49 protein-coding genes and 1 pseudogene are annotated in these 53,115 nt (G+C 71.3%); 32 read left to right on the forward strand and 18 right to left on the reverse strand.

What is annotated here, in order from left to right:
* Positions 1 to 66: 66 nt before the first annotated feature.
* From ACGFR7_RS31345 to ACGFR7_RS31360, 4 genes are all read right to left on the reverse strand, one after another.
* The gene (locus ACGFR7_RS31345; protein WP_393325691.1) at positions 67 to 1,380 is read right to left on the reverse strand and encodes a deoxyguanosinetriphosphate triphosphohydrolase; all 1,314 of its coding nucleotides are present in this window, start codon (positions 1,378 to 1,380) and stop codon (positions 67 to 69) included.
* A complete protein-coding gene (locus ACGFR7_RS31350) occupies positions 1,377 to 2,312 on the reverse strand; it encodes a sirohydrochlorin chelatase (protein WP_393325693.1) in 936 nt (311 codons plus the stop codon). The genes ACGFR7_RS31345 and ACGFR7_RS31350 overlap by 4 nt, the downstream gene beginning before the upstream one ends.
* Positions 2,313 to 2,609: 297 nt before the next feature.
* Complete coding sequence (locus ACGFR7_RS31355) at positions 2,610 to 3,635, reverse strand: adenosine deaminase (protein WP_393325695.1); 1,026 nt, start codon at positions 3,633 to 3,635, stop codon at positions 2,610 to 2,612.
* Between the two features lie 367 nt (positions 3,636 to 4,002).
* The gene (locus ACGFR7_RS31360) at positions 4,003 to 4,443 is read right to left on the reverse strand and encodes a gamma-glutamylcyclotransferase family protein (protein WP_393325697.1); all 441 of its coding nucleotides are present in this window, start codon (positions 4,441 to 4,443) and stop codon (positions 4,003 to 4,005) included.
* Between the two features lie 210 nt (positions 4,444 to 4,653).
* On the opposite strand from ACGFR7_RS31360, the gene ACGFR7_RS31365 reads away from it, so the two are divergent.
* The gene (locus ACGFR7_RS31365) at positions 4,654 to 5,412 is read left to right on the forward strand and encodes a vancomycin high temperature exclusion protein (RefSeq protein ID WP_393325699.1); all 759 of its coding nucleotides are present in this window, start codon (positions 4,654 to 4,656) and stop codon (positions 5,410 to 5,412) included.
* A gap of 48 nt (positions 5,413 to 5,460) precedes the next feature.
* On the opposite strand, the gene ACGFR7_RS31370 is transcribed toward ACGFR7_RS31365, so the two are convergent.
* Complete coding sequence (locus ACGFR7_RS31370; RefSeq protein ID WP_393325701.1) at positions 5,461 to 6,495, reverse strand: trypsin-like serine peptidase; 1,035 nt, start codon at positions 6,493 to 6,495, stop codon at positions 5,461 to 5,463.
* 1 nt (position 6,496) lies between these two features.
* Complete coding sequence (gene cutA / locus ACGFR7_RS31375) at positions 6,497 to 6,793, reverse strand: divalent-cation tolerance protein CutA (protein ID WP_393325779.1); 297 nt, start codon at positions 6,791 to 6,793, stop codon at positions 6,497 to 6,499.
* Between the two features lie 445 nt (positions 6,794 to 7,238).
* On the opposite strand from cutA, the gene ACGFR7_RS31380 reads away from it, so the two are divergent.
* Positions 7,239 to 7,604 (forward strand): cupin, encoded by a 366-nt coding sequence (locus tag ACGFR7_RS31380; RefSeq protein ID WP_393325702.1) that lies wholly within the window; start codon positions 7,239 to 7,241, stop codon positions 7,602 to 7,604.
* Between the two features lie 134 nt (positions 7,605 to 7,738).
* Positions 7,739 to 8,608 (forward strand): class I SAM-dependent methyltransferase, encoded by an 870-nt coding sequence (locus ACGFR7_RS31385; RefSeq protein ID WP_393325704.1) that lies wholly within the window; start codon positions 7,739 to 7,741, stop codon positions 8,606 to 8,608.
* Between the two features lie 26 nt (positions 8,609 to 8,634).
* Here ACGFR7_RS31385 and ACGFR7_RS31390 read toward each other — a convergent pair whose 3' ends face one another.
* Positions 8,635 to 9,423: a sulfite exporter TauE/SafE family protein gene (locus ACGFR7_RS31390; protein ID WP_393325706.1), complete on the reverse strand. Its 789-nt coding sequence runs from the start codon at positions 9,421 to 9,423 to the stop codon at positions 8,635 to 8,637.
* A 335-nt stretch (positions 9,424 to 9,758) separates the two neighbouring features.
* On the opposite strand from ACGFR7_RS31390, the gene ACGFR7_RS31395 reads away from it, so the two are divergent.
* From ACGFR7_RS31395 to ACGFR7_RS31505, 23 genes and pseudogenes are all read left to right on the forward strand, one after another.
* A complete protein-coding gene (locus ACGFR7_RS31395; protein ID WP_393325708.1) occupies positions 9,759 to 11,069 on the forward strand; it encodes a lipase in 1,311 nt (436 codons plus the stop codon).
* Positions 11,070 to 11,253: 184 nt separating this feature from the next.
* Positions 11,254 to 12,099: an aldo/keto reductase gene (locus ACGFR7_RS31400; protein ID WP_393325709.1), complete on the forward strand. Its 846-nt coding sequence runs from the start codon at positions 11,254 to 11,256 to the stop codon at positions 12,097 to 12,099.
* A 428-nt stretch (positions 12,100 to 12,527) separates the two neighbouring features.
* Entirely contained in the window at positions 12,528 to 13,958 is a 1,431-nt protein-coding gene (locus ACGFR7_RS31405) for an Ig-like domain repeat protein (protein WP_393325711.1), read from the forward strand.
* A 254-nt stretch (positions 13,959 to 14,212) separates the two neighbouring features.
* Positions 14,213 to 14,371, forward strand: coding sequence for a hypothetical protein (locus tag ACGFR7_RS31410; RefSeq protein WP_393325713.1), 159 nt, complete (start codon positions 14,213 to 14,215; stop codon positions 14,369 to 14,371).
* 147 nt (positions 14,372 to 14,518) lie between these two features.
* Entirely contained in the window at positions 14,519 to 14,806 is a 288-nt protein-coding gene (locus ACGFR7_RS31415) for a hypothetical protein (RefSeq protein WP_393325714.1), read from the forward strand.
* Positions 14,807 to 14,949: 143 nt separating this feature from the next.
* Positions 14,950 to 15,108, forward strand: a pseudogene (locus tag ACGFR7_RS31420) (transcriptional regulator); the annotation flags it as partial.
* A complete protein-coding gene (locus ACGFR7_RS31425; protein ID WP_393325780.1) occupies positions 15,069 to 15,290 on the forward strand; it encodes a hypothetical protein in 222 nt (73 codons plus the stop codon). The pseudogene ACGFR7_RS31420 and the gene ACGFR7_RS31425, both read left to right, overlap by 40 nt.
* A gap of 265 nt (positions 15,291 to 15,555) precedes the next feature.
* Complete coding sequence (locus ACGFR7_RS31430) at positions 15,556 to 16,035, forward strand: LysE family translocator (RefSeq protein WP_393325716.1); 480 nt, start codon at positions 15,556 to 15,558, stop codon at positions 16,033 to 16,035.
* Positions 16,036 to 16,215: 180 nt separating this feature from the next.
* Positions 16,216 to 18,225 (forward strand): glycoside hydrolase, encoded by a 2,010-nt coding sequence (locus ACGFR7_RS31435; protein WP_393325718.1) that lies wholly within the window; start codon positions 16,216 to 16,218, stop codon positions 18,223 to 18,225.
* A 264-nt stretch (positions 18,226 to 18,489) separates the two neighbouring features.
* Positions 18,490 to 21,144 (forward strand): nitrite reductase large subunit NirB, encoded by a 2,655-nt coding sequence (gene nirB, locus ACGFR7_RS31440; protein WP_393325720.1) that lies wholly within the window; start codon positions 18,490 to 18,492, stop codon positions 21,142 to 21,144.
* Entirely contained in the window at positions 21,144 to 21,581 is a 438-nt protein-coding gene (gene nirD / locus ACGFR7_RS31445; protein WP_393325722.1) for a nitrite reductase small subunit NirD, read from the forward strand. Before nirB ends, nirD begins: the two co-directional genes overlap by 1 nt.
* Before the next feature lie 233 nt (positions 21,582 to 21,814).
* On the forward strand, positions 21,815 to 22,354 hold the full coding sequence (locus ACGFR7_RS31450; RefSeq protein WP_393325723.1) for an SRPBCC family protein: 540 nt from the start codon (positions 21,815 to 21,817) through the stop codon (positions 22,352 to 22,354).
* A 215-nt stretch (positions 22,355 to 22,569) separates the two neighbouring features.
* Positions 22,570 to 22,875, forward strand: coding sequence for a metalloregulator ArsR/SmtB family transcription factor (locus ACGFR7_RS31455; protein WP_328391413.1), 306 nt, complete (start codon positions 22,570 to 22,572; stop codon positions 22,873 to 22,875).
* Between the two features lie 146 nt (positions 22,876 to 23,021).
* Positions 23,022 to 23,966, forward strand: coding sequence for an oxidoreductase (locus ACGFR7_RS31460; protein WP_393325725.1), 945 nt, complete (start codon positions 23,022 to 23,024; stop codon positions 23,964 to 23,966).
* 387 nt (positions 23,967 to 24,353) lie between these two features.
* Positions 24,354 to 25,163, forward strand: coding sequence for a maleylpyruvate isomerase family mycothiol-dependent enzyme (locus ACGFR7_RS31465; protein WP_393325727.1), 810 nt, complete (start codon positions 24,354 to 24,356; stop codon positions 25,161 to 25,163).
* A 217-nt stretch (positions 25,164 to 25,380) separates the two neighbouring features.
* A complete protein-coding gene (locus ACGFR7_RS31470; protein ID WP_393325729.1) occupies positions 25,381 to 25,749 on the forward strand; it encodes a hypothetical protein in 369 nt (122 codons plus the stop codon).
* 21 nt (positions 25,750 to 25,770) lie between these two features.
* Complete coding sequence (locus ACGFR7_RS31475) at positions 25,771 to 27,969, forward strand: SUKH-4 family immunity protein (RefSeq protein WP_393325730.1); 2,199 nt, start codon at positions 25,771 to 25,773, stop codon at positions 27,967 to 27,969.
* 21 nt (positions 27,970 to 27,990) lie between these two features.
* Positions 27,991 to 28,344: a hypothetical protein gene (locus ACGFR7_RS31480; RefSeq protein ID WP_393325732.1), complete on the forward strand. Its 354-nt coding sequence runs from the start codon at positions 27,991 to 27,993 to the stop codon at positions 28,342 to 28,344.
* A gap of 258 nt (positions 28,345 to 28,602) precedes the next feature.
* Positions 28,603 to 28,914: a hypothetical protein gene (locus ACGFR7_RS31485; RefSeq protein WP_393325734.1), complete on the forward strand. Its 312-nt coding sequence runs from the start codon at positions 28,603 to 28,605 to the stop codon at positions 28,912 to 28,914.
* A gap of 157 nt (positions 28,915 to 29,071) precedes the next feature.
* Positions 29,072 to 30,331 carry an ABC transporter substrate-binding protein gene (locus ACGFR7_RS31490; RefSeq protein ID WP_393325735.1) on the forward strand — a complete coding sequence of 420 codons (1,260 nt, stop codon included), beginning with the start codon at positions 29,072 to 29,074 and terminating at the stop codon, positions 30,329 to 30,331.
* Positions 30,332 to 30,363: 32 nt separating this feature from the next.
* Positions 30,364 to 31,332, forward strand: a complete 969-nt coding sequence (locus tag ACGFR7_RS31495) for a carbohydrate ABC transporter permease (RefSeq protein WP_393325737.1) — start codon at positions 30,364 to 30,366, stop codon at positions 31,330 to 31,332.
* Between the two features lie 6 nt (positions 31,333 to 31,338).
* The gene (locus ACGFR7_RS31500; protein WP_393325739.1) at positions 31,339 to 32,175 is read left to right on the forward strand and encodes a carbohydrate ABC transporter permease; all 837 of its coding nucleotides are present in this window, start codon (positions 31,339 to 31,341) and stop codon (positions 32,173 to 32,175) included.
* A 461-nt stretch (positions 32,176 to 32,636) separates the two neighbouring features.
* Positions 32,637 to 33,602 (forward strand): TauD/TfdA dioxygenase family protein, encoded by a 966-nt coding sequence (locus ACGFR7_RS31505; protein WP_393325741.1) that lies wholly within the window; start codon positions 32,637 to 32,639, stop codon positions 33,600 to 33,602.
* A 202-nt stretch (positions 33,603 to 33,804) separates the two neighbouring features.
* Here ACGFR7_RS31505 and ACGFR7_RS31510 read toward each other — a convergent pair whose 3' ends face one another.
* The 5 genes from ACGFR7_RS31510 to dusB all read right to left on the reverse strand — a co-directional run bounded on the left by ACGFR7_RS31510 (position 33,805) and on the right by dusB (position 42,590).
* Complete coding sequence (locus tag ACGFR7_RS31510; RefSeq protein WP_393325743.1) at positions 33,805 to 34,650, reverse strand: ArsR/SmtB family transcription factor; 846 nt, start codon at positions 34,648 to 34,650, stop codon at positions 33,805 to 33,807.
* 668 nt (positions 34,651 to 35,318) lie between these two features.
* Positions 35,319 to 36,608 carry a hypothetical protein gene (locus tag ACGFR7_RS31515; protein ID WP_393325744.1) on the reverse strand — a complete coding sequence of 430 codons (1,290 nt, stop codon included), beginning with the start codon at positions 36,606 to 36,608 and terminating at the stop codon, positions 35,319 to 35,321.
* 550 nt (positions 36,609 to 37,158) lie between these two features.
* Positions 37,159 to 39,852 carry a pyruvate, phosphate dikinase gene (gene ppdK, locus ACGFR7_RS31520; protein ID WP_393325746.1) on the reverse strand — a complete coding sequence of 898 codons (2,694 nt, stop codon included), beginning with the start codon at positions 39,850 to 39,852 and terminating at the stop codon, positions 37,159 to 37,161.
* Between the two features lie 531 nt (positions 39,853 to 40,383).
* The gene (locus ACGFR7_RS31525; RefSeq protein WP_393325748.1) at positions 40,384 to 40,962 is read right to left on the reverse strand and encodes a MarR family winged helix-turn-helix transcriptional regulator; all 579 of its coding nucleotides are present in this window, start codon (positions 40,960 to 40,962) and stop codon (positions 40,384 to 40,386) included.
* Positions 40,963 to 41,441: 479 nt separating this feature from the next.
* The gene (gene dusB, locus ACGFR7_RS31530) at positions 41,442 to 42,590 is read right to left on the reverse strand and encodes a tRNA dihydrouridine synthase DusB (RefSeq protein ID WP_393325749.1); all 1,149 of its coding nucleotides are present in this window, start codon (positions 42,588 to 42,590) and stop codon (positions 41,442 to 41,444) included.
* 154 nt (positions 42,591 to 42,744) lie between these two features.
* Between dusB and ACGFR7_RS31535 the strand changes: the two genes are divergently transcribed.
* The gene (locus ACGFR7_RS31535) at positions 42,745 to 44,199 is read left to right on the forward strand and encodes an MFS transporter (RefSeq protein WP_393325751.1); all 1,455 of its coding nucleotides are present in this window, start codon (positions 42,745 to 42,747) and stop codon (positions 44,197 to 44,199) included.
* A 189-nt stretch (positions 44,200 to 44,388) separates the two neighbouring features.
* On the opposite strand, the gene ACGFR7_RS31540 is transcribed toward ACGFR7_RS31535, so the two are convergent.
* Positions 44,389 to 45,405: a helix-turn-helix transcriptional regulator gene (locus tag ACGFR7_RS31540; protein ID WP_393325752.1), complete on the reverse strand. Its 1,017-nt coding sequence runs from the start codon at positions 45,403 to 45,405 to the stop codon at positions 44,389 to 44,391.
* A 122-nt stretch (positions 45,406 to 45,527) separates the two neighbouring features.
* On the opposite strand from ACGFR7_RS31540, the gene ACGFR7_RS31545 reads away from it, so the two are divergent.
* The 3 genes from ACGFR7_RS31545 to ACGFR7_RS31555 all read left to right on the forward strand — a co-directional run bounded on the left by ACGFR7_RS31545 (position 45,528) and on the right by ACGFR7_RS31555 (position 49,169).
* The gene (locus ACGFR7_RS31545) at positions 45,528 to 47,042 is read left to right on the forward strand and encodes an MFS transporter (protein ID WP_393325754.1); all 1,515 of its coding nucleotides are present in this window, start codon (positions 45,528 to 45,530) and stop codon (positions 47,040 to 47,042) included.
* Between the two features lie 308 nt (positions 47,043 to 47,350).
* Positions 47,351 to 48,355, forward strand: a complete 1,005-nt coding sequence (locus tag ACGFR7_RS31550; protein WP_393325756.1) for an aldo/keto reductase — start codon at positions 47,351 to 47,353, stop codon at positions 48,353 to 48,355.
* A gap of 232 nt (positions 48,356 to 48,587) precedes the next feature.
* Positions 48,588 to 49,169, forward strand: a complete 582-nt coding sequence (locus ACGFR7_RS31555; RefSeq protein WP_350250824.1) for a TetR family transcriptional regulator — start codon at positions 48,588 to 48,590, stop codon at positions 49,167 to 49,169.
* Positions 49,170 to 49,234: 65 nt separating this feature from the next.
* Here ACGFR7_RS31555 and ACGFR7_RS31560 read toward each other — a convergent pair whose 3' ends face one another.
* The 4 genes from ACGFR7_RS31560 to ACGFR7_RS31575 all read right to left on the reverse strand — a co-directional run bounded on the left by ACGFR7_RS31560 (position 49,235) and on the right by ACGFR7_RS31575 (position 51,117).
* The gene (locus ACGFR7_RS31560; RefSeq protein ID WP_393325757.1) at positions 49,235 to 49,732 is read right to left on the reverse strand and encodes an N-acetyltransferase; all 498 of its coding nucleotides are present in this window, start codon (positions 49,730 to 49,732) and stop codon (positions 49,235 to 49,237) included.
* Between the two features lie 144 nt (positions 49,733 to 49,876).
* A complete protein-coding gene (locus ACGFR7_RS31565; protein WP_393325758.1) occupies positions 49,877 to 50,155 on the reverse strand; it encodes a hypothetical protein in 279 nt (92 codons plus the stop codon).
* A 134-nt stretch (positions 50,156 to 50,289) separates the two neighbouring features.
* A complete protein-coding gene (locus tag ACGFR7_RS31570; RefSeq protein WP_393325760.1) occupies positions 50,290 to 50,565 on the reverse strand; it encodes a DUF2087 domain-containing protein in 276 nt (91 codons plus the stop codon).
* 141 nt (positions 50,566 to 50,706) lie between these two features.
* The gene (locus tag ACGFR7_RS31575) at positions 50,707 to 51,117 is read right to left on the reverse strand and encodes a MarR family winged helix-turn-helix transcriptional regulator (protein ID WP_393325762.1); all 411 of its coding nucleotides are present in this window, start codon (positions 51,115 to 51,117) and stop codon (positions 50,707 to 50,709) included.
* Between the two features lie 4 nt (positions 51,118 to 51,121).
* Between ACGFR7_RS31575 and ACGFR7_RS31580 the strand changes: the two genes are divergently transcribed.
* The gene (locus ACGFR7_RS31580; RefSeq protein ID WP_393325764.1) at positions 51,122 to 51,310 is read left to right on the forward strand and encodes a cupin domain-containing protein; all 189 of its coding nucleotides are present in this window, start codon (positions 51,122 to 51,124) and stop codon (positions 51,308 to 51,310) included.
* A 43-nt stretch (positions 51,311 to 51,353) separates the two neighbouring features.
* Here ACGFR7_RS31580 and ACGFR7_RS31585 read toward each other — a convergent pair whose 3' ends face one another.
* Positions 51,354 to 51,782, reverse strand: a complete 429-nt coding sequence (locus tag ACGFR7_RS31585; RefSeq protein ID WP_393325766.1) for a VOC family protein — start codon at positions 51,780 to 51,782, stop codon at positions 51,354 to 51,356.
* 561 nt (positions 51,783 to 52,343) lie between these two features.
* Here ACGFR7_RS31585 and ACGFR7_RS31590 point away from each other — a divergent pair.
* Positions 52,344 to 53,024, forward strand: a complete 681-nt coding sequence (locus ACGFR7_RS31590) for a DUF899 family protein (protein ID WP_393325768.1) — start codon at positions 52,344 to 52,346, stop codon at positions 53,022 to 53,024.
* Positions 53,025 to 53,115: the final 91 nt, after the last annotated feature.

Genomic DNA, 53,115 nt, shown 5'->3' on the forward strand with positions numbered 1-53,115 from the left:
TCGAGCGTCCCGCACGGAGCGTGAGGGGGGAAGAGCATGAGGGAGAAGAGGGGCTTCCCCCTAGGGTCACCCTCGGTTGCCCGGCGCGTGACCAGGGTGGCGGGTGAGGCGGGCGTGCAGAGAGCGGGCCGAGGTGTCGGTCAGGGCCGCGATCTGGTCGATGACGGCGCGCATCCGTGCGGTGTCGTCGGGGGCCGCGTCGAACAGTGAACGGAACTGCGGATCAAGGCCGTCGGGGGCGCGGGCGAGCAGCGCCTCGGCCAGTTCGGCGATGACGATGCGCTGCTCGGCACGGAGCGCTTCCTGGTCAGGGCGCTGCATGACGTACCGGTCGGCGACGGCTTTCAGAACGGCGCATTCCCACCGCGTTTCGGCCGGAACCACCAGCTCGGCCGCGTAGCGGGTGAGCGGCCCGGTCCCCCACCGGGCCCGGGTCGCGGCCTCGGCCGCGAGGCAGAAGCGGCCGATCAGCTGGCTGGTGGCGTCCTTCAGGCGGGCCTGGGCCAGCGCGGAGCCGTCGTAGCCGTGCGGCCACCACTCCTGCTCCAGCAGGCGGTCCAGTGCAGCGGCCAGTTCCTCGGATCCGGCGCCGGGCGCATAGCGCTCACCGGCGACCGCGAAGATCTCGGCGCGTTCGGCGTCCGCGAGCAGGAGGTTGGGGTCGAGGTGGCCGGCGTGCAGCCCGTCCTCGACGTCGTGCACCGAGTAGGCCACATCGTCGGACCAGTCCATGACCTGCGCCTCGAAGCTCTGCGCACCGGCGGGCGTGTCCCTCCGGAACCATTCGAAGACCGGCAGGTCGTCCTCGTAGACCCCGAACTTCGGGGACGCCGGGTCGGTGGGGTGGGCGCCGCGCGTCCAGGGGTACTTGGTGGCCGCGTCGAGGGCGGCGCGGCTGAGGTTGAGCCCCACGCTCACCGTCGAGCCGTCCGCGGCGGGCACGAACCGTTTGGGCTCCAGCCGCGCCAGCAGCCGCAGCGACTGGGCGTTGCCCTCGAAACCGCCGCAGGCCGCGGCGACTTCGTTGAGCGTCTGCTCGCCGTTGTGCCCGAAGGGCGGATGGCCGAGATCGTGCGCCAGGCAGGCGGTCTCGACCAGGTCCGGGTCGCAGCCGAGGGCGGCGCCGAGCTCCCGGCCGACCTGGGCACACTCCAGGGAGTGGGTCAGCCGGGTGCGCGGGCTGGCGTCCCAGGCGGGGGTGTGGGCGCCGGGGGTGACGACCTGCGTCTTGCCGGCCAGCCGGCGCAGCGCGGCGGAGTGCAGCACCCGCGCGCGGTCGCGCTGGAAGGCGGTGCGTCCCGGCCGTTTGTCGGGCTCGGAAACCCAGCGCTCGGTATCGGCCGCGGTATAGCCGGGGATGGTCGGTGAGGTGCCGGTCATACAGCGACGGTAGCCGCCTTGGTGCTCTCGGGACCGGATCCGGTACGTGCGAGGAGCGCCTGGTCGTAGCGGTGCAGGACGAGACGGGCCAGTGCGGGGTGGTCGCCCAGGGGCGCGGAGGCGGTCCCGGGGGCGGCGGCCGCGCTCTGGGCGGCGAAGCGACCGGGGGCGGTGAAGCAGGAGGCGACGGCGATCCGGTCGTGGCCGCGGGCGGTCAGCGCAGCGAGGGCGTCGGGGACGGTGGGGGCGATCTGAGAGGGGCCACGCGAAGCGTCACGGGCCGGGGTGGTGGCGGGCGACGGGAGGGCTGAGGCGTAGGCGGGCAGTACGGGGGTGCCGCCGAGGCGGGCCGAGAGCAGTTGCGCGGTGCGCTCGGTGTCCTGGACCGACTGCGGGGCACGGGAGCCGGCGGCGGCCAGGACCACGGCGCCGCGTGGGCAGCGGCCGGCGGGGAATCCGGCCTCCAGGAGGCGGCCGTGCAGCGCCTCGGCGAGGAGGGTGTGCGGCCCCAGGGGTTCGGCGACCCGGCCGGTCAGGTGGACAGCGCCCCTCAGCGCGGCGGGCAGGTCGTGGGTGACGTGGTGGCCCCGGCCGAAGAGCAGCGGGACGAGGACGGCCGCGCCGTCCAGCTCGGCGAGGGTGTCGGCGAGCAGGGGACGGTTCAGCTCGATGTGCCCGAGCCGTACGGGCAGCCCGGGGCGCAGCGCCCGGACCCGGTCGAGCAGCGCCCGGACGGTGGGCAGGGCGCGGGGGTCACGGCTGCCGTGAGCCACGGCGACGAGGGTGGGGGGCGGCGGAGCCGGGCTGCGGAAACCGTGCAGCCGGACCCGGCCGAGCCGGGTGCCGAGCTGTGCACTGATCTCGGCGGCGAGGTCTCCCGCGCCGAGGGGGCCGGGGAAAGCGGAGGGCGGGTGCGGTATCGGCGCCGTCATGCCGTGAGCGTGGCAGGCGCGCGTTGCGGTGCCGTTTCCCCGCGGCGAACTTCGTGTTCCTTCCGGCTGCCGGCGGCCCCGGTCGCGCGGTCAGGACCCGCGGGCAGGACGGGCGCGCGGGACGGGCGCGCGGGCAGGCAGGACGGGCGGGCAGGCCCCGTCACCCGGGTCCCTGCCGACCGCTCCGGCCTGCGCTACGCCCGGCACGCTCTGCGACCGGCGCGCCCGGCGAGCCCGGCCGCCCGGCACGCCCCGTGCCCGGCGCGCCCGGCGAGCCCGGCCGCCCGCCGGCCCGCGCTACGCCCCGTGCGCGTCGACCTCCCGCAGGTACGCCGCGCGAGCCGCCTCGTCGAGGAAGGAAGCGCGGAAGGAGTTACGGGCGAGGGTGCGCAGCGTCTCGGCGTCGAGGCCGAGGGCGTCGCGTACGGCGGTGAAGTTGTCGCCCGCGTAGCCGCCGAAGTAGGCCGGGTCGTCGGAGTTGACGGTCACCAGCAGTCCGGCGTCCAGCATCGCGGGCAGCGGGTGGTCGGCGAGGTCGTCGATGACCCGCAGCCGGACGTTGGACAGCGGGCAGACGGTGAGCGGCACCTGCTCGGCCGCCAGGCGGGCCACCAGCCGCTCGTCCTCAAGGGAGCGCACGCCGTGGTCGATCCGGTCCACGCCGAGGACGTCCAGGGCCTCCCACACATAGGCCGGGGGCCCCTCCTCCCCCGCGTGCGCGACGCACTTGAGTCCGGCCTCCCGGGCCAGCGCGAAGACCTCCTTGAACTTCGACGGCGGGTGCCCCACCTCGGCGGAGTCCAGGCCGACGGCGGTGATCCTGTCGAGGAAGGGGCGGGCCGCCTCGAACGTCGCCAGGGCGGAATCGGCGCTCTCGTCGCGCAGGAAGCACATGATCAGGCGGGTGCTGATGCCGTAGGTCTCCTGGGCGCTGTCGAGCGCGCGGGCCAGGCCGTTGATGACCGTCGCGATCGGGACGCCGCGCGCGGTGTGCGCCTGCGGGTCGAAGAAGATCTCGGCGTGCCGTACGCCCTGTTCGCGGGCGCGGGCGAGATAGGCGTGGGCGAGGTCGGCGAAGTCGTCCTCGGTGCGCAGCACGGCCATCAGCGCGTAGTAGAGGTTCAGGAACGACTGCAGATCGTCGAAGGAGTAGGCGCGGCGCAGCTCGTCCTCGGTGGAGTACGGCAGGGCGACGCCGTTGCGCTCGGCGAGTGCGAAGGCCAGCTCGGGCTCCAGGGTGCCCTCGATGTGCAGATGCAGCTCCGCCTTGGGCAGCGGCGCGGGGGCGGTTGCGGCGGAGGGGGAGGACGGGGAGGAAGCCACGCGGGTCACACCTGTTCTGCGGTTCGGAAGTGTTCTGCGGTACGGGAAGTCGTCAGCGGTACGGGAAGTCGTCAGCGGTACGGGAAGGGGTTGCGGGCAGCGGACAACGGTCAGGGGTTGCGGGGCCTCGGCCGGTGACCGGAAGGGGCCCGTCCGGCGAGGAGTTGCCAGGCTATCCGGGCCGGTGACCGGTGCCGCGGCGGCACCCTGGCAGCCCGCGCGCCGGTTGTGTCTTTGCGAGGGAGGCCGTGCGGGCATTGCGACGCAGGCCGGTGGTGTCTCTGCCGCGGAGGCCGGTGGCGTCACTGCGGCGGAGGCCGGTGGCGTCACTGCGGCGGAGGCCGGTGGCGTCACTGCGGCCGAGCCGTCAGCCGGCCGCGGCTCTCGACGCCGGCCAGTCCCCGCCCTCGATGGGGGTGCCGGTGGCGCGCAGCCGGGCGGCGAGGCGGTCGGCGGCCAGGTAGACCCAGGCCCGTACGGTTCTGCCGTCCGCGCGCACGGCCTCGGTGCACACCCGCTCGTAAAGGTTCTCCGGGTCGCCGGGGGCGTAGTCCTCCAGCCGGTCCAGCGTCGCGCACACCTCGTCGTAGTCGGTGTCGCGGGGCAGGACGAGGTCGCCGTGGACCACCGCGCCGGCGGGTCCGGCCGTCGCGTAGGGGTATCCGGGGCCGTCGTAGAGCAGCGCGCCGCCGATGTGGGCCGGTTCCTCGGCCGTGGTCCGGCCGCGCAGGGCCCAGGCGTGGTTGGCCTCGCCGGGACGCAGCGTTCCGTAGACGAAGAACGGCAGGCGCTCGGGCTCGGTGGTCATGGCGGTGCTTCCTCTCCGGGCCGGGGTGCTCCCTCTGCCACGATGCCAGGCCGCCGCCGCAACCATCACGGCGCGGTGGGCGTCGCAGCCTGCGAGACCAATCACGACGGACGAGACCGGTCACGACGGACGAGACCGATCACGTCCGTCGTATCGATCACGACGGACAGACCGAAACGACCGGCATGGCCGGGAACGGGGCACGGACGGATGCAAGGGCAGGAACCGGGGCCGGTGCGGCGTGCAGGGCGGCGCGTACGGCAGCGCGCAGGGAGCGGACTGCGGGGACTACGCGGACTACGGGGACTACGCCGAATACGGCTGCCGCGGACCCGTCGTGGCCGGCGCCGCGCCTATCAGGCGGTCGTCGCCCTGACGGTGCTGGCGCTGGCGCCCGCGACCTGGATGAACGCCTCGGCGGGCCCCCGGGTGCGCAGTGTCGCGGACGCGCCCGCCGCGCCCGTCGCCATCGTGTTCGGTGCGGGGCTGTGGAAAGGCGCGCCGTCGCCGTATCTCGCCCATCGGCTGGACGCGGCCGCCGCCCTGTACGACCGGGGCACGGTCCGCGCGGTCCTGGTCACCGGCGACAACAGCCGGGACGACTATGACGAGCCGGACGCGATGCGCGCCTATCTGCTGCGGCACGGTGTCCCGGCCCGCAAGATCGTCAGCGACTTCGCGGGCTTCGACACCTGGGATTCCTGCAGCCGTGCGCACCGGGTCTTCGGCGTGGACCGGGCGGTGCTGGTCAGCCAGGGCTTCCACATCCGGCGCGCGCTGGCGCTGTGTCAGGCGGCCGGGGTCGACTCGTACGGCGTCGGGGTGGCCGCGAAGCGCGATGTGACCTGGGCGTACGGCGGTGTCCGGGAGATCTTCGCGGCCCCGAAGGCGGCGGCGGAGGCGCTGCTGCAGCCCGATCCGCGCTTCCTCGGGCCGCACGAGAAGGGGGTGGCGGAGTCGCTGCGTTAGCGCCCCCGCCACCCCACCGTTAACGCCCCCGCCCCCCTCGGAGCACGATCACGCCTGCGATGCCCGGGCGTAGAGGCTGAGGACCCTCTGGCCGAAGTACGGGCTGTAGGAGATGCGGTCGCTGTCCGGGCCCTTGGGGCCGCCGCCGTTGAGGCCGCCGATCAGGCCGATGACCCGGCCGGTCCCGCTCTCCTCGTCGAAGTCGGCCAGCCAGGGGCTGCCGGAAGTGCCGCCGTAGAACCCGCCGCACTCCATGCGCAGTTCATGGGTGCCGGACAGCCGGCTGGTGCGGGTGGCGCAGCGTACGGCCTTGTCCTGGGGGTCGTTACGGACGTTCGGGTAGCCGACGACGGTGACGTCATTGGTGTAACCGGGCGCCGGGGAGAGGGTGTTGCCGCCGGTGGTCTCCTCTACGGGCCGGCCGTCCTCGTCGGGGGCGACGGTGGCGAAGGCGAAGTCGAGGTCCGCCCCGGCGCCGGTGGTGCCACGGCCGGGGTAGGCGAAGGTGTCCTCGATCGCCCACACCCCGTACGGCTGTTTGTCCGCGCCGGAACGATACTGCGGGACAAAGGCCGCCCGGGTACCCGGATTGCAGTGCCCGGCGGTGAGGATCAGGTTGCGGTGCGGGCTGTGCACCACGCTGGCGGTGCAGTGGTGCGCGCCGGCGTCCCCGTCCACGGAGAACAGCACGCCGACGGACGGGACGCCGTCGAAGTGCCGGGCGGTGGCGGCCGACTTGGCGGCAGGGGCGGACTTGGCGGCGGGAGCGGACCGGGCTCCGGCGGCCCGGTCCGAGGTGCCGCGCACGGGGCCGGCCGGTGCGGCGGCCGCCATCCGGTCCGGCGTCCAGTAGGCGGCGGCGTCCCGGCTGGTCCAGGTGGCACCGGGGCGGGGGCTGGGGCTCGGCCGGTCGCCGTGCGCCGCCGCCTGCGGGGCGTCCTGGGCGGCATGGCCCACGGAGGCGAGGGTCAGGCACGCCGCCACACCGGCCACCGCGGTCCCGGCCGCGATCCAGCGCCGCCGGACCGGCCGCTTCTGTGCATGCCGCGTCGTCGCACCGCGCCCAGTGGTGTTGCGTTCCACGTCAGCTCGTCTCCTTCGCGACCCAGGACAGATAGCCGGCGCCACCGTGGGTGACCGGCGTGGCGATGATCTCGGGGGTGTCGTAGTCGTGCGCCTGCAGCAGATAGGCCTCCAGGGCCTCGTAGCGCGCCTGGGCCGTCTTGAACAGCACCTGCCACTCCTGGCCGGTCTCGATCGCGTCGTCCCAGCGGTACACCGAGGTCACCGGCGCACTGATCTGCGCGCAGGCGGCGAGCCTTAGCTCGATCGCGCCGCGGGCCAGGTGCGCGGCCTTGGCCTCGCTGTCGACGGTCGTCATCACGGTCAGGAATCGGGCGTCCGGGTGCCCCGCGGAGCCGGGTGGTCGGGTCGATTCGGTCGGGTCGGTCGGGTCGGTCGGGTCGGCCACAGGTGCATCCTTCGCGGTGGGGGTCGGGAGGGATCGGGACAGACGGGACGGTGGGCCCGCACCGGCCGAGCAGGCGCGCTCGACGGCCGCGGAACCGCTCCGCATCGTACGGACCGAGATGATCATCCCGTAAGGGGCCGGCCCGCCCGGCAGCGGTATGCACCCGGACGCCGTCCCCTCCGCGAGGCGGCTCCCGGACGGTTCCGGACGGCCCGCCGAACGGTTTCCGGACCGCCCGCCGAACGGTTTCCGGACAGTCCCCGGCCCGCGGGCGCGCTCCCCGGTTGCGTCCCGGGGCGCACCGGCAACGATGGAAAGGAACCTCCGCCGCGTCCGCACGCGAAAGGCCGGCCTCATGGACGATCTCGATGCACTCGCCCGTCACCTGCTCGACGAAGCCAGGACCTCCGCGCACGGACGCAGCGCGCACCTCTTCCTGCACGACGGCCCGCTGCGGCAGGCCGTGATCGCCCTGACCGCGGGCACCGAGCTGGACGAGCACAACACTCCCCCGGCAGCGAGCCTGCACGTCCTGCTCGGCCGGGTCCGGCTGACCGGGGAGGGCGGCGGCCCGGAACTGAAGGCCGGTCAAGTCGCCATGCTCCCGCGCGAACGGCACGGGCTGCTGGCCCTGGAGAACGCGGCGGTGGTGCTGACGGCCGTCACGGGAGTCCCGCTGAGCGAGCGCCGTACGGCGGCCGCGGCGGCGGCCCCCGGGTAGGGCTGCGGCGGCGGGCGCCCACGGGGAGGGCTACTGCGGCGACCGGGAGAGGCCGCGACGGACGCGACCGCCTCGGCCGACGCTCAACCTTCCGAGTCTTCACATTTTTCTGAATCTTCCGTACCGTCGATGGCATGACCAGTCCGAGCGCCACCCCGCCCCCTGCGCGGGTGCAGCAGGTGCAGCAGGTGCAGCAGGTGCAGCAGGTGCAGCTGACCGAGGAGAAGGAAACCCTCCTCGCCACGCTCTACGGCCGCGCGGTCGACAGCCGCGCGAAGCGTCCGATCCTCGGCGACACCCTGGCCGCCGAGACCGTGCGACGGCTCGACTACGACTTCTCCAGGATGCGGATGGGTCGCGGCGACGCGGCCGGAGTCGCCCTGCGCGCCCGGCGGTTGGACGCCTGGACGGCACGCTTCCTCGCCCGCCACGAGGGAGCGACGGTGGTGCACCTGGGCTGCGGCCTCGACAGCCGCGTCCACCGTCTCGCCCCCGGCCCGGGGGTGCGGTGGTTCGACGTCGACCACCCCGAGGTCATCGCGCTGCGCCGGGAGCTCTACCCGGAGCGCGCGGGGTACACCACCGTCCCGTCGTCGGTGACCGACCCGGCCTGGACCACACGGATCCCCTCGGACCGGCCGACGATGATCGTGGCCGAGGGACTGCTGATGTATCTGACCGAGGAGGACGGTACGGCTCTGCTGCGGCGGCTGATCTCCCACGTACCGAGCGGCGAGCCGGCCTTCGACGCCTTCAGCAGATTCGCGATCCGTGCACAGCGGCTCAACCGGGTCGTCGTGAAGGCCGGCGCGCGGCTGCACTGGGGCACGGACGTCGCGGGCATCGCGCGGCTGAGCCCGGAGCTGGAGATCGTCGAGAACATCAGCGCCCTGGAGATCCCGGGGATCGAGAACCTGCCGACGGCCTACCGGCTGGCGGCCCGGGTCTCGGCGAAGGTGCCCGCGGTGCGGGACATGGCGCGGATGTACCACTGCCGGTTCTGAGCCTGTCCCCTCCAGCCGGTGCCGGGTCAGGCCGCCAGCCACTGGTCGTAGCCCAGCTTGCACAGCAGGGCGACGACGACCACCACCAGGACGCCCCGCACGAACCCGGCGCCGCGCTTGAGGGCCATCCGGGCGCCCACCATGCCGCCGACGAGGTTGAACAGTGCCAGCAGGGCGCCGAGTTGCCACAGCACGGTGCCCTGGATCGCGAACATCGCCAGCGCGCCGACATTGGTGCAGACATTGACGACCTTGGCGGTGGCAGACGAGCTGACCAGGTCCATGTGCAGGATCGCGGTGAGCGCGACGACGAGGAACGCGCCGGTCCCGGGTCCGATCAGGCCGTCGTAGAAGCCGATGCCCAGGCCCGCGACGAGGACGGCCGCCACGACGCGGCGGCGGGAGACCGGGCCCGAGGGCGCGGGCGCGGTCCCGAAGGCCGGGCGGAAGAGGACGAAGGCGAGCACCCCCAGCAGGACTGCCATGATCAGCGGGCGCAGCACCTCACTGTTGATACCCGCCGCGAAGAACGCCCCGGCCAGCGAACCGGCCATCGCGGCGAGGCCGATGCGCAGCGCGCTTCGGACATCGATCGGGGCCTTGCGGACGTAGGTGACCGCGGCCGCGGTGGTGCCCACGACGGCGGTGGACTTGTTGGTCCCGAGGACGAACGCGGTGGGCGTGTGCGGCAGGCCGACCAGCAGGGCGGGGAGCAGCAGCAGTCCGCCGCCGCCCACCACGGCGTCGATCCAGCCCGCCGCGAGGGCGGCCAGACAGAGCAGGGTCACGGTGAACAGCGATATGTCAGGAGGCACCGGTTGATCTTATAAACCACGCCCCGCCCCAAGGCCTGTTCCGGACCTGGCCCCAGCGTCAACATATGTTGACCTAGGGCCATGGCAACCCTCGTTGACGTGAGCAGGGCACTCATCCCCCGAGGCTCGCTCAGGCGTCAACTCACGCCTCCGCTCCGCGAGATCCCTTACGGGACAGGCCGTAGAGGTTGCCACGCGATCGGTGAGGACCACCTTCGGGCGGTGACGCGATCGGGTGCAGGCGCCAGGAGGGCCGGGGGGCGTGCACCAGTGCGCCGACGTTCACCACAGGTGAGGCTGAACTGGACCTTTTCGAACCGTACTTGGAGGAACCAGTGCTCATCCCCGCCTTACTCTCGTCGCGCAGCAAAACCCGGTACCGCAGCGGTCGCCGGGCGCAGGTAGCAGCCGTCTGCTGTGGCCTGCTGCTGAGCGGGGCGGCCGTCGCCACCGCTGCGAATGCGGCTGCGCCCACTGATCACGCCCAGGCGCAGGCGCAGCTCAAGGAGCGCGAACGGGGCACGCTGGTCTCCGCAGAGAAGCTGTACACACTCCAGACCCCGCAGGCCGTGGCCGCCGAGCTGGGCGCGGCCGGGTTCGAGGACGACACCGTCCGCTACGGCGTGGTCGCGTACCGGCTGGTCTACCGGACCGTTGATCCATACGGACGGCCCACCACGGCGAGCGGGCTCTTCGCGCTGCCGCTCAACAGCGAGGGACGGTTACGCGCGGTTTCCTTCGCACACGGCACGGGCAGTCACAAGAACGACTCCCCGTCCATGCGGCGCGGCGCGTTCGTGTCCGCGCCGGTGATCGCGCACGCGGCGTCCGGCGCTGCGGCGGTCGCGCCCGACTACCTGGGGCTGGGCAAGGGACCCGGTTTGCACCCCTGGATGGACATCGGCTCGGAGACGACGGCGTCCCTGGACATGCTGCGGGCGGCCCGGGCCTTCGCGCCCCGCACCGGACATGTGCTGGAGCGCAAGGTCATGGTCACCGGCTTCTCGCAGGGCGCCTCGGCGGCGCTGGGGCTCGGCCGGGCTCTGGAGGCGCGTGAGGACCACTGGTTCAGGCTGGGTGCGCTGGCACCCGTCAGCGGCGCGTACGACTTCGGTGGTACGGAGCTGCCCGCGCTGCTCGAGGGCAGGATGGAGCCCAAGTCCGGTGTGCTGTATGCGGCGTACACCCTGGTGGCATTCAACCGGCTCCACCACGTCTACGACAGCCCGGGCGAGGTCTTCCGAGCTCCTTATGCGGGCACCGTCGAGGCGCTCTTCGACGGCGCCCACACGGGGGAGCAGCTGATGCGGGGCACCCCGGGCACTTTGGACGAGCTGCTGACCGAGCACGGCCGCGAGCTGCTTGCGCATCCGACGGGGCCGCTGGCGGCGGCGCTGCGCACCACCGGCGCCGTATGCACCGACTGGGCCCCCCGTGCGCCGGTCCGGCTGTACATGGCGACCGGGGACGAGCAGGCTGCCACCGCCAACACCGAGCGCTGCCAGGAGGCTCTGCTCAGGAAAGGCGTGGACGCCCCGGTCGTCGATCTCGGCGCTGTCGACTACAAGGGGTCCCGCCACTTGGGGTCCAATGCCGCGGCCACGTCGGCGATCGTGCGCTGGTTCGGTGAGTTGCGCCGGCGGTGACTTGCACTCGGCCGTGGACCATGGACGATGACGTGTGGACGCAGGGTGCGCCGTTGCTGCCGCCCTGGCCGAGCGGTGCCGGGACCACGGCCGATGGCAGACCGGCTCTGCCTCCAGGCACCGATCCGGTGGCGACAGCAGCGGCGACAGCAGTGGCGACAGCGATACCGAGGGAGCCGGGGCCATGGGAGAGATCTTTGCGATCGGTGGGGAGCTGCCCGTCCGGCGGCTGGGGTTCGGGACCGGCGGGCTCGTCGGGCCCGGCTACTGGGGGCCGCGGCACGACGATCCGCAGCACTCCGTCGCGCTGCTGCGCAGGGCCGTCGAGCACGGCGTCACTCTGATCGACACCGCCGACAACTACGGCCCGGACGTGGCCGAGGAGCTGGTGGCGCGCGCCCTGCATCCGTATCCGGAGGGGCTGGTGATCGCGACGAAGGGCGGGGTGGTCCGTACCGGCCCGGACCTCTGGCACATCGCCGGGCGCCCGGAGGACCTGCGCGCCAGGTGCGAGGCGAGCCTGCGGCGGCTGCGCACCGACGCCCTCGGCCTCTACCAGTTGCACCGACTGGACCCGCAGGTGCCGATGGCCGACCAGCTGGGCACGCTGACCGAGCTCCAACAGGAGGGAAAGATCCGGCACATCGGCCTGGACTCCGTCAGCGCGGACGAACTGAAGCGGGCCCAGGACATCGCCCCGATCGCCTCGGTGCAGAACCGCTACAACCTGCTGGACCGCGGCGCGGAGGACGTCCTGGAGCTGTGCGAGAGGCGGGGCACGGCGTTCCTGCCGTGGTTCCCGCTGGGCAACGGCGCACTGGCCGAGGGTGCGGGCCCGACGCTCGCCGCGGTCGCCGCCCGGCATGGCGCGCCCCCCGGCCAGATCGCACTGGCCTGGCTGCTGCACCGCTCCCCCGTCCTGCTGCCCACCCCCGGTACGGGCTCGCCCGCCCACCTCGACGAGAACCTGGCCGCGGGCCGGATCGTGCTCACGGAGGGGGAGGTGGCTCAGCTGGACGCCTTGGGGTAGCCACGCGGCAAGGACGCCAGGGCAGGGTGTGGCGCCGACGGGCTTATCGCTGCGCCCGGACCGGTTCCGCGCCGCCGCCGCGGTCCGGGAGGCTGTACCCGGCCGAGGGCGCGCTGCCCGGCGGGGGCCGTCGTCATACCCGCATCCGGCCGGGGGGGTCGGTACGCGCCGCTGACGCGCGCTGCGCCATCCGGGTCAACCCGGTCGCCAACCATGGCGCGGCGTCGCGCCGTTCCCTTCAATCGGTGCTACCGACGGTGGGGTGCCCATCCCCTGTCGGGGGACCGTGGACGGCTGCCGCGTGAGGCGGCTTCGTCGTGTTCTTCAGGGCACCCCGACAGGTGTGCGCGCTCGGACGGCTTGCTGCCCTCCCGGCGTGCAGCAGCTCCCCACCCTTTTCGTGGAGCCTTCGAAAGGGGCTGTCCAACATGGCACTCACCCTCACCCTCACACCGGCAACCGTTGCGGCGGGCGGATCCTTCACCGCATCGGCCGCCGGTGCCACAGCGGGAGAGACGATCACCTTCACCTACGACGCGGCGCTGCCAGTGGTCACGACCGCTGACGGCGCGGGTAATGCGTCCGCCACCTTCACAGCCACCACTTCGGGACCGGTGGTTGCCACCGGTACGACCAGTGGGGTAGCTGCGGCGACGCTGACCGTCAGCGCGGGACCGAGCTGTGTGGTCACGCTGACCTCCGCGCCCCCCAGCCCGGTCGCCGCCGGCACGCCGGTGACCTTCACCGCCACCGTCACCTGCAGCGGCGCCCCCGTCGTGGGCGCGCTGGTCCTGTTCACCACCCCAAGCGGCCCGATCGGAATCGGCGTCACCGGTGCCACCGGCGCCGCCACCACGACCACCAGCTCGCTGCCCCCCGGCACCACCACCGTCACGGCCACCGTGATCGCCGCCGCCACCACCACCTGCTCCTGCGTCGGCGTCTCCGGAACCACGACCGTGACCGTCACCGCGCCGCCGAGCTGTGTGGTCACGCTGACCTCCGCGCCTCCCAGCCCGGTCGCCGCCGGCACGCCGGTGACCTTCACCGCCACCGTCACCTGCGGCGGCGCCCCCGTCGTGGGCGCGACAGTCCTCTTCAGCACCCCCGGCGGCCCGATCGGAGTCGGCGTCACCGGTGCCACCGGCGCCGCCACCACGACCACCAGCTCGCTGCCCCCCGGCACCACCACCGTCACGGCCACGGTTGCTGCTGCCACCACCACCTGCTCCTGCACCGGCGTCTCCGCGACCACGACCGTGACCGTCACCGCGCCGCCGAGCTGCGTGGTCACGCTGACCTCCGCGCCTCCCAGCCCGGTCGCCGCCGGCACGCCGGTGACCTTCACCGCCACCGTCACCTGCGGCGGCGCCCCCGTCGTGGGCGCGACAGTCCTCTTCAGCACCCCCGGCGGCCCGATCGGAGTCGGCGTCACCGGTCCCGCCGGCATCGCCACCACGACCACCAGCTCGCTGCCCCCCGGCACCACCACCGTCACGGCCACCGTGATCGCCGCCACCACCACCACCTGCACCTGCACCGGCGTCTCCGCGACCACGACCGTGACCGTCGGCTCGTCGGCGGTGCTCACGGCGCAGCCGGCCTGCTACCGGCTGGACCTCACCACACTGACCGCCCAGGCCACGTTCACTGCGACGGGCGCGACGCCGGGTTCGACGGTCACGTTCCACCTGGGCACCGGGCCCAACGGACCCGTGGCGTGCACCGCCGTGGCCAACGCGAGCGGCGTCGCCACCTGCACGGCCACCCTCAGCCTTTTCCAGCTGATCTTCGCCACCTACACCGCGACCAGCGGGTCGCAGTCCTCCACCAGCTCCCTGATGCCCTGCATCCCCTGACCCCCCGGCGCGCATGCGGCACAGCCAACAGCGTGCCGTCGTCCGCCTGAACCCGTGCAACCGGCCCAGGGCTGCTGAGCGGCCCGGCAACACAGCCGTCCCCCGTAACGCAACTACGGGGGACGGCTGTAGGGCCACAAGGATAGGCCCAGCGGCACGGTGGCACGCAGGGTTGAGCCCGGGACGCACCTCGGGCCCACAGGTCACGCGGCGAGGGCTCCCCTCGCAAAAGAGAGACACAGAAGGAGTGCGACATGGGCTGCAATTGCGGCAGCGGCGCCCGTCCGACAGTCACCGTCTACCAGTTGAACCTGCCCGATGGCACCGCCCGCCAGTTCTACACCTGGCAAGAGGCCGAGGCCGCCAACCAGCGAGCGGGCGGCGGCGGCAGCATCGTCATGATCAATCAGTAGCGGAATTCGCCTACCGAGGCCGCCGTCTTCCCCTCCAGCGGACCGGGAAAACGGCCGGCCTCGGCCCTCAATGAACGCCATGCGCCGACCCGAGAGACGACTACCACTCCGCCTCGGGCCACTCACGGTGAGAGGACGCACTCCCCCATGAGCCTTTTGGAGTTCCTGCTTTCCCTCGGCGCCACGTGCCGCCTCACCCGATTCATTACGAAGGACACTCTCGCAGGGGGATTCCGCTCCTGGATCGCCGAGCGTTTCGGCGATGACTCCAAACCCTCATATCTGGTCAGTTGCAGCTGGTGTACGAGCGTCTGGGTGGCCGCCGCCATGACCGCCCTCACGCAATGGGCCGGCGGGACCGTCGCTCTGCAGCTCACCACCACCGCCCTGTCGCTCTCCTACCTCGCCGGGCTCGCTTCGCGCTGGCTCGACTGATCGTCGCGGCAGCGCAGGCGCGCCCCCCCGGCTGTCCGCGACCCGGTGCACCTCGACCAGCGCCTCGGTCAGCTCGACGGCCAGCAGCTGAAGCTCCCCGGACGTCCACCCGCGCTCCGCGAAGAGGCACTGCGCTTCGGCGATCCGGCGCGATACTGCCCAGACCGAGCCAGAAGTTCGCCAAGGGCTGCGACCGGGTCTTCGGCACGGGCGAGCTGTTCGCCGGCCTGCTGCGCCGGATCGACGAAGGGGACCACCCGAGTTGGTTCGTTTTGTACCTGAACTTGGAGCGGAAGGCTTCGACTGGACGACGCAGCAGCGCAGCCCGGCCCGCGCGCGGGCTGCGAGGCTGCCCGCGACCCCGCTGGAGGTGACCGCGGCCGACGTCCTGGCCTGGGACCGGGCGCGCGGCGAGCCGCCGCTGACGGCGGGGTTCACGCCCGAGGAGGAGCGGGCGCGGCTGGCGCTCCGGGACGGTTCCTAGAGCTCGGAGGGCCGCCCCGTTCTTGCTCGGCACACTGAGCCGCACACGGCCGTGGGCTGCTAGGTTGCGCTTCGGCGAACGTGCGTACGGAGGCAGTGCTGTGATCGGGCTGGGAGCAATAGCGGGGATCGCGGTGATGGAGCTCGGCATGGTGCTGACTTCCGGGGCCGAACATGATCTACCTGGTCTCCCGCTCGATCGCCCAGGGCCGCCGGGGGGCTGACCTCGCTGGCCGGGGTCTTCCTCGGCTTCCTCTCTCTTCGCGGTGTCCGCCGGTATCGCCACCGCCTTCGCACTGGTGCCGGAGATCTACCTGGCGATCAAGCTGGCCGGAGCCGGCTACCTGCTCTGGCTGGCCTGGAAGGCCATCCGGCCGGGCGGCCGATCCCCTGTCGCACCCCAGGAGTTGACGCAGGCCGGGGACCGCAAGCTCTTCCTGATGGGCTTCCTCACCTGCCTGCTCGATCCCAAGGTGGCCATCCTCTGCATCTCGCTGCTGCCGCAGTTCGTCGCCCCGGCACGCGGTCATGTCGGCCTGCAGGAGCTGCTGTTGGGGCTGACCCAGATTGCGGTGGGGGTCGCGGGCAACGCGTTCTTCATCGTGACGGCCGGCTCCGTCGCCGGGTTCTTCGCCCGGCACCCGCTCTGGCAGCGCCTGCACCGCTATGTGATGGGCACCGCGCTGGCGGGCTTCGCCGTCAGGATCGCCACCGAACGAACGGGCGCCGCGGTCGCCCTGCGCTGACAGCTGGGCGCTGGGGGCGACCACCGCAGGTGAGCTGAGGCGCCGGGGCAGGTGTGGAGAGCGGAGTTCGCCGTCACATCCGGGGGCGGCGACGTACGACGTGGAACTCGGCACGTAATTTTCGGTACTTGGAACATGGTTCTTAGAGCTCTCTTACACCTGATGCGTATTCAGTTCTTCATGAACTCCAACCCTCACAAGACCGCGGGACACCGCCGTCCCACCCGCGTGCTGGCCGCCTCGCTCGCGCTGACCGCGACCACCCTCGGCGTCGTCGGATGTGACCGCGCCGCCGCCGGCACGCTGGAGGGCAGCCATCTTCAACTCCCCGTCTCCGGCGGCACAGCGGTCGTCGACACCGATTCCCTCGCGGTGACCGCGCACACCAGTGGCGGGCGGCAGCTGGTGCTGTCCGACGGGGCCGCGGGCGGACTGGGCAAGCCCGGTCCGGTGACGCAGACGGCCGACGGGGCCCGGTGGAGCTACCCCGACAAGGGCCTTCAGGTGACGGTGAGTTCGGAGCGCGGACGGCTGCGGATCAAGCTGCGGTCGGACCGTGACGGGTCGGTCGACTGGCCGGTGACCGGCACCGACCGGGCTGCCTCCGCCGTCCAGGTACCGCGCGGCGAGGGGCTGGACATCCCGGTGCGGGACGCGTTCTGGAACGCCGCTCCGGAGAAGGGCGGGCTGGCAGGCAGCACCGTCGACATGGGCGAGGCCCTCTCGTTGCCGCTGTGGGGCTACTCCATGGGCGGGGCGGGTGGCAGGCGCGGCGTCAGCTACCTCACCCCCACCGACCTCGGCACCTCGCTGCGGTTCGCCTCCACCGGCGGCCGGCTGCGCACCACGGCCCAGCACGCCTTCGACGCCGGTGAGGGCACCCGCGACTACGAGGTCTCCTTCGCGCTGACCGACGGCAACCCGGTCGCCCCCGCCGCCGACTACCGCTCCTACCTCTCGCAGCACGGCCGACTCGGCAGCCTGCGCAAGAAGATCGAGCAGAACCCGGCCAACGGCAAGCTGCTGGGCGCGTTCCACGCCTATGTGTGGGGCGATGCGCGCACCGCCGCCGGGGTGGACAAGCTGAAGAAGCTGGGCGTGGACCGGATGTGGCTCGGCTACGACGCCGACGCCGACCCGATGAAGGCTCCGGCGGTACAGGCCGCCAAGAAGGCGGGCTATCTCGTCGGCCCGTACGACACCTTCGACAACGGCCAGGACCCCAAGAGCGCCGACACCCCCACCTCCGCCTGGCCGGACCGGGTCTATCCCGACTTCTGTGTCCGCAAGGCCGACGGCACCCCGCAGACGGGCTTCGGCGGCCGCGGCTGCTACCTCAGCTCGCAGGCCTTCGAGAAGGCCGAGCCGACCAAGCACTACCTCGCCGACCGCACCCGCACGATGGTCGCCAACGGCGCGAACAGCTACTTCCTCGACGTGGACGCGACGGGAGAGGTGTTCCGTGACCACACCGCCGGCCATGAGATGACCAAGGCCGAAGACCGCGCGAACCGCCTGGCCCGGATGAAGCGGCTGTCGAAGAACCTCGTCCTTGGCTCGGAGAGCGCTCAGGCATGGGCCAACCAGATGGTGGCCTACAACCACGGCGCGCTCACCCCGGTCGACGACGGCCTGTGGAAGCTGGAGAAGGACCGGAAGACATGGGGCGGCTACTACCCGGAGAAGGCCCCCGCCGCCTTCTTCAAGCCGGTGCGGCTGCCCCGCACGATGGCCACCGCCATGTACGACCCGAAGTACCGCGCGCCGCTCTACGAGACCGCGCTGCACGGTTCGCTGGTCAACGCCGAGCGCTGGGAGCTGTCGTACGAGAAGCTGCCGGCCCTGAAGACCACCAGGGCGCTGCTGGCGATGCTCTACAACACCCCGCTCAACTACGTCCTCGACGGCCCGACGATCGCCAGGAACGGGCCCGAGCTGGCGGCCCTGCAAAAGTACTTCTCGCCGCTGCACCGCGCCGCGGGTACCGAGCAGCTGACCTCGTTCCGGTGGCTGACCGGCGACCGTACGGTCCAGCGCACGGTCTTCGGCAACGGCAAGCTGACCGTGACCGCCAACTTCGGCAGCAAGGCCGTGGACGGGCTGCCGGGCGGCTGTGCGGACGCCGAGCTGCCGGGCGACAAGCAGCCGCGGCGGCTGTGCCCGGCGCGGCTGAACGGTTCAACGGGCTGAACTACTGAACGGCTCAATAGTTGAACGGCCGATCAGTGGCGGGGCCGCGGTCCTCACACGGCCGCCGCCCTCACATGGGCGCTGCCCTACACGGCCGCTGCCCTCACCCGACCGCTGCCCTCACCCGGCCGCTGCTCCCACATGGGCGCCTCCCTCACCCGGGCGCCGCCCTCACACAGCCGCGGCCCCGCCACTGAGGGCAGCGTTCCGTTCGGGAAACAGAGCAGATGCGGGCGGGTAACAGCCGCGCCGCAGGCTGACGACATGACCTCGATGCCGCCGCACCCCGATGCCACGCCGGACGCCGCACCCGGCACCCCCACCCTCGTCCTCATCGGCCACGGCATGGTCGGCCAGCGCTTCCTGGAGGAGCTGGCCGACCGCGGTGTCACCGAGCGGACACGGGTGGTCGTGCTGTGCGAGGAGCCCCGCCCGGCTTACGACCGCGTCCAGCTGACGTCGTACTTCGCCGGCCGCACCCCGGACGACCTGAGCCTGGCCGATCCGGACTTCATGGCCCGGCACGGCATCGAACTGCACCTCGGCGACCCGGCCACGGCCGTGGACCGCAGCGCGCGTACCGTCACCGCCCGCTCCGGCCTGACCGTCCGCTACGACGCCCTGGTGCTGGCCACCGGCTCGTACCCGTTCGTGCCGCCGGTGCCGGGCAAGGACAGCGCGGGCTGTTTCGTCTACCGCACCATCGAGGACCTGCTCGCCATCGAGGAGTACGCCAAGAACGCCCGCACCGGCGTGGTGGTCGGCGGCGGGCTGCTCGGCCTGGAGGCGGCCGGGGCGCTCAAGGGGCTCGGGCTGCGTACCCACATCGTGGAGTTCAGCCCGCGGCTGATGGCCCTCCAGGTCGACGAGGGCGGCGGCCGGGCGCTGCGGCGCACCGTCGAGGGGATGGGGCTGGAGGTGCACACCGGCGTCGGCGGCAAGGAGATCGTCGCGGACGGGGCGGGCGCGGTCGCCGCCATGGGCCTGTCCGACGACTCCCGCGTCGACACCGACCTGGTGGTCTTCTCGGCCGGTGTCCGCCCCCGCGACCAGCTCGCCCGGGACTGCGGGCTGCCGGTCGGCGAGCGGGGCGGCATCGTCATCGACGAGCAGTGCCGCACCGATGACCCCGCCGTGTACGCGATCGGCGAGTGCGCGCTGGCCGCGGACGGCCGGGTCTACGGGCTGGTCGCCCCGGGCTATGACATGGCCCGGGTGGCGGCCGGCGCCCTCGACGGGCAGCTCGGCGGCGACACCGGAGCGCTCACCGGCTTCACCGGCGCGGACCTGTCCACCAAGCTGAAGCTGCTCGGCGTGGACGTCGCGTCCTTCGGCGATGCGCACGGCACCACGGACGGCTGCCTGGACGTGGTCTACGCCGACTCCCGCAGCGGCGTCTACAAGAAGCTGGTGATCGGCGCTTCGGGCGAGCTGCTGGGCGGTGTGCTGGTCGGCGACGCCGAGGCGTACGGGATGCTGCGGCCGCTGACCGGCACCGTTCCGCCGCTGGCGCCCGAGCAGCTGGTGCTGCCCGCCACAATCGCGGCCGAGGGCGGCGGCGCGCTCGGCCCGTCCGCGCTGCCGGACGACGCGGTGCTGTGCAACTGCCACAACGTGACCAAGGGGACGGTCAGGGCGGCGGTCACCGAGCACTCCTGCGGCACCCTCCCCGAGATCAAGAAGTGCACCAAGGCCGGTACCGGTTGCGGCAGTTGCGTCAAGTCTCTGACCGCCGTGATGAACGACGAACTGGCCGCGTCCGGCATCAGTCTCGACACCGGTCTGTGCGGCTGCTTCCCGCACACCCGCGCCGAGCTCTACGAGATCGTCCGCACTCTGCGCGTGACGAGCTTCGCGGCGCTGCTGGACTCGCACGGCCGCCCGGAGGCACAAAACGGCGACGGCTGCGAGGTCTGCAAGCCCACCGTCGGCTCGATCCTCGCCTCCCTCGCGCCGGCCGTCGGCGCCGACGGCTATGTCCTCGACGGGGAGCAGGCCGCCCTCCAGGACACCAACGACCACTTCCTCGCCAACCTCCAGCGCAACGGTTCGTACTCCATCGTGCCGCGCATCCCCGGCGGGGAGATCACGCCGGAGAAGCTGATCGTGATCGGCGAGGTGGCCCGCGACTTCGGCCTCTACACCAAGATCACCGGTGGCCAGCGGATCGACCTGTTCGGTGCCCGGGTCGACCAGCTCCCGCAGGTGTGGGCCCGGTTGGTGGCGGCCGGCTTCGAGTCGGGGCACGCCTACGGCAAGGCGCTGCGCACCGTGAAGTCGTGCGTCGGCCAGACCTGGTGCCGCTACGGCGTCCAGGACTCGGTCCGTATGGCCATCGAACTGGAGCTGCGCTACCGGGGCCTGCGCTCCCCGCACAAGCTCAAGTCCGCGGTCTCGGGGTGCGCGAGGGAGTGCGCGGAGGCCCGCGGCAAGGACTTCGGCGTCATCGCCACTTCCAACGGCTGGAACCTGTACGTGGGCGGCAACGGCGGCGCCGACCCGCGCCACGCCGACCTGCTCGCCCAGGACCTGGACGACGCCGGGCTGATCCGCCTGATCGACCGCTTCCTGATGTTCTACATCCGCACCGCCGACCGCCTGGAGCGCACCTCGGCCTGGCTGGAGCGGATCGAGGGAGGCCTCGACCACGTACGGGATGTCGTCGTGCACGACTCCCTGGGGCTGTGCGACGAGCTGGAGGCCCTGATGGCCGCCCATGTCACCCACTACCGCGACGAGTGGGCCGAAACCCTCGCCGATCCCGAACGGCTGGCCCGCTTCGTGTCCTTCGTCAATGCGCCCGGCGCACCGGATCCGTCCGTCCGCTTCGTACCGGAGCGCGACCAGGTCAAGCCGGATCTGACGCTGCTGGCCGGCCCCACTCTGCCCGTTCGCACTCTGGAAGGGACGTCCGTCTGATGACCACCGCACTCACCACCCTCGCCCCCCTTGCCCACCCCGCCACAGCCGCTACCGCCACCACGGCCGCCATAGCCGCCACAGCCGCCACAGCCGCCACGGTCGAGATCCGCTGCCCCCAGGGCTGGGTCACGGTGTGCACGATGGACGACCTCACCCCGGGGCGCGGGGTCGCCGCCCTCCTCCCGGACGGCACCCAGGCCGCACTCTTCGCCGACCGCGCCGGGCAGGCGTATGCGATCGCCAACCGCGATCCGTTCACCGGCGCCGAGGTCCTCTCCCGCGGCCTGACCGGCTCGGCCGACGGACGGGCCTTCGTGGCATCGCCCCTGCTCAAGCAGCGTTTCGACCTGGCGTCCGGGGACTGCCTGGACGACCCGGAGGTCGCGGTGACGGCCTATCCCGTACGGACACGGGGCGGGGAGCGCGACTGCTGAAAGCGGGGAGCGCGACTGCGCAAACCCGCCTCTCCTCCACCCCGCCCATGAGCGCAGAGGGACATAAGCACAGAGGGGTATGAGCCCAGCGGGGTATGAGCCCAGCGGGGTATGAACACAGCGGGGTATGAGCACAGACATAAGCGCAACCCATCGGTTGCACCTCCTGCCGCTACGTGCAACCATCAGGTAGCACGTAAGTACCGGAAGAGCACGAGCAGGAGGAGCACCCCATGAGCACCGGCAGCAATCAGCACAAGGACAGCGACGGGGGCAGGGGCGGAACGAGCGGCGCGGGCGGAACGAGCGGCGCGGGCGGCGCCGATGACCGCATCGAGCGGGAGATCAGCATCGCCGCACCCGTGGAGCGCGTCTGGGCCGTGCTCACCGAGCCGGAGCACGTCGGCTCGTGGTTCGGCCAGGGCGAGCCGGCGCCGGTCGACCTGCGGCCGGGCGGGATCATGGAACTCGACCACGGTGAGTACGGCCAGTTCCTGACCAAGATCGTGAAGGTGGACCCGCCGCACCACTTCTCGTACCGCTGGGCCAGCGCGCACCCCGGCGAGGTGGCGGTGGAGGGCAACTCCACCCTCGTCGAATTCACCCTCACCCCGGAGGGCGACGGCACCCACCTGCGCGTGGTGGAGAGCGGATTCGCCGGCCTCCGTATCCCCGAGGACCGCAAGAAGACCGCCGGGTACGAAAGCCACTCCGCGGGCTGGTCCGGCCAGGTGGAGAACATCCGGCGGTACGCGGAGCAGCTCGCGGCATGACGAGGGCTGGAGAAGCGGGCGGGGGGCCGGGCGGGGGCGCCGGTGAGGGTTCGGGGGCGGGCTCGGGCATTGACCCGGGCTGTGGCGCCGGCCGGGGATCGGGCGTTGGCCGGGGATCGGGCGTAGGCCGGGGCTCTGGCCAGGGGCCCGGCTCGGGTGTGGGCCAGAGCTCGGGCTCGGCGGCGGGTGCCGGCCAGGGTTCCGGCTCGGACGCCGTGGCGGAGGTCTTCTCCGCGCTGGCGGACCCGACCCGCCGCCGGATACTCGACGCTCTCGCCGCGCACGGCGAGGCGACCGCCACGGTCCTGGCAGCCGAACTGCCGGTCAGCCGCCAGGCCATCGTCAAACACCTGGGGATCCTGGACCGCGCCGGTCTGGTCGCCGGCCACCGGGAGGGCAGGGAAGCGCGTTACCGGGTCATACCGGAGCGACTGGGGGTCACCGCCCGGTGGATGGACCGGGTGGCCGCTGCCTGGGACACCCGTCTCTCGGCGATCAAGCGCCTCGCCGAGGAGGAGTGAACACGGGCGCGGCGCCCGGGGCAAAGGTGAGGACGCAAGACGGACGGGGAGGGCGGAAGACGGGCGGAGGGCCCTCCTCCGGCCCTCTCCGGTCCCGGCCGCCCCACCCACGTACTCTGGTCGCCCCCGTACGGAGGAGCACAGGCGTGACCCGGTGGAACACCAGCCACATCGCCGACCAGACCGGCCGCTCGGCGGTCGTCACCGGCGCCAACAGCGGACTCGGCTACGCCACGGCGCGTGAACTGGCCCGTCACGGCGCCCGCGTACTGCTGGCCTGCCGCGACGAGGCGCGGGGCAGGGCCGCCCTGGACCGGCTGCGAGCCGACGTCCCCACCGCCGAGGCCGAGTTCCGGCCCCTCGACCTGGCCGATCTCTCCTCCGTACGGGACTTCGCCGCCGCCCTCGACGACTTCGACGGCGACCGCCTCGACCTGCTCATCAACAACGCCGGCGTGATGGCACTGCCGTACCGGACCACCGCCGACGGCTTCGAGATGCAGTTCGGCACCAACCACCTCGGCCACTTCGCCCTGACCGGGCTGCTGCTGCCCAAGCTCCTCGCCACACCCGGCGCCCGGGTCGTCACCGTCTCCAGCATGCTGCACGCCCTCGCCGACCTGGACTACACCGACCTCAACAGCGCGCGCTCCTACCGCCGCTGGATCGCGTACAGCCGCTCCAAGAGCGCCAACCTGCTCTTCACCCACGAACTGGCCCGGCGGCTGGCCGCGGCAGGCTCCCAGGTCGTCGCGGCCGCCGCGCACCCCGGATACGCCTCCACCAATCTCATGACCGCGGGCGTCCGCATGGAGGGCCGCACCTCCGCCGAGCGGATCATCGGCTTCGGGACCGGCCTCGTCGGCCAGTCCCCGGACGGCGGCGCCCTGGGCACCCTCTGCGCGGCCACCGCGCCCCATATGCGGCCCAACTCCTTCATCGGTCCGCGCAACGGCCTGCGCGGCGCCCCCGTCCAGTCCTTCCGCGCCCCCTGGACCAGGAAGGACGCCAACGGCGAGCGTCTGTGGGCCGCGTCGGAGGAGCTCACCGGCGTCCACTACGACTTCTCGCGGCCGGCTGCGGCATTCTGAACGGCCGGTACAGCGCCGACACAGCACCGACCGCTACAGCACCGACCGCTACAGCACGGCGAGTTCGTAGCCGCCTGTCTTCGGCCTCGAAGCGGACCGTCAGGTCCACCGCCACGGCGTACCGGCCCTCGCCGCCGCGGCCGCGGCGCTGCTGCTCCTCTCCGGCGACGAGGTCAACACCCTCGTCCCGTGACGCCTGACTGAGCGTGAGGGGGAACGGCTCACGAGAGGGAAGGGCTCGTGAGGGGGAAGGGCTCGTGAGGGGGACGGCTCACAAGGCGACGGGCGGGGGAGGAACGACCCGTGATGCGCAACCGCTCACCGCTCGTGACACGGAACTGCTCGTGGTGACGCTCCGTTGTCAGTGGTGCGTCCTACCGTGAGGTCATGAAGCCCGCGAACCCCGCCATGGATTACGAAGGTCACTGCGCCGCAATCGTCGCCCAGGCCACACTGCTGGCGTCCTGCCTCACGGAGCGGGACGCCGACCTGACGACCACCGTCCCCTCGTGCCCGGACTGGAACCTCGCCCAGCTGCTCCGGCATCTGGGCGAGGCCCATCGCTGGGTCGAGGACCTTGTACGGACCCGGGCGACCGAACCCCCGCCCGAGACCGCCCTCCGCGTCCTTCCCCGCGACACCACCCAGTCCCCCGCCGAGGCCGCCGCCTGGCTCACCGAAGGCGCCCGGCGCCTTGCGGACACGCTGCGCTCCACGGGCCCCGACATCGAGATCTGGACCCCGCTCCCCTCCGGCTCCCCGCGCTTCTTCGCCCGCCGCATGGCGCACGAGACGGTCATGCACCGGGCCGATGTCACACTGGCGCTCGGCAGCGACTTCACCGTCGACCAGCACCTCGCCCTCGACACCCTCGACGAATGGATGGAACTCGGCTCCCTCCCCGAGATGTTCGACTTCCACCCCGACCGGCGCGAACTCCTCGGCCCCGGCCGCACCCTCCACTTCCACGCCACGGACACCCCGCCGGAAGCCGCCGCCGACTGGCTCGTCGACCTCACCGGCGACACCCTCGCCTGGCGCCGCGCCCAGGAACCGGCCGCCGTCTCCGTCCGCGCGCCTCTGACCGACCTCCTGCTCCTCATCTACGGCCGTACCCCCGCCGACGACCACACCTTCGAGATCACCGGTGACCCGGAACTGCTGGAGTTCTGGCTGGCACGGGTGCTGTTCGGCTGAGGACGAGACACCGCCGGCACCCCGCCTCACCCACCCCGCGCAAGCCATCCCACCCGACCTCACCGCGCCTCACTCCACCCCGCCCCACCCCCGAGACGAACCAATCGGGCTGCCGATGCGTGAATGAGGTTGGCCTCCGTCCACAAGAACCGGTCCACAAGAACCAGTCCCAAGAACCAGTCCGCAAGAGTCAGCCCACCCCCGAGGAGAGAGCCCCATGACCGAGTCCGACCGGCCGGGCAGCACTCCCGGCCTGCCTCCCACGCCTCCCCCGTTCCGTCCGCGCCTCGGACCGGAGCCCCTGCCGACGAACGAGGCCGAGGCGCTGGAGATCGGGCGGAAACACTTCCCCGAGGCCGGCTCGCCCGGCGGCCCTTCCGGCCTGTTCGTCCATGAATTCGACATCGGCTACCTGATCCACGCGAGCTGGCCGCGCCCCGAGGACCCCACCGTCCCTCCCGCGGAGCCCGGGGGCAGCCACGTCGTCATCTCCAAGATCGACGGCGAGGTGTCGCACCTGCCCAACTTCCCTCCCGAGGACGCGGTGAAGCTTTACCACGGCCTCCACAGCCGGCGGACCTCCTGAGGCATCCCACGAAGGACAGTGATGACGTCCCACACCCCGCATCCGGAGCGAATGACTCCCGACCAGGCCGTGACCGGCCTTCTCGACTGGTGGAGGCACGGCGCTCAGCGCGTGGCGGAGGTGACCGGTCCGCGGGACTGCGGCCGCACCCGTGTGCTGGCGGAGGTCGCTGCCGCGGTGCCCGGGGCGGTATCCGTGGATGCCACCGATCTGACCGCCGAGGAGATCGTCGGCCGGATCCTGTCCTCCGCCGGCGTTGAGCTGCCCTTGGAGCGACGTGCCGGATGGGCCGACTCCTTGGGGGAGTCGGCGGTGCGCGAGGGTCTCGTCGTCCTCACCAACGTCCAGCGCGCCGGCCGTACCCGCCGGTCTCCGCAACCCGGCCGGATCGTCCGGCACCTTGCCTCCGACCTGGCGGTGGGGGCGCGCACGAAGGTCCTCATCGAGAGAGCCCAGGACGACGACAGGCCGGCGCACGACCGCCTGGTCGTCACACTCGCCGCACCGCCGCCCGAGGCTGCCTCGCCCGACGTCGCGCCGGACCACCGGGGTGCGGACGTCGCGGGGAGCACGGCACTACGCGCCCTCGCCCTGGCGGAAGTCCGGCGCACACCCCTCGCCGTATGGCAGGAGCTCACACGAGCTCTCGGCACGTACGAGGGGCAGCAAGTCGACACGGCACGCCTGTTGGAGGACTGCGCAGGCCTCCTCACCCTTGCCGATGACGGCACGGTCTCGTTCCGCGACGAGCGGGTCGCCGAGGCGGCCCGCAGCGCTGTCCCGTCCGACGCGCTCACGGCGGTGAACCATGGGATCGTCGACTGGCTGAGGAAGTGGGCAACCGGGCGGCCCGCCCCACAAGGCTGGGCAGCGACAGATCCCATCGGGCGGTACGCGGCACGCGGCCTGGCCACGCACGCTGTCCAGGCCGGAGCGTTCGACGAAGTGCAGCGGGACGGCCGTCTTGTCGCCCACCTCGCCCAGGTGGCCCTCATCGACGCCGCGCACAGCCAGGATCCGGAGGGGATCGATGCCGGCTCTCCCGCCGGCGATGCCACCAACCTGTGGCTGAGCGGAGTCGATTCCCTCCCGCAGCACGAATGGGCGTCGTGGCTGCATCTCATGAGCACCGTCCGCGGCGACCGGGAGACCGCTGCCGCGATCGAGCGCTCAGGGATAACCCTGCCCTGGCGGGTGCGCTGGGCACACTGGCGTCCGCCGGGCGGGGTGGGCGCCCCGTACGTGCAGCCCGGACCGCTTACCCAACTGGCGGTTGCCCCGGACGGCACATGGCCGGACCGGACTGCCGTGACAGCCAAGGGGCTGTGGGACGAACGCTTCCGGGTATGGGATGCGGAGGCGGGCGAGGCGCTTGCCGGCCCCTGGAGCAACGAGGTACCCACAGCCGGGCAAAGGGAGCCGCTCTGGCATCCGGACAAGGACACCCGGGTCACTCCCGATCAGGCCGATCTGCTCGAACACGTCGAGGAGCCGGCCTTCCTCACCGGCCGGCTCAGCTTCAAGAACGTCTCCGTGGTGACCGGCTCAGGAGGGGTGTTCGCCATTGAACCGGCGGCACCTGACGCCTTCAAGGGCCTCCACCCGGTGCACGGCGAGCCCATGATCAAGGACACCGGATATCTCTGCGCCGTCAGCAAGAAGTCCTCAGGCGGGAGCGGGCCCTTCTGGCCCGAACTGTTCGAGCCGCGGACCGTACGGCGCTGCGCCGCAACATCGCTCCCCGACGGGCTGACGGACGCAGAGGCCCTTCGCGTCCTCCAGGAAGTGGGGCTCCCCGCATTCGAGGGCGCGGCAATGGGCCTGCTCGCGCTCGACCAGGAGCCCGCACTCACCCGGCTGGGCACGAGCGGCAATGACGACCTGGCAGACGTCCTGGCGTGGGACCCTCCAGGGCCCTACTACCGGATCGGCATGTGGAGGGGGCAGGACATTGCCGTCCACGGCTCCAGCGGCCAGGTCCACTTGTTGCCGGCAGCCCCTTCCGAGGAGGACGAAGGGCCCGTTTTGATCGCCGGTAGTCTGCGCACCTTTATCGACTTGCTCCAGACATACCTCGCGGGCCGCTGCATGCTCGCGATGGCTGTCAGCCGGGTCGAAATCGAGGCGATCAGAGAAGATGTGGAGATCACGTTGTCGAGCATCGATGAGCCCGGCACGGATGCGGGTGTCTGGAGCGTTGACCTTGAAGAGGACTACTGACCCGGACGGTGAGGTCACCACATGACGCCTTCCCTTCCCCCCGGCCCCGGACAACCCGGACGACCCGACCGGCCGGTGCCGGCCAGTGCCGAGGAAGCCGTGGAGATCGCCCGCACGGAGTACGCGCCCGTTCGGCCGGATGGCACTCCGGCCCCGCTCAAGGTCAGCGAGTTCGATATCGGATATGTCGTCCATGCCGAACTCCCGCCCCACCCGAAGACCACGCCGGCGGGAGCACTCAATCGGCCCCGGAGTCCCGGGGGTTCCTGTGTCGTGGTCACCAAAGACACCGGCGAGATCTGTCGGGTCCCGCTCCGGCCGCTGCCGGACTCGATCGCCCTTTTCCGTAAGTTCTACCGGCCGGGCACTCCGTAATACGCATACGCACGAGAAGGCGGCATACCGCGGCCGGGTGACCACTTCACGGATCAGCCAACGGGCCGGCGGGTGCGCGCCGTCCGTGCCGAGGGCCGGATCTGCCGCTTCGCGGACGCACCGGCCGATCGTGTGCGCACTGCCGTGCGGTTCGTACCGTGCCAGGCGGTATGTGCACCGGTCCGCGAAGTCCCCTGCACTACCCCGCCCGGACAGAAGTCCCCTGTAATGCCCCGCCCGGACAGGAGAGCAATCACCATGCCCCAGGACATCCCCACACCACCGACCACCCCCGAGGAAGCGCTCGCCATCGTGCGTAGCCGCTATGCCGAGCCCGAGTTGCCGGACGGCTCCCCCGCCCCCCTGCACGCCCACGAATTCGACATCGGCTATCTCGTGTATGCCGTCTCGCCCCGCACGCCGGACGCATCCGGCAGCCCGCAGCCGGCCCCGCCCGGCGGGTCAAAGATCATCGTGGCCAAGGACACCGGCGAAACCGTCACCGTGCCCAACTTCCCCACCGAAACAGCCATCGAGCTGTACCGAAAGCAGCGGCAGACCCATACGTAACGGACGGCAGCGACCCCTGCCCTCCTTCCCCTCCTTCCCCGGCCCCCCGTTTCGTGCAGATGCCATGCGCGCTTCACAGTCGTGCGGCAGAGTGGACGGTCGCACCGTCGGTGATCGATGATCACCGGTAGGTTACGAGCGCAGGGGGCGACGTGCCATGACGGAGATCGACAGGCGGCGGCTGTTGGCGGCCGGCGGCGGGGCGGCCCTTGCCGCGGGGCTGGCGGCGGCGTGCGGGTCCAACACCGGGCGGGGCGGCGGTGGTTCGGGGCCCGCGATCGGTCAGTGGTATCACCAGTACGGGGAACCCGGGACCCAGCAGGCCGTGAAGCGGTACGCCGCCGCGTACAAGAAGGCGAACGTCTCGGTGCAGTGGCGGCCGGGCGACTACGACCGGCAGACGGCGGCGGCCCTGCTCACCGACTCGGGGCCGGACGTCTTCGAGGTCAACGGGCCGCTGCTGGACCAGATCCGGGGCGGTCAGGTGGTCGATCTGACCGCGGAGATCGAGCCGGTCAAGGACGACTTCAACCAGGCCGTGCTGGCGCCGAAGATCTGGCAGGACAAGATCTGGGGCATCCCCCAGACCGTCGACATGCAGCTGCTGTACTACCGCAAGAGTGCGCTGAAGAAGGCCGGGGTGCGGCCGCCGCAGACGCTCGACGAGCTGGTGGACGGGGCGAAGAAGCTCAGCGGCAAGAAGACCAAGGGGCTGTTCCTGGGGAACGACGGCGGGGTGGGGGTACTCGGCGGGACACCACTGTTCGCCGCCGGGCTGAGCCTGATCGGCGCGGACGGCAAGGCCGGGTTCGACGATCCGGCCGCGGCGCGCACCCTCGGCAAGATCCGGCAGCTGTACGCGGACAAGTCGTTGCTGCTGGGTGCGCCCACGGACTGGTCCGATCCGGCCGCCTTCATCCAGGGGCTGACCGCGATGCAGTGGTCGGGGCTGTGGGCGCTGCCGCAGATCAAGAAGGCGCTGGGGGACGACTTCGGGGTGCTGCCGTTCCCGAAGGACGGGAGCGGAGGAAAACCTTCCGTTCCGGTGGGGTCCTATGGCTCCGCGGTCAGCGCGCGGAGCAAGCGCAAGGCGGAGGCGAAGGCGTTCGCGAAGTGGCTGTGGGTGGACCGCACCGACTACCAGCAGGACTTCGCGCTGTCGTACGGATTCCACATTCCGGCGCGGATCTCGCTGGCCAGGAAGGCCCAGCAGTTGCGGTCAGGACCGGCGGCGGACGCGGTCAGGTTCGCCACCGATCACGGCTATGCCGAGCCGCTGTTGTGGACGACCGCGGACCGTACCGCCTATCAGGACGCGCTGAGCCGGATCATCAAGGACGGCGCCAACCCGGAGAGCGAGCTGAAGGCCGTGGTGCGCAAGGTCAATGCCGAGCTCCAGCGGGTCAAGAAGAAGTGACGGCCGGCAGGACCGAAGAAGCGGTCACAGACGTGCCGGCCCCGCGTGCCGCGGCAGGGCCGGAAGCCGGGCCCCGCTCGCCCGGCGCCCGGCTGCTCGGCCCGCAGCGGCGGAATCTCTGGTTCTGGGTCTTCGTCGGGCCGTTCGCGATCGGGCTGGGGCTGTTCACGTACGTGCCGTTGGCGTGGAGCGTCTACCTGAGCTTCTTCGACGCGCACAACACCGTCAGTCCGGCCGGCTCGGATTTCGTCGGGCTGGGCAACTACGCCGCGATGCTGAGCGATCCGGCGTTCCTCGGCAGCCTGGGCACCTTTGCGCTGTTCACGGTGTTCATCGTGCCCGCGACCTATGCGCTGTCGCTCGCCCTGGCGCTGATGGTGAACCGGCTGCGCTTCGCCCAGGCGTTCTTCCGGTCGGTGTTCTTCCTGCCGACCGCCTGCTCCTATGTCGTCGCGTCGGTGATCTGGAAGCTGTCGGTCTTCAACGGAGTCCGGTTCGGACTGGCCAACACCGTGCTGGGATGGTTCGGCGCGGACCAGACGGCCTGGCTGTCGACGACCGATCCGCCCTGGTACTGGCTGGTCCTCGTGACCGTACGGCTGTGGCTGCAGGCCGGGTTCTACATGATCCTGTTTCTGGCCGGGCTGCAGCGGATCTCACCCCAGTTGTACGAAGCGGCGGCGATGGACGGGGCACGTCCTGGCTGGCAGGTCTTCCGGTACATCACCTTTCCGCAGTTGCGCGCCACGTCCGTGGCCGTGGTGCTGCTGCTGGTCATCAATGCGTTCCAGGCGTTCGACGAGTTCTACAACCTGCTGAGCGACGCGCGCGGCTACCCGCCCTACGCCCGGCCGCCGTTGGTCTATCTGTATTACACGGCGCTCGGACAGGACCAGAATCTCGGGCTGGGCAGCGCGGGTGCGGTGATCCTGGCGCTGATCATCGCGGTGGCGACGGTCGTCCAGGCCCGCTGGTTCGGCCTCGGCCGCAAGGAGGAGTGAGCACCGATGCATGACGCGCTGACCAGAGCCGGGCGCGCGCTGCGGGTCGTCACCGTGATCACCCTCGCGCTGCTGTTCCTCATCCCGTTCTACCTGCTGGTGCGGAACGGGCTGGCCACCGAACGGGAGATCACGGCCCCCGGCTGGACGTTCTTCCCGCACGAGCTGCAGTGGTCGAACCTCACCGAGGTCTTCCGGGATCCGAACCTCCCTCTGGGGCGGGCGCTCCTCAACTCCACACTGATCGCGGTGTCGACGACCGTCGGCACGGTGGTGGCGGCCTCGCTCGCGGGGTACGGCCTGGCCCGGATCCCCTACCGGCACGCCAATGTCGTCTTCTACGCGATCCTGGGGACGCTGATGGTCCCGGCGGCCGTGACATTCGTGCCGAGCTTTGTGCTGGTGTCGTCGCTCGGGTGGATCTCCACCCTGCGGGGTCTGGTCATTCCGACGCTGTTCAGCGCGTTCGCCTGCTTCATCTTCCGGCAGTACTTCCTGGGCTTCCCCAAGGAGCTGGAGGACGCGGCACGGGTCGACGGGCTCGGCTACTGGCGGACGTACTGGCGCATCGTGGTGCCCAATGCCCGGCCGGTCTTCGCCGCCGTCGCCACCATCGTCTTCATCGGAGCCTGGAACGCGTTCCTGTGGCCGCTGGTGATCGGGCAGGACCAGGAGGCCTGGACGGTGCAGGTGGCGCTGTCGACGTTCACCACCGCGCAGAACCTCAATCTGCATGAGCTGTTCGTGGCCGCGGCGGTCTCGATCGCCCCGTTGGTGGTGGTCTTCCTGCTGCTCCAGCGGTACATCGTGGCGGGGGTGGAGCGCAGCGGGATCGACGACTGAGGGACGGGCGACGGATTACCGGGGGATGGCCGAAGGATTGAGGCCGCCCGCCCGAGGGGGTACGGTGCGTGGCATGAGCACGCATCCGACCGTCCGTGAGGTGGCGCCGCGCGAGAGCGGCCCCCACGGCGAGTGCGCGCCCCGCGGCCTGAGCTTTCTGCGTCGCCGCGGCCGGGTGGGATCTCCCCCGGCCGGTTGTTCCTGTACGGCCTGACGGCTTCCCGCGGTGACGGCTTCCGCACCGACGGCGCCATGCACTGACGGTCTCGTGCACTGACGGGTTCCTGCGCTGACGTGCGCCGGGCGGTGGTCCGTCCGACGACCGCGTCCGCGGTGACCGCACCACGCTCCCCGCCAGTCACACGGCTCCCCCTTCCCCCTCTCTCCCCTCTCTCCCCTCTCTCCTCCCTCTCCTCCCTCTCCCCTCTCCCCTCTCCCCCTCTCTCGTTCAGGAGGACCAGTTGACGACGCTCGCCGATTCCACGGCTTCCCTCACCCTCACTCCCACGCCCACCCCCGCCCTGCGCCCCCACCGCATCCCCGCCGACGGCCTGTACGAAGGGCACCGCATCCTGCGCCGGACTCCCGACGACTGGGAGGACCGGCCGTACGAGCGCTTCGAGGTGGTGCCGCAGGCGGCCACCATCGGGGCTGAAATCCGTGGGCTGGACCTGTCCCGTCCGCTGTCCGACGGCCTGCGCGCGGAGTTGAACCGGGCCTTGCTGGAGTGGAAGGTGCTGTTCTTCCGCGGGCAGCACCTGAGCTCCGCGGCACAGCGCGAATTCGCTCGCAATTGGGGTGAGCTGGAGACCAACCCGTTGCTGGCGTGGGGCGATTCGAAGGATGTGGTGCGGTTCGACAAGGCGGCCGGCGGGGTCCCGACGTTCGAGAACGTATGGCACACGGATGTCACGTTCCGCGAACGCCCGGCGCTGGGAGCGGTGTTGCAACTGCGGGAGGTGCCGCCCGCGGGCGGGGACACCATGTGGGCCGATATGGCCGCGGCATACGACAATTTGCCGCCGGAAATCCGGGCACGGGTCAATGGGGCGCGGGCGGTGCACGACTATCTCCCGGGTTTCGCGCGCTTCTACTCCGCCTTTCAACTGGCGCCATTCCAGGCGCAGTTCCCGCCGGTCGAGCATCCGGTGGTGCGCCGGCACCCGGAGACCGGGCGGCGGATGCTGTTCGTCAACGCCTCCTTCACCACCCGGATCGTGGGCCTGGAGGAGGCGGAGAGCGACCGGCTGTTGCGCGTGTTGTTCCAGCAGGCGCAGGTGCCGGAGTTTCAGGTGCGGTGGCGCTGGCAGTCGGGGGACCTCGCGTTCTGGGACAACCGTGCCACCCAGCACTACGCGGTGAACGACTACGGAACGCATCGCCGGGTCGCCGAACGGGTCGCCATCGCCGGCGACCGCCCCTACTGATCGCGGGCCTTGCGGATCTGCCGCCCGTCAGGACGCACCTGAGGGGCGGCAGGGCCGCTCGGAAGGACCGCAGGGCCGCTCGGAAGGACCGCAGGGCCGCTCGGAAGGACCGCAGGGCCGCTCGTGAGCGCCGCAAGGGCCACAGCGGTCCCGGCGCGCGGTACGGCGTACCTCACGCGCCCGCGGGTGGCCCCGGCGCCGCTCACCCCAGCCGTTCGTACGCCGCCGCTTCCGCCGGGCGCGCACCGCGCAGCAGGGCCGCACCCAGCGGGGTGAGGGTGTGCAGCACCGCGTTGCCCTGCCGCAGGGTGACCAGCAGGCCGGCATCGCGGAGCACCGTCGCATGCTGGCTGGCGGAGGCCAGCGAGACATCGGCACGGCGGGCGAGTTCGCTGGTGGTGCAGCCGACGCCGATGCCCTGGAGTATCGCGGAGCGGGTCTGCCCGACGAGCCGGCCGAGGGAACGTCCCGGCGGGACCGGCGGGGTGAGCCGCGGCGCCTGGTGCTCCACGGGGTAGACCAGCACGGGCGTCAGATCCGTGTTGTGGAAGGTGACCGGGGTGCGGCGGCAGAAGTACGACGGCAGCAGCAACAGCCCCCGGCCACCGAGGTGAAGGTCCCGGTCCACCGGATAGTCGGCCTCCAGTACGGGCGGGCGCCAGCGCATCATCGGCGGGAGCGAGGCGAGCAGCCGGTCCGCGCCGCCGTCGAGCAGCGCCCTGCCACGGGCGGCCCGGTCGGCCTCGATACGGCCCTGGACGCGCGGCCAGTACGGGGCGACGGCCGCCTCGTAATAGCGCTGGAGGATCCCGGCGAGCCGGCCCAGGGCACGGGTGTCGCCCTCGGCCATCGCCCGTATCCACGACGGGAACGGGCGGGTGGCCGTGGAGAGCCGGGACAGTTCCTCGTGCAGCCGGACGGCCGGCGTCTCGCGCAGCGCGGCGAGCGCGTCGGTCATGCCGAGGAGCCCTTCGGCGGGCGTCAGGAAATCGGGAAAATACCCGCGGGTGGGCACGAGCGGTGCCAGCAGCCGCGCTTCGCCATTCAACCTTCCGCGCGTTTCCGATCGCCATTTGCCGAACGACGAATCGTCCCGTCGGTCGCGCAGCCGGTGAAAGCTTAAGACGGTCTCCCACAGTGCGTCCGGGCGTGCCGCAATGCGCACACGGGCCAGATCGAGTCCACTGAAATGGACGCGTAACACCGAAACCCCCACCTCTGGTTTCCTCAGTCGACCCCCGGCACGCCTGAGTATGCACGCCAACACGTGCGGTCACCATGCCCTTTTGGCCAGACTTGAAAGTGGTCGCGCCACCGGGCCGGGTCGAGGAAAGCTTGTACTCAATTCAGCGGCGGTGCGAACGGACCGGATTGCTCGATCCCGTGGGGGGTGATGGGCAACCACCCGGCCGCTCGCCAGCCCCGCTGAAGGCCGCACCCCGCGCCGACCGGGGTGACGGCAGCTCCCGAGGGGGGAGTCCGGAAAGAGCGAGGGCGGCACCTCCGCACAGGTGCCGCCCTCGTTAAGTCTGACCTGCGAAGATGCCGCACAGGCAGGATCGCGCACGGGCCCGCATCCAGCACTCGGATGCGGGCCCTCTTCGGTGCCTGGCGTCAGTTGGTACCTGGCGTCAGTTGGCGCCTGACGTCAGTTGGCGCCTGACGTCAGTTGATGCCCGGGACCAGTTGCTGCCCGGCATCAGTTGGCGCCTTGGGTCAGTTGGTGCCCCGGGCCCCGCGGTGGCGGCGTACGGCGAAGACCGCCCCGGCACCGAGCAGCACGGCGCCGCCCGCGAGGGCGAGCTGCGGCACGGCGGGCGACGCACCCGTCGTGGCGAGGCTGCCGCCGTTGGCTGCCGACGCCGGCTGGGCGGAAGCGGTGGAGCCGGCGGACGCGGAGGAACCGGCCTGCGCGGCCGGCTTCGACTTCGGCTTCGGGCGGTCCTTGTCCTCGACCTTGCCGGGCTTCGCCTCGCCGGCCGTGCCGGGCTTGCTGCCGGCCGGCAGCACCTTGAAGTCGTAGCGCTTCATGGGGCCGAGGACACACGGGTTGTACGCGTCGGAGGCGTCACCCGCGAAGAGGGCGAAGGCATCGAGGGCCGGGGCCGCCGCTTCGAGCGTCATCCGCATCTTCACATCGGTGCGGGCGCCGGGCTTCATGTCCTTGACGGAGGCGACATGGAAGTCGTCCTTGGAGTCCAGCTCCTTCCAGCCGGAACCGTCGGCCCACTGCACCTTCATGAAGTGCTGTTCCTGGTTCTTGGCGTTCAGGCGGAAGAACACCAGCGGGTCCACGGTCAGCGTGCGGTCGGTGGCATTGGCCACCGTGAACGAGAAGTCGACCGTGGTCCCGGCGACGACCTTCGCGGGCAGGTGGTCGGCGAGGACGGTCAGGCCCGGCACGCGTATGCAGCCGGCGGCAGCGGCGAGCGCCCGGTCGGCCGCGTCCTTGGCCTTGCGAGCCTCGGCCGAGGTGGTCAGAACCTTGTTCCACGCCCGGAGCGCCGCGACCCGGGCGTCGTCCAATGCGTCCCCGGCCGCCTCGCGCTTGGCGTCCGCGTTCGTCTTGGCCTCGGCGGCAGTCTTGGCGTGGGCCTCGGCGGCGGCAAGCGCTTCCTGGGCCTTGGCCTTCCCGGCCTCGTCCTTGGCCTCGTCCAGAGCGGCCCTGGCGTCCGTGACGGCCTTGTCGGCGGCGGTCTTGCCGGCGGCGGCGGCCTTGGCCGCCTTGTCAGCGGCGAGGTAGGCCGCCTTGAGCGGGTGGGAGTCCTGGTCCAGGGCTTCCATGGTGGCGTTGATCTTCTCGCGGCCGGCCTTCTCGGCGGCAACCGCGTCCTCGTACGCCTTCTTCGCGTCGTCGGCGGCCTTCTTCAGTTCCGCGTAGGTCGGCTTCTGCTGCGTCTGTGCCGGGGCCTTGGTGTCGGCGAAGGCGGCGCTCGCGGAGAGCAGGACCGCAGGCGCGGTCACGGCGGCGACGGCGGCGGTCGCGAGGGTACGGCGAAGGTTCACTAGAGACCTTTTTCTGGTCAAAGAGAGGGAATCCGCCGCGTGGGCATGGCGCTCAGGCGTGCGGGATGCCGGGATCTTATGACCGATATAAGGTCCAATGGCAACGAAAAAATTACTTGGTGCGAGTACCCCCACCCTCGCCCCCGACGGGTAAACCGGGGCAATACCCAGCAGTTGCCCTCTTTGCCGCAGGTTTTTCTGTGATCTAACCAACGGGACCTTCCGACCGGCCCGTGACCGGCCGGTGACCGGCCTTCGGCTGCCCTGCGGCCCTGCTTCGGCCGTCCTTCAACTGCCGCCGGCGCCGGGGCGTTGCGTCGCCGCACGGCACAGACACCGGGGCCACCGCGCGCGAGCCTCCGCGGATCAAAGACCGAGGGCGGCACCTCCGCACAGGTGCCGCCCTCTTGGGGTGCCGGAGCCGGCAGCCGGACGGCTGAGGGTAGGGGCCCGTACCGCCGGGCTCCGGTGGGTCTTTCACGTCACCGCGGGCGCACTCGGCGTCCACGGTGACCGGTGGGGGCAGCGGCGCTCGCTGCCCCCGGTGTGGTCAGCGGCTGTCGCTGCCCTTGGACTCCGCGGCCGCGCGGCCCGCCTCCAGCCGTGCGACCGGGATGCGGAACGGGGAGCAGGAGACGTAGTCCAGTCCGGCCTCGTGGAAGAAGTGGACGGACTCCGGGTCACCGCCGTGCTCGCCGCAGACACCGAGCTTGAGGTCCGGGCGGGTGGCCCGGCCGGCCGCGACGGCGTTGCGGACCAGGGAGCCCACGCCGTCCTTGTCGATGGTCTCGAACGGGCTGACGCCGAAGATGCCCTTCTCCAGGTACGCGGTGAAGAAGCTGGCCTCGACGTCGTCGCGGCTGAAGCCCCAGACCGTCTGCGTGAGGTCGTTCGTACCGAAGGAGAAGAAGTCGGCCGACTCGGCGATCTGACCGGCCGTGAGGGCGGCGCGGGGCAGCTCGATCATCGTCCCGAGGGTGAGCTTGAGGCTGACGCCGTGGGTCTTCTCGACCTCGGCGATGACCTGCTCGGCCTCGTCGCGGACGATCTCCAGCTCCTGGACGGTGCCCACCAGCGGAATCATGATCTCCGCACGCGGGTCGCCCTTGGCGTTCTTGCGCTCGGCGGCCGCCTCGGCGATGGCACGCACCTGCATCGCGAACAGACCGGGGATGACCAGGCCGAGGCGCACCCCGCGCAGGCCCAGCATCGGGTTCTGCTCGTGCAGCTTGTGCACGGCCTGCAGCAGGCGCAGGTCGTTCTCGTTGGCGTCCTTGCGGGCCTCGGCGAGGGCGACCCGGACCGACAGCTCGGTGATGTCGGGCAGGAACTCGTGCAGCGGCGGGTCCAGCAGCCGGACGGTCACCGGCAGTCCGTCCATCGACTCGAACAGCTCGATGAAGTCGGCCTTCTGGAGCGGCAGCAGCTGGCTGAGCGCGGCGTCCCGGTCGGTCTCGGTGTCGGCCAGGATCAGGCGCTCGACCATCTCGCGGCGCTCGCCGAGGAACATGTGCTCGGTGCGGCACAGGCCGATGCCCTGGGCACCGAACCGGCGGGCACGGGCGGCGTCCTCGGCGTTGTCGGCGTTGGCCCGTACGCGCAGCCGGCGTACCCGGTCCGCGTAGGCCATGATCCGGTGGACGGCCTTGACCAGCTCGTCGGCGTCCTCGGCGCCGGCGTGCATCCGGCCCTCGAAGTACTCCACGACCGGGGACGGCACGACCGGCACCTCGCCGGCGTAGACCTTGCCGGTGGAGCCGTCGATGGAGACGACGTCGCCTTCCTCGATGACGGTCCCCTCCTGGGTCGTCATCCGGCGGGACTTGGTGTCGACCTCCAGCTCCTCGGCACCGCAGACACACGTCTTGCCCATACCGCGGGCGACGACGGCGGCGTGCGAGGTCTTGCCTCCGCGGGAGGTGAGGATGCCCTCGGCGGCGATCATGCCGTTGAGGTCGTCGGGGTTGGTCTCGCGGCGGATCAGGATGACCTTCTCGCCGGAGCGCGACCACTTGACGGCGGTGTACGAGTCGAAGACGGCCTTGCCGACCGCCGCGCCCGGGGAGGCGGCGATACCGCGGCCGATCGTCTCGGACTTCGCGCCGAGGTCGAAGCGGGGGAACATCAGCTGCGCCAGCTGCGCGCCGTTGACCCGCTGCAGGGCCTCGGCCTCGTCGATCAGGCCCTGGTCGACGAGCTGGGTGGCGATCCGGAAGGCGGCACCGGCGGTGCGCTTGCCGACCCGGGTCTGCAGCATCCACAGCTTGCCGCGCTCGATGGTGAACTCGATGTCGCACAGGTCCTTGTAGTGCGTTTCGAGCGTTTCCATGATCTGCATCAGCTCGTCGTACGACGCCTTGTCGATGTTCTCGAGGTCGGCGAGCGGCACGGTGTTGCGGATACCGGCGACGACGTCCTCGCCCTGCGCGTTCTGCAGGTAGTCGCCGTAGACGCCCTGGTGGCCGCTGGCGGGGTCGCGGGTGAAGGCGACGCCGGTGCCGGAGTCGGGGCCGAGGTTGCCGAAGACCATGGAGCAGACGTTGACCGCGGTGCCCAGGTCGCCGGGGATGCGCTCCTGGCGGCGGTAGAGCTTGGCGCGGTCGGTGTTCCACGAGTCGAAGACCGCGCGCACCGCGAGGTCCATCTGCTCGCGGGGCTCCTGCGGGAAGTCCCGGCCGGTCTCCTTGGACACGATGTCCTTGAAGTGCGCGACCAGGCTCTTGAGGTCGGCCGCGTCGAGCTCGATGTCGACGCGGACACCCTTGGCCTGCTTGGCCTCCTCCAGCGCCTCCTCGAAGAGCTCGCCGTCCACGCCCAGCACGGTCTTGCCGAACATCTGGATCAGGCGGCGGTAGGAGTCCCACGCGAACCGCTCGTCACCGGCCTGCGCGGCGAGGCCGGAAACCGATGCATCGGAGAGACCGATGTTGAGGACGGTGTCCATCATGCCGGGCATGGAGAACTTTGCCCCGGAACGGACCGATACGAGCAGCGGGTCGTCGGCCTGGCCGAGCTTCTTGCCCATCTGCTGCTCAAGGGCGTCCAGGTGCTCGGAGACCTCGGCACGCAGTGCCGCGGGCTCGGTGCCGCTGTCGAGGTAGACCTTGCAGGCTTCGGTGGTGATCGTGAAGCCGGGAGGGACCGGGAGTCCCAGGTTGGTCATCTCGGCGAGGTTCGCACCCTTGCCGCCGAGGAGGTCCTTGAGCTCCTTGTTGCCCTCGGTGAAGTCGTAGACGAACTTCACGGACGAAGGCTGGGTTACGTGGGGATCTTGCGTTTCCGGCACGGCACTGACTCCTCGCCGACGGGCTGCCCTGACGGCGAGGAACATACCCAGATCGAAGGCGCATGGGTACGTCCACTTGGTCGACATGCGTGCGTAACCAGCCGTCCGCCACTGGATCGAAAGTGATCACGCATTCGGGCGTAACTTCATTACCTGAATGCATCACTCCTCTACGCAACCAAAAAGGCGATCATGTGCTACCCAGAGCAACGAATGGCGTAATCACTCGAACACATGACGCATGGCACCCGGTGCCACCATTGGAGAGGTGGAGCCCCCTCGCTAGCGCTCATCTGAGCGCAACCCCTATCAGGGGTGGCGAGAATCACGCGCTCATGTGTGAGCTGGTCCCATCATTTGGACCCTCTTCAGCCTCTCGCTCCACGACCCGTTCCACGAAGGCGCCCGCCGGGACGTACGCCTGCTCCGCTCCGGCCGGCGGATCCGAGCGTCACATCAGGCCATAGTTCTCGGCCCCCCGCCCGCCCCTCACTCCTTGGCCCGGCGTCCGCTCCGTCGTGGCCGGGGGTCCTGGCCGTCCAGCAGCTCCAGGCGCCGGTCGGCACCCCGCGTCTCGACCTGCAGCACGATCCGGCCCAGCAGATCCGCCAGGTCCAGCGCCTCGTCATCGCTCAGGGTCTCGGTGACAAAGGCTTCCTCGGCGTGGAACTCCGGGAAGACCCTGGCCATCAGCCGCTCGCCCTCCGGGGTCAGGGAGAGCAGGGCGAGCCGCCCGTCGGTCGGGTGGCTCTTGCGCTCCAGCAGGTCGCGGCCCTGGAGTGTGCGGGCGACACCGGTGAGCGTGCCCTTGGAGATGCCCGCGTCCTCGGCCACCCGCCGGGTCTCCCGCTCGCCCCGGATCCAGACCACCCACAGCACGACGAAGGAGGTCCAGCTCAGCCCGGCGTCGCGCAACACGGAGTTCTCGAAGTGCTGCCGTACGGCGGCCGCGGCACGATAGATGCTCGCCACCGCGGCCATCCGCTCGTGACAGACGGGGACGGGAGCGTCACCGAGCTTGGCCTGGACCGCCCTCTCCGTGTCCGCGACGGAACGGTGCCCGCTCACCACAACAGCCCCCTCGGTTTCCGCGCGGTCCGTGTGCGTCCGGTCCGCATTCGCCCGGCACGCATTGACCCGGCGCCGTGACACCCGGTGCCCGTACGGACTCAAACGGTAGCGGCGGACGGCAGTCGTCCGCTCGCCGACACGCCCCGCACGCCCCGGGTGCGTCCGAGTGCCTCTCTCCATTCCGGGGGGAGCGGCACCACTGCCTCCGCCGGGCCCGTCCCCCGTACGGGCCCGGCGGAGGTTCACCGATTCCTCCGGGCGGCCGTAGGCGCGCCGCACTCAGACTCCTGCCTGACGTTGCGTCAGGGTCAAGCCCCGGCCGGTGAGAAGCCGGTGGGTACCCGGTGGGTACCGCGTGAGTGCCTTCGGCAAGGGTGCGCCGCAGGGCAGTGGGGGCGCGTCGGCCTCCGGCACGACAGTGCGCCCGGCACCTCCGCCGGATGGGGGAGGTGCCGGGCGGTGCACCGAGTCCGGCCTCAGCCGCCCGAGGTGTCCAGCTCCGCGTCGGCGTCCACGCCCGCGCAGTCGTAGGGGTCGTCCAGCCAGCCGTCCGGCAGGACGACGCGGTTGCGGCCGGAGCTGCGGCCGCGCGGGCCGTCCGCGCCCACCGGCCACGGCTGGTCCAGGTCCAGCTCCGCCAGCAGCGCGTCCAGCTCGTCGAGCGAGGAGGTCACCGCGAGGCTGCGGCGCATCTCGGAGCCGATGGAGAAGCCCTTGGTGTACCAGGCGACATGCTTACGGAAGTCGATCACGCCGCGCTTCTCGTCGCCGATCCACTCGCCGAGCAGGGTGGCGTGCCGCAGCATCACCGCGGCGACCTCCTTGAGCGTGGGCTGCGCGTACGCCTGTGAGGCGTCGCCCCCGGTACCCGTGCCCTCGAAGGCGGCGACCAGATCGCCGAACAGCCAGGGCCGTCCCAGGCACCCGCGCCCCACGACCACCCCGTCGCAGCCGGTCTCCCGCATCATCCGCCGCGCGTCGTCGGCCGACCAGATGTCGCCGTTGCCGAGCACCGGAATCTGGGGGACATGCTCCTTGAGGCGCGCGATGGCGTCCCAGTCGGCGGTGCCGCCGTAGTGCTGGGCCGCGGTCCGCCCGTGCAGGGCGATCGCCGTGATGCCCTCCTCGGCGGCGATCCGTCCGGCGTCCAGGTAGGTGATGTGGTCGTCGTCGATGCCCTTGCGCATCTTCATCGTCACCGGCAGGGCCCCCGCGTTCGCCACCGCCTCGCGCAGGATCGAGCGCAGCAGGTTCCGCTTGTACGGCAGCGCCGAGCCACCGCCCTTGCGGGTCACCTTCGGGACCGGGCAGCCGAAGTTCAGGTCGATGTGGTCGGCAAGATCCTCTTCCGCGATCATGCGGGCGGCCTTGCCGACGGTGTCCGGGTCGACGCCGTAGAGCTGGATCGAGCGCGGCTTCTCGGTCTCGTCGAAGTGGATCAGCTGCATGGTCTTCTCGTTGCGCTCGACCAGCGCCCGCGTCGTGATCATCTCGCTGACGAACAGGCCCTTGCCGCCGCTGAACTCCCGGCACAGCGTCCGGAACGGGGCATTGGTGATCCCGGCCATGGGCGCGAGGACCACGGGCGGCTGCACCGCGTGCGGACCGATCTGCAGCAGAGTCATGACGGCAATACCTTCGGCTTTCTTCGGCTTCCTTCGGCGGGACGGGCGAGCCGCGGCCGTACCGGCGATCCGGCCACCGCGATCTCCCATTGTCCCGCACCCCGGGAGCGTCCCTGCCGGGACCGGGCACCCAGGATCGTTGTAGCGTTCAACCATGCCTGATCTCAGCCGCCGACGGCGTCTCCTGGTGCTGGCGATCTGCTGCATGAGCCTGCTGATCGTCAGCCTCGACAACACCATCCTCAATGTCGCCCTGCCGTCCATCCAGCACGAGCTGCATGCCTCGGTCGCCGGGATGCAGTGGACGATCGACGCCTACACCCTGGTCCTGGCGGCGCTGCTGATGCTGTCCGGTTCCACCGCCGACCGGCTCGGCCGGCGCCGGATCTTCCTGGTGGGACTGGTGGTCTTCGCGGCCGGCTCGCTGCTGTGCAGCCTGGCGCCCGGCCTGGAGTGGCTGGTGGTCTTCCGGATGGTGCAGGCGGTCGGCGGCTCGATGCTCAACCCCGTCGCCATGTCGATCATCACCAACACCTTCACCGACCCGCGGGAGCGGGCCCGCGCGATCGGGGTGTGGGGCGGGGTCGTCGGCATCAGCATGGCGGCCGGGCCGGTGATCGGCGGGCTGCTGGTGCAGAGCGTCGGCTGGCGCTCGATCTTCTGGATCAACGTCCCGATCGGGGCGCTGGCGTTCTTCCTGACCCTGCGCTACGTCCCGGAATCCCGCGCTCCCAAGCCGCGCCGCGTCGACCCGGTCGGCCAGCTGCTGGTGATCGCGGTGCTCGGCTCGCTGACGTACGCGATCATCGAGGCCCCGGACGCCGGCTGGACGTCCCCCGAGATCCTGGCGTTCGTGCTGGTGGCGCTGGCGTCCCTGGCCGGGCTGATCGCCTACGAGCGGCGCCGCAGGGAACCCCTCATCGACCTGCGGTTCTTCCACAGCGCGCCGTTCAGCGGGGCCACGATCGTGGCGGTGTGCGCCTTCGCCGCGCTCGCCGGCTTCCTCTTCATCAACACGCTGTATCTGCAGAACATCCGTGGTCTGTCCGCTTTGGACGCCGGTCTCTACATGCTCCCCATGGCCGGGATGACGCTGATCTTCGCGCCCGTATCGGGGCGGCTGGTCGGCAACCGGGGGCCCCGTCTGCCGCTGCTCCTGGCAGGTACGGCGATGGGGGCGAGCGGGCTGCTCTTCGCGGCCTTCGACGCACAGGCGACGAACGCGTTGCTGTTCACCGGCTATATCCTGTTCGGCATCGGGTTCGGCCTGGTCAACGCCCCGATCACCAACACCGCGGTGTCCGGTATGCCGCGTTCCCAGGCAGGGGTGGCCGCCGCCGTCGCCTCCACCAGCAGGCAGGTCGGGCAGTCGCTCGGCGTCGCGGTCATCGGCGCCGTACTGGCGGGCGGGGCCCACGCGGCCGCCTCCGCGGACGCCTTCGTCGCGGCCGGCCGGCCTGCGTGGTGGATCATCGCCGGCTGCGGCGCGGCCGTGCTGCTGCTCGGGGCCCTGACCACGGGCCGGTGGGCGAAGGCAACGGCCGACCGCACGGCGACGCTGTTCGACGACGAGGCACGGGGACACCGGCCGGCGGACGCACGGTCGTAGGGGCGGACGCACGCCGGTAGGGGGCGGACGCACGGCCCGTAGAACGTAGGGGCGGGCGCACGACCGACGGGGCGGACGGCACGGTCGTAGGGCCCGGCGCACGGCCCGTAGGACGTAGGGGCCGGCGCACGACCGTCGGGGGCGGACGCACGCTCTCAGGGGCCCGACGCGCGGTCGATACCCCTCAGGTCAGACGGTGACGAGCCTCGGGGGTTCCCCCGGCTCCGCCGACTCGGCCGACCGCGCCGACTCGGCCGATCGCGACGACGCCTCCGCCGCCAGCCGTTCCAGTCGCTCCCGGGTCACCTCGTCGACCGGTGTGTAGGAGAGCAGCTTGGGACCGGGGTTGGGCCCCGTCCACAGGCTCGTTGCGGACAGCTGCAGCCCGCCCACCCGGGGATGCCGGAAGAGTTTGACGGAGCTCATCGGGCGGAGGACTTCATGCTGTGCCCAGATCTCCCGGAATTCGGACGACGCCTCCGTCAGCCGCGCGAGCAGCGCCTTCCAGGCCGGCTCCGCGACATGCTCGGCCATCGACGCCCGGAACTTGGCGGCCATCACCCGCATCGTGCCGTCCAGGTCGACCACGCTCGCCCGCCACTCGGGGTGAGTGAACGCCAGCCACATGCAGTTGCGGTCCTCTTCGGGCAGCGCATCGAGGTCGCACATCAGACGGCCGTACGTGGCGTTGTAGGCGAGGATGTCGAAGCGGCTGTTCTGGAGGACGGCCGGGAACGGCTCCAACTGACGCAGCATCTGCCGCAGTTCGCGCGTGACGCCCGTGCACACCGTGCCCGGCGTCGGGTCGATCGCCCCGGCCAGCGCGAACAGATGACTGCGCTCGGCGCGGTCGAGCAGCAGCGCGCGGGCGACCGCGTCCAGGACCTGCGGCGAGACGTGGATGTCCCGGGCCTGTTCGAGCCAGGTGTACCAGGTGACCCCGACGGCGCCCAGGTGCGCGACCTCCTCCCGGCGCAGACCGGGGGTACGACGGCGGGCGCCCCGCGGCAGCCCGACCTGCTCGGGCGTGATCCGCTCCCGGCGGCTGCGCAGAAAGGCGGCCAGCTCGTCCCGTCGGGCGGCGTCGTCGCGCGGAGCGGTGGCGTGCCGCGGGCCGGAGGCATCCCGTGGGCCGGAGGCGTGCCGTGGGCCGGAGGCGTGCCGCGCGGCGGTGGCGCCATCGGGGCCTGTGGCAGTCTGCGTCATGGGTCCAGGGTGCCGCACTCCGGAGCCGGTTGCCAGGTAGCGCCGGTACCAGGATAAGAACACTCTGGTACCAGTCTGAGCGGTCGACGATCGTCGGGACCGTGAGCGATACCCGAGCACAGATGACCACTACGGAAACCCCGGCCGCGCCCCCTGGAGCCCCGGCCACCCTCGCGGATACCGCGATCCCAGGGGCCCCGGGATTCCCAGAGGCATCGGCCGCGCCCCGCCCCGCCGTCCATCGGCACCCGGCCACGACCGTGCTGACCCCGCTCGGCCTGCTGACCGTGCTGCTGGGCGCGGCCCTGCCCATGATCGACTTCTTTATCGTCAATGTCGCGCTGCCGACCATCGACCATGACCTGCACGCGGGGCCCGCGATGCTGGAGATGGTGGTGGCCGGTTACGGCGTCGCCTACGCCATGCTGCTGGTGCTCGGCGGCCGGCTCGGCGACATGATCGGCCGCCGTCGGCTGTTCCTGTGGGGCCTGGCCACCTTCGGCCTCACCTCCCTCGCCTGCGGTCTCGCGCCGGACGCCGGGACGCTGGTGGCCGCCCGGGTCGCCCAGGGCGCCGCGGCCGCGCTGCTGCTGCCGCAGGTGCTGGCCACCATCCAGGCCACGACCACGGGCAAGCGGCGCGCCAAGGCCGTCAGCCTGTACGGGGGCACGGCCGGTGTGGCCAGCGCCGTCGGCCAGGTGCTCGGCGGCCTGCTGGTCTCCGCCGACCTGGCGGGCACCGGCTGGCGCGCGGTCTTCCTGGTGAACGTCCCGATCTCCGCCGCGGCCTGGCTGCTGGCCGCCCGTACGGTCCCCGAGACCCGGTCGCCGCACCCGAGCCGGGTGGACGGCCCCGGTACCGCGCTGCTCGCCGCGACCCTGATCACCCTGCTGCTGCCGCTGACCGAGGGCCGGGCGGCCGGCTGGCCCGTATGGTCCTGGGTTCTGCTGGCCGTGTTCCCCTTCGCCGCCGCCGCGTTCCTGCTCGTCGAGCACCGGGCCGAGCGTGCCGGACGCACCCCGCTCATCCCGCCCTCGCTGCTGCGCATCCCCTCCGTGAACAGCGGACTCACCATGATCATCCCGTTCTCGCTGGGCTTCGGCGGCTTTATGTTCGTGGTCGCCGTCGCCCTCCAGAACGGGCTGCACTACGGCCCGCTCGCGGCCGGGCTGTCCCTGGCGCCGCTGTGCGTCACGTTCTTCTTCGCCTCGCTGGCCGGTCCGCGGCTGGTGTTGCGGTTCGGGCGGCGGTTGGTGATCGCCGGTTCGCTGATCCAGGGTGCCGGCCTGATCGCCCTGGCGCTGACCGTACACACGGGCTGGCCCGGGATATCGGTGGCCGGACTCACGTCGAGCATGGCCGTGCTGGGCCTCGGACAGGGCATGGTGCTGCCGGTGCTGATGCGCATCGTGCTGAGCGAGCTGCCGGTGGCACAGGCGGGTGTGGGCGGAGGCGTCATGGTCACCACCCAGCAGTCCGGCCTCGCCCTGGGCGTGGCCACCCTCGGCACTCTCTTCCTCGCCCTGATGCCGTCCGTCGGCATCCGCGACGCGATGCTCGCCGCCCTGCTGACGCAACTGGCAATCGTCGCGGGCACGACGGCGCTCGCACTGCGCCTGCCCCGCCTGGTGCGCTGACCCTGACCGACCTGCGCTGACCTGGACTGACCTGGACCGACCTGGGCTGAGGCGAGCCGGCCCGGGACGTCCCGGGCGGACGCGAGCCGGCCCGGGCGGGCCTGGGCAATCCCGGGCGGGAACGACGAGAGCGACGAGAACGACGGGGACGGCAGGAACGACGGGAGACGGACGCGACTCACACATGACTGCTGACAATTATTGAAATCTGTCAGCCGTCATGTCATAGTGATGAGGGCGGGCAGGGCAGCCACCCGCCTTCATCCCCGCATCTCCCCTCCGTCCCTCCCGTCCTCCAGGAGCACGCAGTGCAGACCCGCACCCTGGGCACCACCGGCCCGCAGACCTCAGCCCTCGGCCTCGGCTGCATGGGCATGTCCGCCCTCTACGGCGACAGCGACCGCAGCGAGTCCATCGCCACCCTTCACGCCGCCCTCGACGCGGGCATCACCCTGCTCGACACCGGCGACTTCTACGGCATGGGCCACAACGAACTGCTGATCAACGAAGCCCTGCGCAGCGCCCCCGCGGCGGCCCGCGAAAAGGCGCAGATCAGCGTCAAGTTCGGCGCCCTGCGCACGGTCGAAGGCGGCTTCACCGGCTATGACGGCCGACCGAATGCGGTGAAGAACTTCGCCGCGTACTCCCTCCAGCGCCTGGGCACCGACCACATCGACATCTACCGGATCGCCCGGATCGATCCGGACGTCCCGGTCGAGGAGACCATCGGCGCCATCGCCGAGCTGGTCGCGGCCGGTCACGTCCGGCACATCGGCCTCTCCGAGGTCGGCGCGGAGACCCTGCGCCGGGCCGCCGCCGTCGCCCCGATCTCCGACCTCCAGATCGAGTACTCCCTCATCTCCCGCGGTATCGAGGAGGCCATCCTGCCGACCGCCCGCGAACTGGGCATCGGCATCACCGCGTACGGCGTCCTGTCCCGTGGCCTGATCAGCGGCCACTTCAGCCGGGACCGCAAGCTCGCCGCGAACGACTTCCGTGGCATGAGCCCGCGCTTCCAGGGCGACAACCTCGACCGCAACCTCGACCTGGTGGACGCACTGCGCAAGATCGCCGAGCAGAAGGGCATCTCGGTCGCGCAGACCGCCATTGCCTGGGTGCTCTCCCGTGGCGAGGACATCGTTCCGCTGGTCGGCGCCCGCCGCCGCGACCGGCTGACCGAAGCACTCGGCGCCCTGGAGGTCGCCCTCGACGCCGACGATCTGGCCGCCATCGAGCGTGCCGTCCCCGCCGGCGCCGCCGCCGGTGACCGCTACCCCACCGACCAGATGGCCCACCTGGACAGCGAGCGCTGAACGCGGGGCAGCGTGACCTGCGGAGCGGGTACGGGGCAGGGACAGGTACCGTCCGTACGTACCTGGTGCACGGATTTGGTGTACGGATCCGGTGTACCCACGTACCGGCGACCGGGGCCGGCCACCTGCGACCGGGGCCCGGCACACCCACCTGGTGGACCGCCCGGACCGCCCGCAGGACCGCCTCACCCCGTCCCACCCCGCCCCGCCCCTCCGAAAGGCCGACCGCCCCATGCCGCCCGAGACGTTGACCCCTGAGCGCATCCTCGAAGCCACCGAGGAGGTACTGCGCCGCTACGGCCCGGCCAAGGCCACGGTCGTGGATGTGGCGCGCGCCCTGGGCGTCAGCCACGGCAGCGTCTACCGCCACTTCCGTACGAAGGCGGCGCTGCGGGAGGCGGTCACGGAGCGCTGGCTGGACCGCACGAGCAAGGAGCTCTCGGTCATCGTCGCGACGGAAGGGCCGGCTCCGGAGCGTCTGGACCGCTGGCTGACCGCGCTGTTCGAGGCCAAGCGGCACAAGGCCGGTGACGATCCCGAACTCTTCGCCACCTATATGACGTTGATCGGAGAGAGCGGCGGCGTGGTCGACCGGCACGTCACCGACCTGGAAGCCCAGCTCACCACCCTCATCGAAGCCGGCGTCAGCCAGGGCACATTCCACACCCCCTCCCCCGCCACCACCGCCCGCGCCGTCTTCGACGCCACCGGCCGCTTCCACGACCCGTGCTACGCCCCCGAGTGGTCCCGCCCCGGGATCACCGCCGATTTCGAGGCCGTCCGTGACCTGGTGCTACGGGGCTTGCGCGGCTAGCACCTGTCTGTTGGATCACTTGGTCCAGAGGAAGACGGCTGCCCGGAGGCGCCGCCCCGAATGCGTCACGAGGCGGGCGGCAGCGCGAGCCAGTCCTGCCAGGTGATGTCGCGGCCCAGGTAACGAGGCTGCTGGAAGGGCCAGTCGGCGGCAATCCACCGCGGCACCAACGCGTCGAGCGCGCGCTCCACCTCGCCGCCGACGAGGTCGTCCACCACCCACCAGGAGATCTCTCCGTCGGAACCGGTGCGCTCGGGCGGGTCGATGTAGACGCAGCCGAGGATCGCCGTCTCCTCCTCGTTCAGCAGCGCGTAGTTGAACGACTGGTGCGCGGCTATCTCCTTCTCGTGCCGCAGCAAGTCGATGCGGTCCTCTTCATAGGTCATCGTCTCCTTGGGCCAAGCCCAGGCCGGCCCGAAGATCTCCCACAAGCGTTCTCGGGAGCCCATCACGGCGGGGTAGTCGATCGCGGTATCCGCCTCCCGGATCGGCCGCAGGTGAACCGCGGTGCCGGGCACGGGCACATGGACGGGGTGGACGAAGTTTTCAGGCAGCCAAGTCATAAGGCCCGACGCTACAGCCGGTTGGCAAGGGATGATCCAGGCGGCGCGGGCGCCACGGTCGACGACCACAGGGCTTCGGCACAAAACCGTCCGCACCCACCAAGCCGCCCTGTACACCGCCCGCCCTGTGCACCGCCCGCCCTGTCACCCCGTAGCGGCCGTGCGGTGCAGGAAGAGGGCCCAGGCGAGGGTGCCGAAGGCGGCGGTGTGGGCGAGCGCGCGCTCGATGTTCCAGGTGACCCACCGCCCCTCGAAGCTCTCCCGCGCGGCCTTGAGCGCACCGGGACGACCGGCCGGGGCACCAGGCCTACCGGAACTGCCGGTGCTGCCGGGCCCGGCATAGGCGAAGGCGGCGAACAGGCCGGCCATCAGGCCCGCGCCGGGGGTCGCGACCAGAAGCGTGACGGTCTGCAGGACTCTCATGGCTCCTCCGGATCCGGTGCCTGGAACGACCCTATCGACACCGGCCGCCGCTTCGGGGCCCGCGAGGGCCTGTCTGCACGGTCCCGGAGCGCAAAGGCAGGCGCCACCGGGACCCCCGGGCGGCGGAAGAGTCGCTATCCGGCCCTCCGGTAGCTGCTGCCGTCCCTGGGCCGGGCCAGCAGGCCCGCCACGACGAGGTAGCGGCGCAGCGCCGAGCAGTCTTCGTGCACCGTCAGCAGCGCCTCGTTGACCTCGCGCTCGCTGTATTCCCGGTCCCGCTCGAACAGCGTCTCCGCGAGATGTACGAGCAACTGCTCACGGCGGGCCGCCTTCCGCGGGATCGCCGTGAGCCGCCCCCGGGAGAAGAGGGAGGCCACCCCCTGTGAACCGCTCGACTCATGCTCAGACATGCCGGGAGCCTCCCCCGCCACCCCACACCCGGGCAACGCATTTTCCTGGGGCGACCGGGCCACGCGCTTTCACGGGTGGGGCGTAGGGTGACAAGTGGGCGACAGCCTCACCCCTCGGATCACCTCGTCCGCCCCGGGCCCTCACCAGACAGGCCGGATCGGGCCGTTGGGTGCAAGCCGGGCCAGGTCGGCGGCGAGGGCACCGAAGCGCTCCGCACCCAGCGCCTCCCGCCACGGTGTAATGGCCGCCCGGGCCGCCTGGTCGGCGGCGCGCGTCGCCGACCGGCCGCGCGCGGTCAGCTCCAGGAGCCGGGCGCGGGCATCCTGCGGGTGCGGCCGGCGCAGCACATACCCCTTGCGGACCAGCTCCTCGATCAGCTGGGCGGCGGCCTGCTTGGTGACCCCCAGATGCTCGGCCAGATCAGCGGTAGTGGCCTCGCCCCGGGAGATCCGGGCAAAGGCGAATCCGTGCACGGGGCGCAGGTCCGCGAACCCCTGCTCGGCCACACGTGTGTGAATCTCCTGCACCAGCTGTCCGGACAGCGCAAGCACGAGCGTGGAGAAGTCCGTCGACGGCGAGACCGCCGAACTCCGCCCCGGCGATGCGGCGGTGGCACCCGCCGGCTCCGCACTGACGGTGGCCAATCCGACCGACGAGCCGGCACGGATGTGGGTCACCACCCGTGCCGGCCTGACCGCCGAGCTGGCCGACGGCAGCAGCATGGCACCGCCCTGGGCCAACTAAGGGCTGCCCCTTACTTCTTCCACCAGGCGATCAAGCAGCTCGGCTAGGGCCGGAGATAGGGCCGGGTCATGATCTCCATGTTGTGGCCGTCCGGGTCGGCGAAGTAGGCACCGCGGCCGCCGAACAGGCGGTTGATCCGGGCGGGTTCGGTGTGGCGGGGGTCGGCGAAGTAGGTGACCCCGACCGCTTCCAGACGGGCGATCATGTGGTCGAACTGCTCGTCAGGCACGAGAAAGGCGTAGTGCTGGGACTGGATCGGCTCGTCACGCTTCTCGTAGTAGTCGAGCGTCACGCCGTTGCCGAGGTCCACGGGAAGGAACGGCCCGAAGGGAGCGCCGACCTTCAGCCCCAGTATCACGGCCAGGAACTCGGCCGACAGCTGCCGGTCCCTGGCGTAGACGACGGTGTGGTTCAGCTGCACGGAGCTGACCGGCAGCTCGGATTCCTGCGGGTACTGCTGTTCGTTCGGCATGGGGAGTGGGTGTCTCCGGGTCTTGCGATCCGCTGGGAGGACGCCGCACCAGGGCGGCACGCGAAAGACTCGAAGAAGGGGGCGGGGCTCTGGCCCGCCTCGTGCTCACGCCGAGGCCGGGGACCCCACTCGTGCATGGCCCATGGCCGACCCGGCAGTCACCCGGCTGATTCTAGTGATCACGACCGGCCGCGGCAACGGTCGTGGTCGGACAGACAGTGCCCAGGGCCGGACCGCGCCCGCCCGGGGCGTTGGTCGCAGCGGTCGACGGCGTTGCTGCGCCGTCACGGGCGTCCGGGGGGGACGCCGATACGCACGCCAGACGTAGCGCGGCAGACGTAGCGCGGCAGACGTAGCGCGCCCCAGCCGTAGCGCGCCAGACGTAGCGCGCCCAGACGTAATGCCCCGCAGCGAGGCCGCGTCCGGGCAGCTTGGTTGATCCGTAGGAGTGCACCGACCGCGTCCTTGTCGTTTCGCTGCCTGGTGCAGCGGGGCACGGCCATAGGTTGATGGGCCACAGCAGAGGGTGCCCACCAGACAGCCGCTGAGGCAGGGGTAGCGATGCGTCAGACCAATCTCACCGGAGAGCCGGCCGACTATGCGAGTGCCCGTGAGGAGCTGCGGGAAGCCGAGATCGAGCTGATGCGTCATCGTGAACGCGTCGCCGAGCTGCGTCGCCGGCTGCCGCTGGGCCCTGCCGTCGAGGACTATGCGTTCGAGGAGGGCCCTGCTGATCTGGAGGCCGGTGACTCGCCGGCGCGGACCGTGCGCCTGAGTGAACTCTTCACTCGGCCCGGGCGTGACCTGGTCGTCTACCACCTCATGTACGGCAAGAAGCAGACCGAGCCGTGCCCCATGTGCACGATGTGGCTCGACGGGTTCAACGGCGTGGCCCGCCACGTCGCGCAGAACGTCGACCTCGCGATCGTCGCCGCGGCCGGCCTGCCCGCGCTCCGTGCGCACGCCCGGGACCGGAAGTGGACGAATCTGCGTCTGCTCGGCGCCGGGGCCGACACCTTCAAATACGACCTGGGCAGCGAGGACACCGAGGGCAACCAGGACTCGACGGTGTCGGTGTTCACCCGCGACGACAGCGGATCGGTTCGCCACGTCTACTCGGTGCACCCGCGGATGTCCGACGACATCGACCAGCGAGGCATCGACCTGCTCAGCCCGGTGTGGCACCTGCTCGACCTCACCCGCCAGGGCCGGGGCAACTGGTTCGCCGCACTCGACTACTAGGCACTGTTTCTCGGATCACGTTCGGAGCCAGATGGCGAGGGCTGCGAGTGTGACGGTGCCGAGGTAGATGTAGGCGCGTTTCTCGTAGCGG

Source organism: Streptomyces sp. NPDC048516 (assembly GCF_043199875.1).
GTDB lineage: Bacteria > Actinomycetota > Actinomycetes > Streptomycetales > Streptomycetaceae > Streptomyces.

Bases quoted from the DNA above. Each gene is read 5' to 3' on its own strand.
- ACGFR7_RS31415 (WP_393325714.1), top strand. From the start codon at position 14,519: ATGAGCCTTTTGGAGTTCCTGCTTTCCCTCGGCGCCACGTGCCGCCTC.
- ACGFR7_RS31485 (WP_393325734.1), top strand. From the start codon at position 28,603: ATGCCCCAGGACATCCCCACACCACCGACCACCCCCGAGGAAGCGCTC.
- ACGFR7_RS31410 (WP_393325713.1), top strand. From the start codon at position 14,213: ATGGGCTGCAATTGCGGCAGCGGCGCCCGTCCGACAGTCACCGTCTAC.
- ACGFR7_RS31560 (WP_393325757.1), bottom strand. From the start codon at position 49,732: ATGACTTGGCTGCCTGAAAACTTCGTCCACCCCGTCCATGTGCCCGTG.
- nirB (WP_393325720.1), top strand. From the start codon at position 18,490: ATGACCTCGATGCCGCCGCACCCCGATGCCACGCCGGACGCCGCACCC.
- cutA (WP_393325779.1), bottom strand. From the start codon at position 6,793: ATGACGACCGTCGACAGCGAGGCCAAGGCCGCGCACCTGGCCCGCGGC.
- ACGFR7_RS31385 (WP_393325704.1), top strand. From the start codon at position 7,739: ATGACCAGTCCGAGCGCCACCCCGCCCCCTGCGCGGGTGCAGCAGGTG.
- dusB (WP_393325749.1), bottom strand. From the start codon at position 42,590: ATGACTCTGCTGCAGATCGGTCCGCACGCGGTGCAGCCGCCCGTGGTC.
- ACGFR7_RS31590 (WP_393325768.1), top strand. From the start codon at position 52,344: ATGCGTCAGACCAATCTCACCGGAGAGCCGGCCGACTATGCGAGTGCC.
- ACGFR7_RS31565 (WP_393325758.1), bottom strand. From the start codon at position 50,155: ATGAGAGTCCTGCAGACCGTCACGCTTCTGGTCGCGACCCCCGGCGCG.
- ACGFR7_RS31345 (WP_393325691.1), bottom strand. From the start codon at position 1,380: ATGACCGGCACCTCACCGACCATCCCCGGCTATACCGCGGCCGATACC.
- ACGFR7_RS31360 (WP_393325697.1), bottom strand. From the start codon at position 4,443: ATGACCACCGAGCCCGAGCGCCTGCCGTTCTTCGTCTACGGAACGCTG.
- ACGFR7_RS31535 (WP_393325751.1), top strand. From the start codon at position 42,745: ATGCCTGATCTCAGCCGCCGACGGCGTCTCCTGGTGCTGGCGATCTGC.
- ACGFR7_RS31540 (WP_393325752.1), bottom strand. From the start codon at position 45,405: ATGACGCAGACTGCCACAGGCCCCGATGGCGCCACCGCCGCGCGGCAC.
- ACGFR7_RS31400 (WP_393325709.1), top strand. From the start codon at position 11,254: ATGGGAGAGATCTTTGCGATCGGTGGGGAGCTGCCCGTCCGGCGGCTG.
- ACGFR7_RS31480 (WP_393325732.1), top strand. From the start codon at position 27,991: ATGACGCCTTCCCTTCCCCCCGGCCCCGGACAACCCGGACGACCCGAC.
- ACGFR7_RS31585 (WP_393325766.1), bottom strand. From the start codon at position 51,782: ATGCCGAACGAACAGCAGTACCCGCAGGAATCCGAGCTGCCGGTCAGC.
- ACGFR7_RS31380 (WP_393325702.1), top strand. From the start codon at position 7,239: ATGGACGATCTCGATGCACTCGCCCGTCACCTGCTCGACGAAGCCAGG.
- ACGFR7_RS31450 (WP_393325723.1), top strand. From the start codon at position 21,815: ATGAGCACCGGCAGCAATCAGCACAAGGACAGCGACGGGGGCAGGGGC.
- ACGFR7_RS31555 (WP_350250824.1), top strand. From the start codon at position 48,588: ATGCCGCCCGAGACGTTGACCCCTGAGCGCATCCTCGAAGCCACCGAG.
- nirD (WP_393325722.1), top strand. From the start codon at position 21,144: ATGACCACCGCACTCACCACCCTCGCCCCCCTTGCCCACCCCGCCACA.
- ACGFR7_RS31500 (WP_393325739.1), top strand. From the start codon at position 31,339: ATGCATGACGCGCTGACCAGAGCCGGGCGCGCGCTGCGGGTCGTCACC.
- ACGFR7_RS31570 (WP_393325760.1), bottom strand. From the start codon at position 50,565: ATGTCTGAGCATGAGTCGAGCGGTTCACAGGGGGTGGCCTCCCTCTTC.
- ACGFR7_RS31405 (WP_393325711.1), top strand. From the start codon at position 12,528: ATGGCACTCACCCTCACCCTCACACCGGCAACCGTTGCGGCGGGCGGA.
- ACGFR7_RS31470 (WP_393325729.1), top strand. From the start codon at position 25,381: ATGACCGAGTCCGACCGGCCGGGCAGCACTCCCGGCCTGCCTCCCACG.
- ACGFR7_RS31465 (WP_393325727.1), top strand. From the start codon at position 24,354: ATGAAGCCCGCGAACCCCGCCATGGATTACGAAGGTCACTGCGCCGCA.
- ACGFR7_RS31475 (WP_393325730.1), top strand. From the start codon at position 25,771: ATGACGTCCCACACCCCGCATCCGGAGCGAATGACTCCCGACCAGGCC.
- ACGFR7_RS31350 (WP_393325693.1), bottom strand. From the start codon at position 2,312: ATGACGGCGCCGATACCGCACCCGCCCTCCGCTTTCCCCGGCCCCCTC.
- ACGFR7_RS31545 (WP_393325754.1), top strand. From the start codon at position 45,528: ATGACCACTACGGAAACCCCGGCCGCGCCCCCTGGAGCCCCGGCCACC.
- ACGFR7_RS31365 (WP_393325699.1), top strand. From the start codon at position 4,654: ATGCAAGGGCAGGAACCGGGGCCGGTGCGGCGTGCAGGGCGGCGCGTA.
- ACGFR7_RS31435 (WP_393325718.1), top strand. From the start codon at position 16,216: ATGAACTCCAACCCTCACAAGACCGCGGGACACCGCCGTCCCACCCGC.
- ACGFR7_RS31490 (WP_393325735.1), top strand. From the start codon at position 29,072: ATGACGGAGATCGACAGGCGGCGGCTGTTGGCGGCCGGCGGCGGGGCG.